The sequence below is a fragment of the Maricaulis sp. genome (genome assembly GCF_048269565.1).
Lineage (GTDB): Bacteria > Pseudomonadota > Alphaproteobacteria > Caulobacterales > Maricaulaceae > Maricaulis.
The window spans coordinates 114,509-170,740 of sequence record NZ_JBLXIK010000003.1 but is presented as its reverse complement, the minus strand read 5'-3'; the positions used below and the strand labels follow the sequence as shown (position 1 = coordinate 170,740).

Below are 56,232 nucleotides of genomic sequence, written 5' to 3'. Positions count from 1 at the left end.
GAAACCGCCATCCATGCCTTCGACGTCACACGCTGGGACTTCTACTTCCTCGCCGCCACCGTGATCGGCCTGTGGTCACTGACCCGCCTCGACCAGATCGAGGAACCGTCGCAGGGCGGCCAGGTGCGCATGCGCCAGGAGCTGATGATGGGCGTCTGGCGCGGTGTGCAGACCGCATCCAGCATCGCCGGCCTCAAGGCCGTCAGCGATTTGCCGATCGCCCTGATCACCGAGCGCCTGTCGCGGCAGAAGAAGCCGCGGACGGCCAGGGGCAAGGGCAAGGCCGAGACTCCGGAGGCGTAGCTTCCCCCTACTCCGTCACCGCCGCCATCAGCCGCTCGATAAAGCCATTGCGCTCGCCGCTGTCGATCCAGCGGACCACGGCGACAATATCGTGTTCGGGGTCGATATAGATCATGTTGGTGCCGGCCCCGAGATAGGCGAAGCTGTTGTCCGGAGCGGACGGCACCGCAATCGCGGCGCCTTCGACATCGGGACGGTTGAGGAAGAAATTCATGTAGCCGTAAAACGGCGCGACATCGGTGGGCGTCAGCGAGCGCTCATACCAGGCCTCGGAGAGCAATTGCGTGCCGGCCCAATTGCCGCGATTGAGACCCAACAGGCCGAAACGGGCCTGGTCGTAGGCGGAGAGCATCATGCCGCCGCCCCAATGGCCGCCGCCAGACACCGACCAGTACAAGTCCTCGCCCTCCTCCAGCTCGACCCAGCTGTTCTTGTAGCCCTGCCATTCCCAGCTGCCGGAGGAGCCGATCGGCGTCATGATGCGCTCGTCGAGCACCTGCGCCAGCGGTTCGCGCCAGACATGAAGAGCCGCCAGAGCGAGCGCATTGACGCGGACGTCGTTATACTCCCAGACCGCGCCGGGCACGGGCGGTCCGGCGACCAGATCGCTGGCCGGATTGTCGCGCGATGGACGATCCGCCCAGTCCGGCTTGTCCCACAGCGTGCCGGACCAGCCCGAGGTCTGGCGCAGCATCTGGTCCCAGGTGATCGGCGTATTGTGTTCGGTGTGAAAGAGCGGGTCGGCGACCAGATCGGAGACCGGCGCCGAGATATCGGCAATCAGCCCGTCATCAACGGCCAGACCGACGACATGGCTGAGGAAACTCTTGGAGACCGAAAACGTCATGTCGACGCGCTCGAGATCACCCCATTCGGCGACGATATAGCCATGGCGTATGATGATCCCGGCCGGGCCGCCGCGCGGGCGCAATTCGCCGATCGGGCTGGAATAGGGCTCATAGGCCCAGGTCAGCGGCACCATGATCTCGAGGTCTCGGGCATCAATCCCCTCACCCCAGGCTTCCGGCGCGCGGGTTTCATGTGCGACGGCGAAATCAACTGCCGCTTGAAGCGCCGGGGCATCAAAGCCAAGCGAGGCCGGCGCCCGGCGCTCCCAGTCGGCATCGCCGGCGGCAGGGAAATAATCCTGGGCCTGGCTGCAGGCTGTCAGGGCAAGGCCAGCAAGGCCGGCGAGCAAAAGACGTTTCATGAGGTCCCCCCGGGGCGCATCAGCAGCCGTCCATCCGGCGGCACCCGTCGCGGCAAGTCTAGCGCGCAGCGTGGCGGGACAATAGCCCCGATGACGCCCGCGCAAGAGAGCCTGCGGGGACGCCCTATTGCGCCGCGCGAACGGCGTGACGCTTGCGCAGGACGGCGACGACGTCCTCCAGGCTGAGATCGCGCGATTCCAGCAGGACCAGCAGATGAAACATCAGGTCGGCGGCTTCCTCGGCAACCGCGGTGCGGCTTTCCGAGACGGCGGCCAGCGCCACCTCGACGCCCTCTTCGCCGACTTTCTGGGCCGGGCGTTTCGGGGCACGGGCCATCAGATTGCCGACATAGGAGCCCTTGGGCTTGTCCTTCTTGCGCTTCTTGATGATCGCGCGCAGGTGGGCCAGGAAGCCCAGGCCCGGACCGGGATCATCGCCGAAACAGCTCACCGTGCCGTTATGGCAGGCGGCGCCCTTCGGCTTGACCTCGACCAGAAGCGTATCCTGGTCGCAATCCAGCGCGATATTGATCAGTTTGAAACTGAGACCCGAAGTCTCGCCCTTTTTCCAGAGTGATTGCCTTGACCGGCTGAAAAAATGGACTTTTCCCGTTTCCTGCGTCAGCTGCAAAGCCTCGGCATTCATATAGCCCAGCATCAGGACCTGACGGGTTGCAGCGTCCTGGATAATGGCGGGAACCAGCCCGTCACCCTTGGCCCAATCAAGCGTGCTCGCATCGATCATGATCTTACCCTGATCCCGTTTTGGCCGAGATAGGCTTTCAATTCGCCGATCCCGAAGACCTGTTTGTGAAACACGCTGGCGGCCAGCGCCCCGTCAACATTGGCGGCATTGAAGACGGATTTGAAGTCTTCTTTGCTGCCCGCACCGCCCGAAGCGATCAAAGCTGTGGAACACACCGCCCGCGCCGCGGCAAGCTGTTCGATATCATAGCCGTCGCGCACCCCGTCCTGGTCCATGCAATTGAGCACGACCTCTCCGGCGCCGCGCTCGATACCCTCGGCAATCCAGTCCAGCGTGCGGCGCCGGGAGAGCTGTGTCTTGTCAGGATCGCCGGTGTATTGGTGGACCTGCCACTCACCCTCGATGCGGCGGCTGTCGACGCCGAGCACAACGCACTGACAGCCAAATTCCGCCGCCAGCGCATCGATCAGAGCGGGATTTTCCAGCGCCGGGGAATTGATCGAGATCTTGTCGGCGCCGGCGAACAGACGGGCGCGGGCATCATCGACGCTGCGGATGCCGCCGGCGACGCAGAAGGGAATGTCGAGCTCGCGTGCGACGGCGCTGATCCAGGCCGGCTCCACAGTCTGCCCGCGTGTGCTGGCCGCAATGTCGTAGAAGACCAGCTCGTCGGCGCCCTCGGCCGCATAGCGGCGGGCGAGATCGACGATGCCGCCGACATCCTCATGGTCGCGAAAACGCACGCCTTTCACCACGCGGCCATCGCGCACGTCGAGGCAGGGAATTATCCGTCTTGCGAGCATGCCAGCGCCTCTTTCAGCGTGAAAATGCCCTCATAGAGCGCCTTGCCGGTGATGGCCCCGGCCATGCCAAGCTCGCGCACCGCCTCGAGATCGGCCAGCGAGGAGACGCCGCCCGACGCTTGCCAGTCGACCCCGGGATGGCGTTCGAGCAGGTCGACATAGAGCGCCAGATTGGGGCCGGACAGATCGCCATCGCGGCTGATATCGGTGACCAGGGCGTGTTTGAGACCGGAACCGTCATAGGCGGCAATGACGTCGGGCAAGGTGGTCATCATCATGTCGGTCCAGCCCTGCAGCGCCGGTCGGTAGCTGCCACCGAGGCGTTTGACGTCCAGCGCCAGGGTGATCCGCTCGGCACCATAGGTCTCGATCCAGTCGCGCACCAATGGCGCATTGGTGACCGCGAGACTGCCGATGATGACGCGTTCGACGCCGATCGCCAGCAGGCTCTCGATATCCTCGGCCGCGCGCACGCCGCCGCCGGTCTGCACCCGCAGGCCGGTCTGGCAGATTTGCCGGATGGTCTCGGTCTGGCGCCGGGCGCCGTCACGGGCACCGGCGAGATCGACGACATGGACCCAGCCCGCGCCGGCCTCGCCAAAGCTTTCCGCGACGGCGACCGGGTCATCGCCATAATCGGTGACGGCATCGAAGGCGCCCTTGTGCAGACGCACGACACGGCCCTCGAGCAGGTCGATGGCGGGATAGAGGATCATGACGCGGCTCCGGCGAAATTCATCAGGATACGGGCCCCGGCAGCACCGGAGCGTTCGGGGTGGAATTGACAGCCGGCAACATGGCCCCTGCGCACCAGCGCGGAGACCGGCGTGCCGTAATCGCAGACGGCGCGTGTTGCCGGGCCCGGCAGGGCGTAATAGCCGTGCACGAAATAGACATGGCTGCCCGGTGCGATGCCGGCCAGAAGCGGTTCTTCGGGATCAAACGCGTCGAGCTCGTTCCAGCCCATATGCGGCCAGACCAGGCCCTCGGCCCGCGGCAGCCGGATAATATCGCCGGCGATCAGGCCGAGACCGTCGACACCGCCCTCTTCAGAGCGGTCGAACAGGAGCTGCATCCCAAGGCAAATGCCCAACAGCGGCCGGTCATCGCCGCGCAGCATCTCGCTCCAGCCCCGCTCGGTCAGCCGGGTCATGGCGGGCGCAGCCGAGCCGACACCGGGCAGGATCAGGCGGTCGCAATCAGCGACGCCCGCCGGCTCGGAGGCCGCGACATGGTCGAGCCCGGCGCGCTCCAGCGCGAAGCGCACCGAGGCGAGATTGGCGCAGCCGGTATCGATGACGCCGATCTTCATTCGAGGAATTCCTTGGTCGATGGCAGGCGTTCGCTCTCGATACGCACGGCCTGGCGCAGCGCCCGGCCAAAGGCCTTGAACGAGCCCTCAACCATGTGGTGGGCATTCTCGCCCTCGACGCGGACATGGATCGCCGCCTTCATCGATTCAGCGAGCGAGCGGAAGGCGTGCGGCACCATTTCGACCGGGAATTCGCCGACCCGCTCGCCGGGAATCTCGCCCTCGAATTTGGCAAAGGGTCGTCCCGACAGATCGATCCAGACCCCGGCCCTGGTCTCGTCCATCGGCAGTTCAAAGCCGAAACGGGCAATGCCGCGCTTGTCGCCGAGCGCTTCGTGCAGGGCTTCGCCGAGCGTCAGGCAGATATCCTCGATCGTGTGGTGGGCATCGATCTCGAGATCGCCGGTGGCGTCGATATTGACGGCGATGCCGGCATGGCGGGCGATCTGGTCAAGCATGTGATCGAAATAGCCGATCCCGGTCGCAATCTGGCTCGGCCCGTCGCGGTCGAGATCGACGACAACGGTAATATCGGTCTCCTTGGTCTTGCGGCGCTTGGCACTGGTGCGCAGGCGCGGACCGGACACATCATCCGGCCAGGCCTGCGCCCATTCGCGCCTGAGCCGCATCGCGGTTTCGTGCCCGGCCAGGCCTTCCAGCGCCGCCAGCCGCTCGACCGTCGGTGCCATCGCGGCAGCGCCGGCCTTGCTGGCGCGCAATATCGTGGTGGTCTTCTGGAACGCCTCGACCGTGACGCCGCCATGGGCCCGCGCCGCCCCGCCGGTGGGCAGGGTGTGATTGGGACCGGCGGCATAATCGCCGGCGGCTTCCGGCGCCCAGGCGCCGACAAAGATCGAACCGGCATGGCGCACGCGAGCGACCAGGGCTTCGGCCTCGCCGAGCTGCAGGATCAGGTGTTCCGGGGCGTAGGCATTGGCCACGTCCGCTGCGTCAACGAGGCTGTCGCACAATATGGTGCGCGAATTGGCCATGGCCTGGCGGGCGATGTCGGCGCGCGGCAAGGCCGTGAGCTGTTCCTCGACGGCGGCGACAATGCGCGCGCGGGTCGCGGCGTCGAAACAGACCAGCATCACCTGCGCTGACGGGTCATGTTCGGCCTGGCTCAGCAGATCGCTGGCGACAAAACCGGCATCGGCATTGGCATCGGCAATCACCATCACCTCGCTCGGCCCCGCTGGCAGATCGACCGCGGGACCGCCGGGCAGACCGGCGACATAGGCCTTGGCGGCGGCGACATAGGCATTGCCCGGTCCGAAAATCTTGTCGGCGCGGGGCAGACCAGCCGAGCCGGTCGCCAGTGCGGCAACCGCTTGCGCGCCGCCGATGGCATAAATCTCATCGAGGCCGAGCAGGCTGGCGGCCGCCAGCAGGCTGGGATTGACGCCTCCGGGGCCTGCCGGGGGAGCCACAACGACAATGCGCGGCACGCCGGCGAGCTGGGCCGGGATGGCGAGCATGATCAGGGTCGAGACCAGCGGCGCGCTGCCAGCGGGCACGTAGAGCGCGGCAACATCGACCGGTGTCGCACGGCGCGACGCCGTCACGCCAGGCCAAGTCTCGACGCTATAGGATCCATAGCCCTGGCGGACATGGAAACGGCGCACGGCGTCAGCGGCGGCGAGGATGGCTTCGGCATCGGCCTCACCAAGCGCGGCGCGCGCTGCAGCGATGGTGGCCGCATCGACGCGGAAATCATCCGGGGCATAGCCATCGAGCCGGGCAGCATATTCGCGCACGGCCTTGTCGCCACCCGCATAGATGGCGTCGACGATATCGCGGGCGGCGGCAGCGGCGGTATTGGTCGCTTCGGGGCGTTGCAGGGCCGCGCGGCGTTGATCCGCGTCGGCGGTCGACCAGTTGAGGGTTTCGAGCATCATATCAGGCCAGCATTTTTTCGATCGGCAGGACCAGGATGGCGCGGGCGCCCTCTTTTTCCAGCGCTTCGAGGGTTTCCCAGAAGACGCGCTCGCGGCAGACCGCGTGCAGCGCCACCACATCATCGCGGCCCGCGACCTGGGCGATGGTCGGCGCGTCGGCACCGGGCAGCAAGGCACGGATGGCGTCGAGCCGGTCTTTCGGCGCGTTGAGCATGATGTATTTGGTCTGCGAGGAGGCGATCACGCCCTCGGCGCGGCGCATCAGGATGCGGGCGATGGCGTCGGTCTCGGCATCGCGGGCGCCCTTGCGGCGGATCAGCACCGCCTCGCTTTCGAACACGGTCTCGATCGCCTTGAGGCCATTGGCCTGCAGCGTCGCGCCGGAGGAGACCAGATCGCAGATCGCATCGGCAATGTGCAGCCGCGGCGCGACCTCGACCGAACCGCGCATCTCGACGATCTCGACCTCGATACCGCGCTCCGCAAGATAGGCTTTGGTGATGCCGGGATAGGAGGTGGCGATTGCCTTGCCCTGCAGATCCTCCAGCGTCCGGATCTCGCCCTCGACCGGCACGGCGAGCTTGAGCCGGCAAGTGGCAAAGCCGAGCCGCAGGGCGATCTCCAGCTCGGAGGTGCGGCCACCGGCAAGTTGTTCTTCGCGCAGTACATTCTCGCCGACAATGCCGTAATCGCACGCCCCGCTGGCGACGAAATTCGGGATATCGTCATCGCGCACCAGCATCAGGTCGACGGGCATGTTCTCGGCGCGCTGGTGCAGCTTGTCGCGGCCATAGGCGAAGCGCAGACCGCAACGCTTCAACAGATCCATACCGCCTTCGGAGAGACGGCCCTTGCTTTGAACGGCGATGCGCAAACGGGTCACAATTGGGCCTCCTTGAGGCGTTGCAGAATGAGGCGGTAGCCCTGCCAGGGCTCCTGGGTGAGGAAGCGCGAGACGCGGGTGACGGTGGTGGTCGAGGCGCCGGTCATCTCGGCGATCTCGCGATAGGAATGACCGCCCTCGGCGAGCAGGCCGGCGACGCGCCAGCGCTCGGTCAGCGTCTTCATCTCGCCCGGCGTGAGCAGATCGCGCAGGAAGCGTTCGCCCTCCTCATCGGTCTTGATGGCGCGCAATGCGGCGACGAGCGGAGCCAGGTCGGGCTGGTCGCTGCGGCGTTCATCTGACGTCTCGTCGATCATGGATCGTCCTCCTGAGCCTCGATATAGCGTGTTAGCGCGCTAATACAATGGGGCAAGTGCAGGGGTGTGACCAGGCGCGGACGCCAATTCCTCCCGGCAAGGCCGCCGCGCGGGGCGGAGCGATCCCTGAAATCCTTGCCAGGCAGGGCGGATCCCGGCATGGTTTTCACGGCGGGGTTTGGCCGCTGGGGCCCGATTTTTCAAGCTAGGCGTTTCGCGGCCTTGAACGACGAATGCCCCCGTTTTTCCCCACGCACGCATCGCCCAGCTGCCCTGCCGGTGCCGCAAGGAGCAAGCCCATGACAGATACCACATTCGGACCCAGGGGCTGGACGCCGGAGCGTCTCGGCTCGCTGGCGGGCAAGACCTTCGTCATCACCGGCGGCAATGCAGGCGCCGGCTTCCAGGCCTCGCGCATCCTTTTGTCGAAGGGGGCCAGACTGGTGATGCTGAACCGCAGCGCGGAGAAATCGACGGCCGCTGTCAAACAGCTGCAGGCGGAATTTGGCGCGGCGGCCGATGTCAGTTTCGTGCGCATGGACCTGGCCGAGCTGGCCAGCGTGCGCGCAGCGGCGGAGGAGGTGTTGCAGACCGTGCCGCGGATCGACGCGCTGATCTGCAATGCGGCGATTGCGCAAGTGCCGACCCGGACGCTCACCCCTGATGGCTTTGAAAGCCAGCTTGGCACCAATCATTACGGGCATTTCCTGCTGAGCGGCCTGCTGTTCGGCCGCATCGAGGCGAGCGGCGGCCGGATCGTCGTGGTCGCCAGCCTCGGCTATAATATGGGGATCCGGACCATCCAGTTCGACGACATGAACTGGGACCACAATTACAGCCCCAACCCGGTCTATAGCCAGAGCAAGCTGGCGCAGATGATGTTTGCCTATGAGCTGCAGGACCGCCTCAAGGCGGCGGGCAAGGAAGTCGGGGTCTATGTCTGTCACCCCGGCGCATCCGCGACCTCGCTCATCGCCACCAGCGGCGGGCTGCTGACACGGATGAGCTGGTGGCTGCTGAGCCGGACGCCGCTGGTGCAAAGCGCCGAAAAAGGCTCCTGGCCGGAAGTCATGTGCGCGACCGAGGACGGTCTGGAACCGCGCGCGCTCTATGGTCCCACCGGCCCAATGCAGACGGGCGGCCCGGTCGGCAAGGGCACGCTCAACCCGCACGCCCATGACAAGGCGGTCATGCAAAGGCTGTGGACCGTGTCGGCAGCGGCGACGGGGTTTAGCTGGGATCTCTGACCGGGATGAGCGGGGGGTGATGGGCAGCAACGAGGGCAGGTAGCTCTGGCACCTGTCCCAAGGCAGACTCCCCTTTTCCCCGGGACGCGTACCAGAGGTACACGTCCCTCTTCGGTGACCGGTGCGTGCAGCCGGCAAAATCGACGAGCCTGCGCCCTTCACGTCCCGCCAGGCCCGCCCCACGCCGGGCGGAGCGATCCCTGGAAGCCTTGCCAGTCTGGCCGGATCCCGGCATGGTTTTCAGGGTGGGGTGTGGCCCGGTGGGGAAGTAAGCGAGATTACCTCACCCATTTTCATAGCTAAGATCGAGAAGCGCCTTCGCTCTTTCGAAATCAGCAGCAGAGCTGATAACGATTTCCAGATCCCCTGTCCCAAAATGTCCGATCTTCCGGACGTCCCGGGTAAACCCCTGTTCAAGCTGAATCGTGTCAGGATCAACCTTCACATAAACCAGCAAATTGCGGGTTCGGGTGTGGACCTCAACGCAGGCGAAGTTTTTGATGCGCTTGAAAGCAAAATATTTTTTCAGCGCCTTGACCTGAACGTCGTCTCCCAGATTCGTCAGGTATTCCTTCAAGGCATCAAATCGGTCGGTGAGTTCTTGGTCAGCCTGCGCCAAATAGTCCGAGACTGTCTTGTCGGCGGCTCGTGCACCGCTGGGACCGGCGGACATCACCTGGGCTGCTGCAGCGCCATTGGTTGGCGCGGAGACGGCGTTCACTTGTTCCAGCATCAATAGGTCATCACCGAACCTCATATACCGTATCAGTTCGATATTGTGGTTCATCTGTTTGATGGCGTGCTCATCATACTTGCTGAAATCGCCAGCGATACAGATCAACCTCGGTGCCGACCATTCGACCGCCTGCGCAGATTCAGCGCCAAGGTTTTTCAGCACCAACATTTCGAAGTCGCCGCGGTGGGTAACAAGCCAATCGAGGTAGAAGAGGCCCTGATTGATGACATTCGCATTCGTTGCGCGCTTGTACTCAATAATCACCGGGCATCCATTTTCGTCGATGCCCAGCGTGTCCATGCGCCCGCCATGTTCGCGACCGGTCGAAAACTCTGACGCCAGAAAGCGAACACCCAGGAACGTTTCCAGATTGCGTTCGATCAACGCCTGCAGCGACTTTTCCAGAGCAGCGGCCTTACCGTGGATCTCCGCGACGCGATCAGCGTGGAGGCGAAAGAGTTTCAAATCACTCATGCAAATACGGTCTCCGCGGAAACTGGAAAGCTGGGGAAGTTGTATAGATCTCAAATGCACATTGTTCCAGCTCAGGACACCCTCGCAGGACGTGGTAGCCACGGCAGTGGCGCCCGGCTGGACCAAGGTGCGGAATCCGCTCGTGTGTTCAGGTAAGCAGACACCAAATTCTTGCGGTGAGCCGCCCCGTCGACCCTTTTCCCCCGGGACGCGTACCAAAGGTACACGTCCCTCCTCGACCACCCTTGAGCACCACCCCGCTTTCTTCCCCGCTAGCGGGGAAGTGGCGCGGACGTAGTCCGGGCCGATGGGGCCGCGGCCGCAGGCTGCGGGCAGACGCCGGCGCCAGGCACCGCCGCGCGATGCGCGCCGGCCCCGCCCCCCTCCATAGCCTCGGCGGCGGAGGGTCCACCGCTTCGCGGTCCCCCTCCCCGCTGTTGCGGGGAGGAAAGTGCCCCGCCCCCTCGCCTTTCACCACCCCAGCCCCTATATCTCCATCATCTCATAGCTACAGAGTCTTGCACCCATGATGGACTACACCGAGATGCAGCCGGTCGCCGAGAGCGTCGCTGATGTGATGAAGACGCTGGCGCATCCCAAGCGGTTGCTGGCGCTGTGTGCGCTGGTGGATCAGGAGCGCTCGGTGGGCGAGCTGGCGGCGGCGCTGGGGGTGCGTGACCAGGCGATGTCGCAGCAATTGGCGATCCTGCGTGCCAAGGGGCTGGTGGCGACGCGGCGCGAGAACCAGACGATTTACTACAGCCTCGCCAGCGCCGAGATTCGCACCATCATGGAATCTCTCTACAAGACCTATTGTCCACCCGCCCCCGCCTGAACGGTGCGGGCGGTTCAATCGCATTTGCGTACTTGCAGAGTTTTGCAGACACCCTATATCCATTACAGACACACCGCAGCCATCCGCGTCCCAGGAGTCCAGCGATGAAGCAGAAACCGGAAATCAAATCCTTCTTCGACCCGGACACGTTCACGGTCAGCTATGTCGTCTGGGATCCGGCGACCAAGCGCGCCGCCGTGATCGATTCCGTGCTCAATTACTGCCCCGCCTCCGGGCGCACGACGACGAAATCGGCCGATACGGTGATCGAATTTGTCCGCGCCGAGGGGCTGACGGTGGAGTGGGTGCTGGAAACCCATGTCCATGCCGACCATCTCTCGGCGGCGCCCTATATCAAGGAGCATCTCGGCGGCCGGATCGGCATCGGCAATCATGTCAGCCAGGTGCAGGACGTGTTCGGCGAGATCTTCGATGCCGGGCCGGGTTTTGCCCATGACGGCTCGCAATTCGACCATCTCTTCGAGGATGGCGAGCGCTTCAAGATCGGCGGGCTCGAGGCCGAGGCGATCTGGACACCGGGCCATACGCCGGCCTGTCAGGTCTATCATATCGGCGATGCCGGCTTTGTCGGCGACACGCTCTTCATGCCCGATTTCGGCACCGCGCGCTGCGACTTCCCCGGCGGCGATGCGGCGACGTTGTATCACTCGATCCAGAAGATTTACGCCCTGCCCGACGAGACGCGGCTCTTCATGTGCCACGACTATATGGCGCCGGGCCGCGAGCATTATGCCTGGGAGACGACGGTTGGCGAGCAGAAGGCCAGCAATATCCATATCAAGGCCGGCACCACCGAAGCGGAATTCGTCAAGATGCGCACGGAGCGCGACGCGACGCTGTCAATGCCGACGCTGATCCTGCCCTCGGTGCAGGTCAATATGCGCGCCGGGCATCTGCCGGAGCCGGCGGAGAATGGCCGCCGCTATCTGAAAATCCCGCTCAATGCAGTCTGAGCTCTTCCAGCGCGCCAAGCGGATCCTGCCGGGTCTGCAATGGCTGGAGGGCTATAGCCGCCGCACCTTTGGCGAGGATGCGCTGGCGAGCCTGATCACGGCGATCCTGCTGATCCCGCAAAGCCTCGCCTATGCCCTGCTCGCCGGCCTGCCGGCGCAGGCGGGGCTTTATGCCTCGATCGCGCCGCTGGTGGCGTATGCCCTGTTCGGCTCGAGCCGGGTGCTGGCCGTCGGGCCGGTCGCGGTTGTCTCCCTGATGACGGCGGCGGCGATCGGCAATCTCGGACTGACCGATCCGGCACAACAAATGGCCGCCGCCGGGGCGCTGGCCGCGCTCTCGAGTTTCTTCCTGCTGATGTTTGGCCTGTTCAAGCTCGGCAGTGTCTCCAACTTCCTCAGCCGGCCGGTGGTGGGCGCCTTTGTTACCGCCTCGACGATTCTGATCATCGCCAGCCAGGCCAAGCATATCCTCGGCATCAACTCCCACGGCTCGACCCTGCCGGAAATCCTGCTCTCGATGACGCCGCAGCTGACCGCGATCAATCTGGTGGCGCTGGTGATCGGTGTCGGCAGTATCGCTTTCCTGGTCGCGGCTCGCACCGTGCTGCCGCGCCTGTTGACGGCGATGAAGCTGAGCGACGACATGGCCGGCGGCATCGCCCGCGCCGCCCCGGCCGGCCTCGTCGTATTGGCCACCGCCATCGCCTGGGGGCTGCATCTCGACAACAGCGCCGATCTGGCCGTGGTCGGCGCCCTGCCGAGTGGTTTGCCCCCGCTGCAATTGCCCATCGTCAGCCTTGATATCTGGCGAGCCCTGATCGGGCCGGCGGCGCTGATCTCCCTGATCGGCTTCGTCGAAAGCGTCTCGGTCGGCCAGTCGCTCGCGGCAAGACGGCGCGAAAGCGTCAATCCGGACCGCGAACTCTTCGGCCTCGGCGCGGCCAATGCGGCCGCCGCCCTGACCGGCGGCTATCCGGTGACCGGCGGTTTTGCCCGCTCGGTCGTCAATGAGGCCGCCGGCGCGCAAACCCCGCTGGCCGGCGTCATGACGGCGGTGGTCATCCTGGCGGTCGCGGTGTTTTTAACCCCCCTCTTCCACTTCCTGCCCAAGGCAACCCTGGCCGCGACCATCCTGGTGGCTGTTGCCAAGCTGGCCGATTTCGGCGGTCTGTGGAAGGCGTGGAAATATGCCCCGGCCGATGGCGCGGCGGCGTTTCTGACCCTGTTTGGTGTGCTGTTTCTCGGCGTCGAGATCGGCCTGACCCTCGGCGTGGTGCTCTCGGTCGGCGCGGCGCTACAGCGCACGATGCGGCCGCACTGGACGCGCGTCGGCCAGGTGCCGGGCACGCATCATTTCCGCAATCCGAACCGGCATGAGGTGATCATCTCGCCGCATGTCTACGCCCTGCGCGTCGACGGGGCGCTGTATTTCGCCAATGCGCGTTTCCTGGAGGAACTCGTCGCCGACATTATCGCCGGCAATGACGGTATCACCGATTTCGTCCTGATGTTCCCGGCGGTCAATTTCGTCGATGCCAGTGCGCTGGAAAGCCTGGTCGCGATCAATCACCGCCTGATGGATGCCGGTGTCAAACTGCACCTGTCCGAAGTGATCGGTCCGGTCAGTGACCGGCTCGGCGCCGCCGGCTTCCTCGAGGCGCTGTCCGGCGAGGTCTTCCTGTCGCAATATGCCGCCATGCGCACCCTCGACCCGGACACAACGCTGCGGGCCGAAGGTCTGCAGGCCTGAGCAGACGCGCCTGCGAACGCCCCCGGGCCCCGGCTTGAGTCCGTCCTGAAATCCCCATTATCCTCACCCCTGCCATAGGCTAGACTGCATATTCGTCCATCCGCGATCCAAACCGGAGTTCCCGCCCATGCCGTCCCAGGACCAGACCGTCTATCCCGTCCCCGAATCCAGCAAGCGCTCCACCCTCGTCAATGCCGAACGCTATGCCGAACTTTACCGGCAATCGGTCGATCAGCCCGACGCCTTCTGGCGTCAGGAAGCGGCGCGGCTGGAGTGGATGACGCCCTTCACCCAGGTCGAGGACACCTCATGGGACAAGGATGATTTGCATATCCGCTGGTTCGCCGACGGCACGCTCAATGCCTGCGCCAATTGCATCGACCGGCATCTGCCCGAGCGCGCCCATGACACCGCGATCATCTGGGAGGGCGATGATCCCGCCGCCAGCACGAAAATCACCTATGGCGAGCTGCACGACCATGTCTGCCGCCTGGCCAATGGTCTCAAATCGCTCGGCGTCAAGAAGGGCGACCGCGTCACCATCTACATGCCGATGATCCCGGAAGCGGCCTATGCCATGCTCGCCTGCGCCCGCATCGGGGCGGTGCATTCAGTCGTGTTTGGCGGCTTCTCGCCGGAAGCCCTGGCCGGGCGGATCAATGATTGCGCCAGCGACATTGTCATCACCGCCGATGAGGGCATGCGCGGCGGCAAGGCGACGCCGCTGAAGGCCAATGTCGACCGGGCGATGCATCACGCGCCCGGCGTCAAACAGGTCGTCGTCGTCAAGCGCACCGGCGGCGCGATGAAATGGGATCCGGCCCGTGATGTCTGGTATCACGACCTGATCGCGCGCCAGCCCGCCACCTGCCCGCCCGAGCCGATGAATGCGGAAGACCCGCTCTTCATCCTCTACACCTCCGGCTCGACCGGCCAGCCCAAGGGCGTGCTGCACACCACCGGCGGCTATATGGTGTGGGCGGCGATGACGCATGAATATGTGTTCGATTACAAACGCGGCGAGATCTATTGGTGCACCGCCGATGTCGGCTGGGTCACCGGCCACAGCTATATTCTCTACGGGCCACTCGCCAATGGCGCCACGACGCTGATGTTCGAGGGCATCCCGACCTGGCCCGGGCCGGACCGCTTCTGGCAGGTGATCGACAAACACCAGGTCAATATCTTCTACACCGCCCCGACAGCGATCCGCGCCCTGATGCGCGAGGGCGACGGGCCGGTGCAGGGTTCCTCCCGCGCCTCGCTGCGCCTGCTCGGCTCGGTCGGCGAACCGATCAATCCGGAAGCCTGGACCTGGTATCACCGCGTCGTCGGCGATGGCCGCTGCCCGATCGTCGATACCTGGTGGCAGACGGAGACCGGCGGCATCATGATTTCCCCCCTGCCCGGCGCCACCGATCTCAAGCCCGGCTCGGCGACCAAGCCCGTCTTTGGCATCGTCCCGGCGCTGGTCAGCAGTGAGGGTGCGCCCCTGCCCGAGACCGGCGCGGCCGAGGGCAATCTGATCATCGAGCGCTCCTGGCCCGGCCAGGCGCGCACAATCTATGGCGACCACCAGCGCTTCATCGACACCTATTTCTCGACCTATCCCGGCGCCTATTTCACCGGCGATGGCGCGCGCCGTGACGAGGACGGTTATTGGTGGATCACGGGCCGCGTCGACGACGTGCTCAATGTCTCCGGTCACCGGCTCGGCACGGCCGAGATCGAGAGCGCACTCGTGGCCCATACCGATGTCGCCGAGGCGGCCGTCGTCGGTTATCCGCACGATATCAAGGGCCAGGGGATCTATTGTTATGTGACGCTGAATTCCGGCATCGTGCCGAACGAGGATTCGGCGAAAATGCTGCGCCAGTGGGTGCGCCAGGAGATCGGCCCGATCGCGACGCCCGACCTGGTGCAATTCGCCCCGGGCCTGCCAAAGACCCGTTCGGGCAAGATCATGCGGCGCATTTTGCGCAAGATCGCCGAGAACGAGTTTGGCAATCTGGGAGACACGTCTACACTCGCGGACCCGAGCGTTGTTGAAGATCTGATCGAGAACCGGAAAAACCGATGAAGCGTGTTGTTGTCCTAGCCGTCGCCGCCAGCAGCCTTCTGGCCGCCTGTGCCACCGAAACCGTGCCCGCCTGCCGCGCGCCGCAAGCCCATGAGATGGCCGCCTTCGCCGCCATCATCAGCCATAATGAAACCAATGTGAGCCAGAGCCTGGCACCAAACGCGCTGCGCAATGCCTTCATCCGGCGCGACCCGCTGGTGCGCGCCTGGGTCTGGGGGGCACCGGGGCAGACCCAGGGCACGCTGGTCGGCATGCTGTCGCAGCCACCGCTGTGCATCATCGATGATCCGCGCGTCGCGGCAACCGAGACCGTGCGTCAGGTGCTGGTCTATCCGCAGGCGGCCTTCAACCGCGTCGCCCCGCCGGCTGCCACGCCGCTGGCCGATGCACCCCCGCCCTATGGCAGCGCCATGCGCGATTTCCTCAGCTGCCGCTTTGAAAGCACCGCTGATGGCTGGAAACTGGCCGATATGTGCGGCTATCGCATGCCCTCCAGCATGAGCGGTTCCTGATCGCCGCACCCGCTCCCGGCAGACAGAAAAGACCGGCTGCGAGCCTCGCAACCGGTCTTTGTACTGGACGCTGAACGCGCCGGGATCAGTCCTCGAACTCTTTCAGTCGCATCGACTTCTTGAGCCCTTCGGTCAGCACGTCATAGGCCGGCAGGGTGAGGAATTCGACGAATTCCTCCGACAGCACCAGATCGTGCAGGATTGTCGCCGCCTGGCGGATCTGGTTCTGGATCTCTTCCCGGCCGGCAACCTCGCCCTGAAGCGCCGTGCAGGTTGATTCAATCTGCGCGGCCAGTCCGGCATCGGTGAGCGCCGTGCCCTCGCGGGTCGATTTGCCGAAACGGCGCCACTGCCAGAGCTGGGCCCGCGCGATCTCGGCGGTGGCGGCATCTTCCATCAGATTGCGGATCGGCACGGCGCCGCGGCCACCCAGCCAGGCCGCGATATAGCGGATGGCGACATCGATATTGTCGGCAACACCGGCATCGCTGATCTCGCCTTCGGGCGCCTTGAGCAGATCATGCGTCGTCACCGGCATGGCGAATTCGTCAACGAAATCGAGCTGGTTGGCGTCCGGCATGTGTTTGTCGAACACCTCCATGGCAACCGTTACGAGATCGGGGTGCGCGACCCAGGTGCCGTCATGGCCATTTTTCACTTCGCGCAGCTTGTCCTGGCGGACCTGTTCCAGCGCCGCATCATTGGCCGCTTCATCGCCCTTGACGGGGATGAAGGCCGACATGCCGCCCATCGCATGGGCACCGCGGCGGTGGCAAACCGCCACAACGCGCCGGGAATAGGCCGCCATGAAGGGGGTTTTCATCGTCACCGCCGAGCGATCGGGCAGGACATGCTCGGGGCGTGCCTGCAGGCGTTTGATATAGCTGAAAATATAGTCCCAGCGGCCGCAATTGAGGGCAACAATATTGCCGCGCAGCTCGTACAGGATCTCGTCAAGCTCGAAACTGGCCGGCAGGGTCTCGATCAGCACGGTGGCGCGGATGGTGCCGCGCTCGAGACCAAGTTCGTCCTCGGCATGCTGGAAGACCAGCGCCCACAACCGCGCCTCGAAGCGGGACTCGATCTTGGGCAGGTAGAAGTATGGCCCCGTGCCGCGCTCTTTCAGGGCGGCGTGATTATTGAACAGATACAGGCCGAAATCGAAGAAGGACCCGGAGATGGCCTGACCGTTGACGCGCAGATTGCGTTCATCGAGATGCCAGCCGCGCGGACGCACGATCAACACCGCAGCGTCTTCATTGATCTGGTAGCGCTTGCCGTTTTTCTCGTCGACATAATCGATCTCGCGGCGCACGGCGTCGCGCAGATTGATCTGTCCCTCGATCAGGTTGGACCAGACCGGCGAGGTCGCATCCTCGAAGTCGGCCATGAAACATTTGGCGCCGGAATTGAGCGCGTTGACGACCATTTTGCGATCAACCGGACCGGTGATCTCGACACGGCGGTCCTGCAGATCGGCGGGCGCCGGGCGGACTTTCCACTCACTGGCGCGGATATCGGCGGTCTCGTGCGGGAACATCAGCAAGGCACCGACATTCAGCTCGGCCTGGCGCTCGGCACGATGGCGCAGCAGCGACTGACGGCGCTTCTCGAAACGGCGATGCAGGCCGGCGAGGAAGTCCAGCGCCTCATGGCTGAGAATATCGCGGTAACCCGGCTCGAGATGGCCCAGGATTTCAACGCCGCTCGGTGTAATCTGTGTCATGGCTGTCTCCAGTCGGCAAAAGATATGCGGGGTGCGCGGATGGTCTGCGCACCCCGCCTGGGTTCAAAGGGCCTGAAGGCCTATTCGGCGCTCTCGAACTGCGCCGACTCGGTCGACTCGCCCATGGCGGTCGTCGAGGAGGTGCCGCCGGTCAGGGCCAGAGAGACCTGGTCGAAATAGCCGGTACCGACTTCGCGCTGGTGACGCGTCGCGGTGTAGCCATCGGCTTCCGAAGCAAATTCGGCCTGCTGCAGCTCGGAATAAGCCGCCATGCCACGATCCTTGTAGCCACGGGCCAGTTCGAACATGCCGTGATTGAGGCTGTGGAAGCCGGCCAGGGTCACGAACTGGTATTTATAGCCCATGGCGCCGAGTTCACGCTGGTATTTGGCGATCGTTTCCTTGTCGAGATTGGCTTCCCAGTTGAAGCTTGGCGAACAATTGTAGGCCATCATCTTGCCAGGGTATTTCTTGTGCACGGCTTCGGCGAAGCGGCGGGCCTCGTCGAGATTCGGCTTGGAGGTTTCCCACCACAAGAGGTCGGCATATTTGCCGTATTCGATCGAGCGCGCGATACAATGGTCGACGCCGACGCCGTCCTTGATGCGGAAGAAGCCTTCAGGCGTCCGGCCGGCATCGAAATCGATGAAGGGATGGTCGCGCTCATCAATGTCGGAGGTCAGCAGCTTGGCGCTTTCGGCATCGGTGCGGGCAACCGTGATGGTCGAGACGCCCATCACATCGGCCGCGAGACGGGCCGCGATCAGATTGCGCTCATGCGCCTGGGTCGGGATCAGCACCTTGCCGCCCAAGTGGCCACACTTCTTTTCCGAAGCGAGCTGGTCTTCGAAGTGAACGCCGGCAGCGCCCGCCTCGATATAGGCTTTCATGATTTCAAAGCAGTTGAGCGGACCACCAAAGCCGGCTTCGGCATCGGCGACGATCGGCGCGAACCAATCGCGCGTCACATTGCCTTCGGAGAATTCGACCTGGTCGGCGCGTTGCAGGGCACGATTGATCTTGCGCGCCAGCTCGGGGCCGGAATTGGCCGGATAGAGTGACTGATCGGGATACATCGCGCCGGCGACATTGGCGTCGGCAGCAACCTGCCAGCCGGACAGATAGATCGCTTTCAGGCCGGCACGGACCTGTTGCATCGCCTGATTGCCCGACATGGCGCCGAGCGCATTGATATAGGGCTCGGTCTTGAGCAGGCTCCAGAGCTTTTCGGCGCCGCGCTCGGCCAGCGTATTGCGAATCTGGACAGAGCCGCGCAGCTTGAGGACGTCCTCGACGCCATAACCGCGCTGGATACCGTCAAAACGGTCGGCAGCAGCACCGGGAACCAAATCTTTGAAGCTTGTCATCTTTGTCACCATAACTGTGGGAGTTGAATTGCCCTCATGGTGTCAAACGGCAGCAGGGGTGTCGATAACGCCTTCCATATAAAGCGGACACGATGTATACTAATTACATTGTCATGATGTCATCTTGTCATTTTTGGTACAAACCATGAGCGAAGCCCAGCCCCTCGAGAAGATCTTCGCCGGCGCCCGCCTGCGCCGTCTGCGCCGCGAACGCGGGCTCACCCAGGCCGAGGCTGCCGCGGCACTCGGCCTGTCACCAAGCTATCTCAACCTGCTGGAACGCAATCAGCGCCCGGTGACGGCGCGCGTGCTGCTCTCGCTCGCCGACGCGTTCGACGTGGATGTCCGCGCCTTTGCCCAGGAATCCGACAAGCAATTGCTGTCCGACCTGCGCGAGGCTGCCGCCGACCCGCTGCTCGCCGGCATGGAGCTGGACCGGATCGAGCTCAACGAGCTGGCCGATGGCCACCCCCGCGTCGCGGAAGCCTTTGCCCGCCTGTATCAATCCTATCGCGAGACCAGCGCCGCTACAGCCGACCTGGCCAGCCGCATGAGCGGCCCGGGCTCGGCCCATGGCGGCCCGGGGGCCGTGCTGGAAAGCGTGCGCGATGCGCTCGATGCACGCCAGAACCATTTCCCCGAACTGGAAGAGGCGGCCGAGGCCCTCATCCGGGAGACCGGCATCAAGCCACGCATCTGCGAGAGCGCCCTCACCCGGCATTTGCTGGAGCGCCACGGCTTCGCGGTACGCGTTCTTGACGAAACCATCATGGCCGGCGCGCGCCGCCGGCTCGACTTCCACGGCCGCCGCCTGCTGCTCTCCGAAGCGCTGCCGCCTGGGTCACGCTCCTTCAACATGGCCGTCGTGCTCGCCTCGCTGGAACTGGGCGACACGCTCGATGCGCTGTGTGACGCCGCCAATCTGCCCAATGACGAGGCGCGGCGGCTCTACCGCATCGGCCTGGCCAATTATTTCGCCGGCGCCGTCCACATGCCCTATGGCGAGATGCTGAAAGTGGCCGAGGAGACGCGTTATGATGTCGACCGGCTGCAGCGGCGCTTCGAGGTCAGTTTCGAGCAGATCTGCCACCGCCTGACGACGCTGCAGCGCCCCGGCGCGCGCGGCCTGCCCTTCTTCATGATCCGGGTCGACCAGGCCGGCAATGTCTCGAAACGCTTTGGCGGCGGCATCATGCCATTTGCGCGCTCGGGCGGCGGCTGTCCGAAATGGAATCTCTATGACGCGTTGAGCCAGCCGGAGCGCCTGCTGGTACAGGCCTTCGAACTGCCCGATGGCAAGCGCAATCTCTCGATTGCCCGCGGCCAGGTCAGCCCGGCCCCGATCGGCCAGCGCCCGGTGATCCACGCCATCGCGCTGGGATGCGACTGGGCCCATGCCGACAAGATCGTCCACGCCGACGGTTTCGAGGGTAGCCGGGTGCAGCCGGTCGGCATTGCCTGCCGTCTGTGCGAGCGCGAGGACTGTGCCCAGCGCGCCTTCCCGCCGCTCAATCGCAAGCTCCATATGGACCTGCACCAGCTGCGCGCCTCGCCCTATTCCTTCGGGGATGACTGAGCCAACCGTTGGTTGAAATCGGCCATAAACACGGTTTCCCGTGACTTTTCCGTCAGATACGTGGAGGGTAGCCCCTGTTGGCTTGCGGGTGACGCTGCGGCTTTGCAAAGCAAGGACACCCCATGAAACCCGAACAGCCGCATAACCGCGCCGCCTTCCTGCTGGCCACCACACTGGCAATTGCCAGCCTCGCCCCGATCGCAAGCTGGGGCTATGGCACCATTCGCGGCATGGGCCAGGATGCCGAACATGCCCGGATCACACGCCATGCGCTGGCCTGCGGCAATGGCCGTTCGGGCGATGCGTGTTTCCAGCCCGATACGCTCGACAGTCTCGCCGGAGCTGAAGGCTCCTTCGGTGCCGTCGGCGCTCCGGATCGTGGCCGCGGCATGCTCACCTCCCACGCCCATTGCAGTGCCGGTGACTATATCGATGTGCCCGGCTATCCGCGCAGCGCCGCCGAGGCACAAGCCTCGCTGACCGAATGCCGCGACCAGATGATGTCCAATCTCGACCATGCAGTGCTCGATGCCGCCGCCCTGCTTGATGAGGACGGCGATATCCGCGGCAGCCAGATTCCCAGCTATATCGATTGCGTCTATGCCGGCAGCGAACATGGCCGCGCCAAGTGCAATATCCTCGCCCATCTCGGCCTGATCCTGCATGCCAGCCAGGATTTCTATTCCCATTCCAACTGGGTCGACCAGCACGACCCGGCCCGCCCCGTTGGCCTGGAAAATCCGCCGGGTCTCGGCCAGACGGGCCGCGCGCCCTGGCTGGACCTGCGCTTCGCCAATCCGGCTTTTCCGGCCGGGCTGATTTCAGGCTGTTTCGATATGGCATCCTTCGTCAATGAGGAGGAAGGCTGCCTGTATGGCGATCAGGGCCGGCACAGGCTGCGTCATTTCGATCTTGCCAAGGATACCGGCCCGATCGATCCCGTGATCGGCGTCGGCCATCTTCGCCGCGGCACCGTCGGGGAGAATTTCCGCCGCAGCGTCGAGGCCGCGATCGAGGACAGCGCCGATAAATGGGCAACCCTGCGCGAACGCCTGCTGGCGACCTATGGCGCGGAAGACGGGGCGATGATGATTTGCGCCATCACGCACGACGATCCGACCGACGACTGCTAGCGATCCTTCCCGGCCTGCCCGCAACACAAAAGGCCCCGTCATCGCTGACGGGGCCTTCATTGTCTCTGAACCGGGCTTGAGCCCTATTCGGCCTGGCCGGCGACGGCATGGACATAGGCCATGCGCACATCCCCGTGCTGTTCCTGGTCGAGGCCCTTGGCGATATCCTCGTCCTGCTTGGCCAGGGTATCGAGATCCTGGTCGGCATAGTGGAGCACACCCATATCGGCGTAGGCGGCCTGGATTTTCGGTCCCCAAAGCCCGATATCCTTGACCACCGGCACGATGCGCTGGAACAGCATGGTACGGAAAAGCTTCATGATTTCCGACTGGTCGGCCCAGGCAACGCATTCCTCGACCGGCAGGCCCATCACTTCAAACACTTCGCGAGCCTGGAAGCGGTTGCGCATGTGATAGCAGGCCTCGACCAGGAATTCCTCGCGCTCGTCGCGCTCGGCCTGGGTCAGTTGCGGGTAGTAGTCGCGCAGTGTCAGACGGCCAAAGGCGACGTGGCGCGCCTCGTCTTCCATCACATAGGCGTTGACCATGCGCGCCAAGGGGTTCTGGGCCATGTCGCGGATCGTGCCGAAGGCGGCAAGCGCCAGACCTTCAATCACGACCTGCATCGCCAGATAGGTGAAGTCCCAGCGGCTGTCACGCAGCGCCTGGTCAACCAGTTGCTTGAGCGGATCGGTCATCGGATAGGCGACACCGAACTTGTTCAGCAAATTCTTGTAGGCCTCGACATGGCGCGCCTCGTCCATCACCTGGGTGGAGGCATAGAATTTCGCGTCGAGATCAGGAACCTGCTGCACGATCTTGGCGGCGCAAATCAGGGCTGCCTGCTCACCCTGCATGAATTGGGAGATGTTCCAGGACTGGGCATGGCGGCGGAATTCGCGCTTCTCGGTCTTAGTCATCTTCTCCCACATCGGGGACCCGAAGATGGCGATGCCCTCATCGGGCAGCTGCATCGGATTTTCGAAGTCGAGCTCTTGCGTCCAGTCGATGCGGCTGACCGCATCCCACTGCATGTCCTTGCCCTTCTGGTAAAGGTGCATGAGGGTCGTACGCCCCTCATCATAATCCCAGTCGAAGGTGGCGTTGAACCTCTGGTCAATCGACCAGTTCTTGTCGAGTTCCGGAAGCGGATACAGTTCGCGCAGTGTGCCCATGACGTCATTTCTCCCTAGATCCGGCTTATATCCGGTATCGATTGGCTCACCCTGATCGAGGCCGACAACCAGGGTGAACAGCGTTCACTCTCCTAACATGGTTCAATTTCGCCGTCTTGGCAAGGGAAAAGGCGAAAAATCCGGTTTGCCCCCTATTCGGCGGGCGCGATCCCTGACGGCGCTGCAGGCGCGCTATCGGCGCCGGTTGCGGAACCGGATGTTTCGCCCTCGCCCTGCCGTGCACGCCAGCGCGCCTTGATCTGTTTCGAGGTTGCGCGCGATCCGTCCGGCGACCAGCCCGGCGGAGCCAGCAGATACATCATCGCCTCGCGGGGTGATTTGGCGTGGCGCATGTCCTTGAGGATGGCCAGCCATTCATGGACCGCGACCTTCAACGGGTTATAGGTACCGATATTGCGAACAATCCCGTAGCGGCATTTCTCGTCCTCGAGCTCGGGCTGGAAGGTCCCGAAAATCTTGTCCCAGATGATGAAGACACCGGCATAATTGCGGTCGAGATAGACCGGATTGGTGGCGTGATGCACGCGGTGGTGCGACGGCGTGTTCATCACCGCCTCGAACCAGGGCGGCATCTTCTTGATCGCCTCGGTGTGGAACCAGAACTGGTAGATCAGGTTGAAGCCCGAGACGATGCCGATCACCAGAGGGTGGAAGCCGATCAGGATCATCACCGAACCGAGCCAGAGGAATTTCAGCGTCAGCGGACCAAGCCAGGACTGCCGCAGGGCCGTGGTGAGATTATAATGCTGCGAGGAATGGTGGACGATGTGATCGGCCCAGAACCAGCGCACGGTGTGACCGAACCGGTGAGCCCAGTAATACATGAAATCGTCGAACACGAAGGCGACAGGCCAGACCCACCAGGCGAAACCGATATCGAACAGGCGGAACTGGTAGACAAACATCGCCCAAGCCGTCACCAGGCCGGCAAACAGCACGCCGGACACCGTACTCCCAAGCCCCATCAGCAGGCTTGATGCACTGTCGCGTGCCTCGAACTGGGTCGAACCGGTAAGCCTGGCGTGGATCATCTCGATCGCCACCAGAAGGATGAAGAGCGGGATCGCGTAATAGACCGGGTTGAAAGTCTCTACAAAAGCCGGAACGTCCATAATCTACTCCTGCATTGCATTGAGTTTGTCGGCCCAGAAACGGGCCTCGCCGGCGTCGGCGAACGCCATGGTGAAGGGCGGAAAGGTGAAGTCATTCAGCCGGACTGTCAGCCGGGCATCGTCCGCCAGCCGCGCTGCGCGTACCAAGCCGGGCTCGATATAGCGGATGACAAACTTGTCGCCCTTCGACTTCAGGAGGCCGATTCGCCGCCCGCCGCTCTCCTCGACCAGCGCCGCACTGCCGTCATCGGCCAGGACACCATTGCCGGCGCGGAAGCCGATCGCGTCGGTATCGAGCTGCTCGATGGCCTCATCCAGACTGGCAATCCGCGCCGGTTTCCCGAGACGCAGGAGAACATTCAACGCGACCATCGCGGAGATGCCCGCGAAGGATCCCAACATGACCCAGACAAACGTCATCAACGGCTCCACAAACGAATAAGGGCGAAGGCTATACAGCCTTCGCCCCCATTCAAAGCGAAAATTGAACGCTGTTTACCCGCGGATACGCAGGGTGATGCCATAGGTCCGTGGATCGCCCGGGTAAGCATTGACGCTCGTTCCGAGATAACCGACCGACGGGAAGGCACCCTTGACGTAATCCTGTTCAAACAGGTTGCGGCCCCAGAGCTGGAGACCCCAGCTGCCATCCTCGGCACCGATGCCGAAGCTGCCATTGACCATCGAGAAACCGTCCTGGTTGGCGAAGGTGCGTGGATCCTGCGAGGTGGTGAGACCAAAGCTGGAGATATTGGTGACTTCACCGCGCATGAAGGCTTCCATGTTGTCGCCAACGGCCCAGGTATAGGTACCGGTCAGCGAGCCAACGAATTCGGAATTGCCGCGATCACGACCGGAGAGGTCATTGAACAACGCCGTCACGCCGGCCGTATTGGTCCGCTCGGCACCGATTTCACACAGGGCGTAATTCGGATCGCCGGCATCCCAGACGCCAACACCGTTAAACGTATCCGGGCAAGGGGCGTACTGGTAGTCGCCATACTTGCTTTCAAACAGATAGGTGAAGCCGCCGGTGAAGACGAGGCCCGGGGTCGGAGCCCAGGTACCTTCGAACTCGAGACCGGAGACCTGGATCGAGCCGGCATTCTCGAGGGCGAAGCCATTACCAACAAAGTTGTTGGTCTGGAAGCCTTCGATTTCCTGATCGAACAGGGCCACGGCGTAGACGAAGTGGTTGTCGAACAGCGAGCCCTTCGCACCGATTTCGAACGAGCTGGAGGTCTCTTCCTCGAACTCGAAAACGCCGGTGAAGGCTGCGTTGGTCGAAACGTTGAACCCGCCTGGCTTGAAGCCCGTGGCGTAGCTCGCATAGACATTCAACGTGTCGGACATGTCGTAGGACAGGATGATATTGCCCGAGAAGTTGGTGTCATTACGCGAGGTCGGGAAATCGGACGCATTGACCGGCTCCCAGTTCTGGAAGGCCGAGAAGCCGAGCAGCGGATTGTAGGCCGTGCCCGCCAGATAACCTGGCAGCGGCGAGGTCGGATCGATCGGGGCACCGCCCGGATACTGGGTCAGGCCCTGACCAAGCAGGACAACCGGCACCAGATAGGCACAGGCATCGCCGCCGATGACCGGATAGAGGCCCGGGTCACAGAAGCCCGGCGCCACCAGACGCAGATCCTGCGCCAGGTCGGTGAAGCTGAAGGCCGACATTGGATCGGGCTGATCGATAACCGTGGTCATCGACTTGTCTTCGTTGGAATAACGACCACCAACGGTGACGGTGAAGTCGTCCGTCACGTGGAAGTCGAGCTGACCGAAGAAGGACCAGGCCTCGGTGTCATACTGATAGTCTTCCGAGATCAGGCCGTGGGTCGTGGCAATGAAGCCTTCGGTCGGGGTGGTCGGCAGGGCCGAAGTACCCGAAGCGAGCGGCACGAAGTTACCGACGCCGGCAGCCTCATTCATGTCGAGGAAGAATTCGAGCAGCGTGATACCGCCGGTGCCGGCTGGAAGGCCGAGGCTGGCGACGAGGCTGGCCACGGACGGGGCCGAGGCTGCGTCGAAGAAGTTCCGGGCATCGGCGCCGTAAGGGGTCGAGTTCTGGAAGCGCAGATTATTGTCGTAATAGAAACCGCCCACCATCCAGTCGACGGTGTTGTCACCGGTCGAGGTCAGACGGAATTCCTGGGTGAAGCTGTCATATTGATTCTGGATATGACGGGCGCTGACCAGATCGAGATCCGAGAAGTCGGCGTCGAAATTCTGGTCTTCGTCATAATTGCGGAACGCGGTGATGCTGGTGAAGGTGATGTTGTCGAAGTCATGATCCAGCTGGAACGAGACACCGGAGGTATCCAGCACCGTGTTCAGATCACCGTCAATCGCGATACGGCCGCCATGTGGATCAGCCGGAACAGCGGTGCCACCGAGGCCGACAATCGCGCCCTGATCGATTGGATCATAATAGGCGAACGGTGCGGCGCAGCAGTTCTCGTCGATCGTACCGTAATCACCAATGATGCGGATTTCGGTATTGTCGCCCGGGTTCCACAGCAGCTGGGCCCGGTAGCTCTGGCGATCGCGGTTATTGATGTCGCGGCCGTCTTCGGCGGTGATGTAACCGTCATTGGAATGCGTGGTGGCGTCGAGGCGGAAGGCCATCGAATCGGAGAGCGGGCCGGTCACGGTGCCGCGCAGGACGCGGGAGCCGAAATTGCCGATCGTCACTTCACCGGTATAGCCGAACTCGTATTCCGGCTTCTGGGTGATGATGCTGACAACACCAGCTGGCGTGTTGCGGCCGAACAGGGTCGACTGCGGACCGCGGATGACTTCAACACGCTCGACCGAGAGCAGGTCATTGATCGCCGAGCCGGAGCGCGGGCGATAAACGCCATCGATGAAGACGCCAACCGAAGGCTCGAGGCCCGGGTTGAAGCTCGAAGTGCCGATGCCGCGCAGATTGAACTCGGTATTGGTCGAGGTCGCGAACTCGGAAACCCGCAGCGACGGGACCAGCATCTGCAGGTCGGCCGCGTCGCGGATCTGTGACTGTTCGATTTGTTCGCCCGTGACAACGGCGACCGAAACCGGCGTATCCTGAAGCGTTTGCTCGCGCTTTTGCGCCGTGACGGTAATGGTCTCGACCTGCGCCAGAGCGCCGGAGACACCAATCAAACCACTGAGAATTGCCGTTGTGCCCATGACAACGGCTTTTGAGAACATTTTCATCGGAATTTCTTCTCCCCTTGTGACGCGGTTTTTTTTAACCAACCAATCCGCGTATCTACCCTCCATTTGAGCATCATGGCCGCAGGCTGTCAGCCCGTTTTTCCCGCTGAGGCAAAAAAGTGTCGCAGCTGATGCAAGCATACCGCACTTGGCAATTTTCAGGCCCGGGCCTGCGAGCCTCTTTCTTCCTGCCCGGACTCTGCTAGGCTGCGAAGTGAACAGCGTTCAATTTTCTGACTCTGGGGAGAGAAATGAAAAGAATTTTCATAGGCTTGGGTGCGATTATAGCCACCCTTATCCTGGTCACCGCGGGTTGGTATTTCCGCCCTTGGTCCGAGTACTCGCCGGCTGAAATCCAGGCCGCCACCCAACCGGAGCACCTCGCGGAGACGTTTCGCGATATGGACGATGTTTTCCCCTACAGGGTGATTTCTGCACGGGAATCTTCGAATCCCCTGCCCCGCGATGTGCGCAATGATCCGGTCTCATTCCGGTTCGATGGCCGCGAACGGACCGTCGGTGACTGGCAGGCTGACGCAGATTCGACCGGGCTGATCGTGATGCATGACGGCGTCGTGGTGCACGAGAGCTATCTGCTCGGCTCCACGCCTGAAACGCGCCACACCAGCTGGTCGGTCGGCAAGAGCTTCGTCGCGACCCTGATCGCGATGGCGATGCAGGACGGCCATATCTCCAGCCTCGACCAGACCGCCGAGATGTTCGCGCCGCAATATGCCGGCACCGATTACGGCGCCACCACCCTGCGTCACCTTCTGATGATGTCCGCAGGGATGGATTTCGAGGAAGACTATAACGCGCCCGGCTCCGATATCCGCCGCCTCTTCCTGGGCGCCAATATCTATGGCCAGAATATCGATGCGCTGGTGGCCGAGGTCGAACGCAATCGCCCGGCCGGCGAGGATCTGCACTATGTCAGCGCCAATACCCAGGTGCTCTCGGCCGTCGTGCGCGGTATCTATAACGCCCCGCTCGCCGAGGTCGTCCAGACCCGGATCTGGGAACCGCTCGGCATGGTCGGTGATGCCTCATGGAACCAGAATATCCAGGGCGATAACGGCATGGCGATCGGCTATTGCTGCCTCAATGCCCGCCTCGAGGACTATGCCCGCATGGGTCAGTTCTATCTGCAGGACGGTGTCTGGGACGGCCAGCGCCTGCTGCCCGAAGGCTGGGTGACGATGGCGACGCGCCCGAATGCCCCCTTCCAGGAGGCGGGGCCCGCCTCGGTCTATCCGCATCGCGGCTATGGCCTGCATTTCTGGGTGCCCGACGATCATGACGGCGAATACTTCATGGCCGGCGTCTATGGCCAGTATGTCTGGGTCGATGAGCGCCGCAATATCGTGATCGCCCGCACCGCCGCCGATACCGCCTGGACCGGGCGCACCGCGGAATCGATTGCCGCCATGCGTGCCCTCGCGGCACATTATGGCGATCCCGTCACGGCCCCGGAGGACCTGCCGGGCGAAAGCGAGCCGGACAGCCAGACGCAGACCGGCGAGCTGGCAGATGGGGAGTCGGGCGATGAGTGAGACCCAATACGACTACATCATCTGCGGTGCCGGTTCGGCCGGCTGCACGGTCGCGGAACGCCTGTCGCGCGATCCCTCGGTTTCGGTCTGTGTGCTCGAGGCCGGTGGCTCGGACGACAGCCCGGTCATCCGCACGCCGATGCTGCTGCAATTCGCCGTCACCGGCGAGGAATTCAACTGGGGCTATTGGACCGAGGAACAAAAGCATCTCAATGACCGCAAGCTGCTGTGGCCACGTGGCAAGACGCTGGGCGGCTCCTCCTCGATCAACGCGATGCACTATATGCGCGGCGCCCACGAAAATTATGACGAGTGGGAAAGCGCCTATGGTGCCAAGGGCTGGAACTGGGACAGCGCCCTGCCCGCCTTCAAGGAAGTGGAACACCAGACCCGTGGTCCCAGCGAGCTGCACGGCTCGGATGGCCCGCTCTGGGTCCAGGATATCGCGCCGCTCAACCCGCTGACCCAGGCCTATTTCAGGGCCGGCGACGAGCTGCAATACAAGCGCAATCCCGATTTCAACGGCCCGACCCAGGAGGGTTTCGGCCCCTATCAGGTGACTCAGAAGGGTCGCAAGCGCTGTTCCGCCGCCGATGCCTTCCTGCGTCCCGCGCTGGAGCGCGACAATTGTTCGGTGACCACCAAGGCCATGGTGCGCCGGGTCATCATCGAGGATGGCCGCGCCACCGGTGTCGAGGTTGATATCGACGGCGTCACCACCGTGCTGACCGCGCGCAAGGAAGTCATCCTGTCGGGCGGCGCGATCAATTCGCCCCAGACCCTTTTGCTCTCGGGCATCGGGCCGGCCGATGAATTGCGCGCCCTCGGCATCAGCGTCGAATCGGACGTGCCGGGCGTCGGCAAGAATCTGCAGGACCATCTCGACATCACGGCCCAGCTCTGGACCAAATCCTCGACCTCGATCGGCAATTCCCTGCGCTCGATCCCTAACCACATATATATGGTGGCGCGCTGGGCGCTGGCCGGTGACGGACCGTTCACGGTCAATCCGGTCCAGGGCGGCGGTTTCATCAAGTCTGCCTTCGCCGGCGATCTGCCGGACCTGCAGCTGGTCTTCATTCCCGCGATCTCCAATCCGCACGGGGTGGAGAAGGCCTGGGGTCATGGCGTCACCCTGCATGCCTGCCAGCTCTATCCCAAGAGCCGCGGCTCGATCACGCTCAAATCGACCGACCCTTACGAGCATCCGGCCATCCAGCCGAACTATCTCGAGGAGGAGTTCGATCTCGATGTCCTCACCGACGGGCTCGCCAAGGTGCGTGATATTCTCGCGGCACCGGCCTTCGATCATGACCGCAAGGAAGAGCGCTATCCCGGAGCGGAGATCACGACCCTGTCGGGCCTCCAGGATGATGTCCGCAATCGCGCCGAAACCCTGTATCATCCGACCTCGACCTGCGCGATGGGATCGGGTGAGATGGCGGTGACTGACGAGCGTTGCCGGGTCAAGGGCATCGCCGGGCTGCGCGTCGTCGATGCCTCGGTGATGCCGCGCCTGGTCGGCGGCAATACCAATGCCCCGACGATCATGATTGCGACCCGCGCCAGCGCGATGATCGCCGAAGACAATAATACGGCCTGATCCCGGTCGGGATCAGCCGCAGACCAACAAGGAGGCCGCGATGAGCGACGCCGAAGCGAAACAGATCGAACGCATGAAATCCCTGCTCGCCGCCCAGCAGGAGGCCTTCCGCCATGAACGCCACCGGCCGCTGGAATTGCGCAAGGCCGATCTGGCGCGCATCGCGGATCTGTGCCGCAAGAATAGCGACGCAATCTGCGAGGCGATCAGCCGCGATTTCGGCAATCGCGCCAAACAGGAGAGCGTGATCGGCGAGATCGCCTTCGTCATCCAGGATGCCGATCATACCGCGAAACATCTCGCCAAATGGGCCAAGAGCCGCAAGGTCGGCGTACCGATGACAATGGCGCCGGGCAAGGCCACCATCCGCCGCGAGCCCAAGGGTGTGGTCGGGATTGTTTCGCCGTGGAACTATCCCTTCCAGCTGGCCATGGCCCCGCTGGTCGCCGCGCTCGGTGCCGGTTGCCGCGCCATGATCAAACCGTCCGAACTCACGCCCGCCACCTCGGAACTGCTCAAAAGCCTGATCGGCGAGGCCTTCGAGGAAAACCATGTCTGCGTCATTACCGGCGGTCCGGCGGTTGGCCAGGCTTTCAGCTCGCTGAAATTCGACCATCTCTTCTATACCGGCTCGACCCAGGTCGGCCGTCTTGTCGCCATGGCGGCGGCGGAAAACCTGGTGCCGGTGACGCTGGAACTCGGCGGCAAGTCGCCGGCCATCGTCACGCCCGGCTACCCCAAGGTCAGCGCCGCCAAATCAATCGGCTGGGGCAAGTTCTTCAATGCCGGCCAGACCTGCGTCGCGCCCGATTATGTCATGGTCCCCAAGGGTGAGGAAAAGTCCATGGGCGAGGCGATCATCAAGATCGCCGAACATGAATTCCCCGAAGCCGCCAGCGATGACGCCTATACCGCCATCGTTTCCGACCGCCATTACGAACGCCTTGCGGCCATGATCGAGGAAGCCCGCGCCGGCGGTGCCGAGATCCTGCAGGCCAAGCATGACGCCCAGGCCGCCCAGGCGGCGCGCAAGATCCCGCCAACGGTCATCCTCAACCCGCCCGCCGATTCCAAGCTGATGACCGAGGAAATCTTCGGGCCCCTGCTGCCGGTGGTCGGCTATAGCGAGATCGATTCCGCGACCGGCTACGTCGCCGATCATGATCACCCGCTCGCGCTCTATGTCTATTCCACCGACAAGGAGATGGCGGCGCGCATTCTCGACCAGAGCCAGTCCGGCGGCGTTGGCATCAATACCAATCTCCTCCACCTCTCCATCCCCGACCTGCCCTTTGGCGGCATCGGCGCGTCGGGCCAGGGCGCCTATCATGGCGAGGCCGGCTTTCTGACCTTTACCCATGAACGCTCGGTCTTCGCCACCGGCAAATGGCACCCCTCACGCCTGCTCGCCCCGCCCTACGGGAAGTTCTACGAGACGGTGGCGAAGAAGCAGATGAGCTAGGCACGGGCTTGAGGCATGGGCCGGGTCACAGGACCAGGCACATGCCCCGCCCTGGCGGGCGAGGAATGGCGCGCCCCCATTGACGCCCCGGCTGAAGGGCGGAAACCTGACCCGTCACCGGAGCTGCATTGATTCGCGGCCGCAACCACCGGTGGCCGGGATGGCGCTATGGATTTCGCGGAGTTTCGTCAGCTGGTTGATGCCATGGGGCTGACCCAGGATGCGTGCGAGGAAATGGACCGTTGGGGGCATGAACATGCGCCCCGTTTGAAAAAGGCTCTGCTAGAACTTTACACCACCATCGCGGAAAGCCCTGACCTGTCGGCCTATTTTGCGGATATCGAACAACTCGGCCATGTCCGCCAGAAGCAGTATGAACACTGGCGCTCCCTTCTCACCGGCCTGTTCGACGAGACCTATCTGGAATCCGCCCGGCGCATCGGCCATGTCCACTGCTCCATCGGCCTGGAACCGCATGCCTTCCTGACCGGCTATGCTGCGGTCCTGTCCAAGCTCCTGCGCGATGCCAGCCGTCCAGCCGGCCATTCATCGGCATCTGCGGACATCGTCATTGATGCCCTCACCCGCGCGGCGCTGCTCGATATCGGGGTTGCCCTGACGAGTTATTCCGAGGCTGAGCAATCAAAGGCCCGGCATACGCGCCTGAAATTCTCCAACTCATTCCGCCTGACCATGGCGCAGACCATGACCGAGCTCGAACAGTCGATGGACAGGCTCAACCAGGCCGCAGCCCTGCTCGGCAATCCCGACGACACCCCGCAAGCGCCGACACCGGACACTGCCGAGCTCGCCCGTTCGGTCACCGATGCCAGCGCCATGGTGAACGCCCAGCTCGATGATTTGCGCGCGAGGATGGATGCCTTCATGGCGGCGGCCTGCGAGGCCTGAGGCGCAGCCGTTCCGGCTTGGGCCCGCCGCTTGGCTCCGCCCGCGATTTCGCCTAACACGGCGCCAGCCTTCCAGTCTCACAGGATACCGTCATGCACCTCCCCCTCGCCGGCAAGCGCGCCCTGATCACCGGTTCCAGCCATGGCGTTGGCCTGGCGGCGGCGAAACTGTTTGCCGAACAGGGCGCCGAAGTGGTGCTGCACGGCAATGCCAATATGAGCGATGCCGATCTGGCGGTGCGCGAGATCGGACCGCGGGCGCTCGGGGCGATCCAGGCCGATCTGTCGATGCCCGGCGCCGGACGCGACCTGGTCGAGGCGGCACAGCATCTCGCCGGCGGCAGGCTCGACACCATTATCAACAATGCCGGCATTCACTGGACGACGCCCTTCGAGGCCAGCGACGCCGAATGGGAGGCCGGCTGGGCCGGTATCCTGCAGGTCAATCTGATGGCGGTCGCCGATATCTGCCGCGCCGCCATTCCCGGCATGGTGGAGCGCGGCGGCGGTTCGATCGTCAATATCTCCAGCCGCGCCGGCTATCGCGGCGAGGACCGTGACCACATGGCCTATGGCGCCTCGAAAGCCGCCCTGCTGTCGCTGACCAAGACGATTGCCCGCCAGTGGGGCCCCGACGCGATCTACGCCTATGCCCTCACCCCGGGCTGGATCAATACCCGCATGGCGCCGCAGAACGCGGCCGGCATCGCCGCGGCCCAGTCGGAAATCCCGATCGGCCGCATGGCCGAACCGGAAGAGATCGCCGCCATGTGCGCCTTCCTCGCCTCGGGTGCCTGCCAGAGCGCGACGGGCAGCTGTATCGATATCAATGGCGCGAGCTATGTGCGCTAATGGACTGTTTTAACGAGTTAAAATAAAAGAACTACCGCAACCCCGCCGCACGATGCTCGCCGTTTTCACGGCCGGCGTAAGGGGTCTCGCCGCTTTCGCGTACCATCCATTCGATCTGGTGACGGATCCAGAGCTCGGTCAAAAAGCGCCAGACCCGCTCCGCGAAGGCTTCCGGGAGACCAAATTCGCGCGCGCAGCGGCGCACATTCGCCTGTACCGCCTCATTGCGATCGGCATCGACGACATAGCGCGGATAGCGCTTGATCTGCGCGGCCGCCTCGACCAGCGATTTGCGGACCGCCAACAGCCTGACCAATTGCCGGTCAACGCGGTCGATCTTCACCCGCACGGCGGCGAGTTCGGCCCCGTCAATCGCCCCGTCTTTCGCGGCAATCATGGAATCGTCCATTCCAGCCCAGCCTTTCCTGCCAGATAGCCATTGACCAGCGGCAGTGGCAGCGTGCTGGCGCGCACCGTCTCCACCATTTCGCCAAGCGCGGTCTGGCCATCAAAATAGCGGCGTAGCGCCACCGCGACCTCGACCATGCCGACGCTGTGCGGTGACAGGCGCAGCGCCGAAATTCCTGCCTGGCGCAGACCGTCCGGCGTCTCGGTACACAGTTGCAGCCCGTCAGACAGGGTCTGGACGCCGTTGAAGGCGAGAAAGGCCGTGCCATCGAGCGTCGAGACGCGGCAGCCATCAGGGTCCTGCTCGCAGACATAACGGCAGCTGTCGCGATTGAGCCCGTGCTGGCGGGCGTGATAGCAGCGCCCGGAATGGGCCAGCGGCAGACGTCCGAAGCCGAACAGTTCAATCTCCAGCCCCGGGCAGTGCGTCGCGATTTCGGCGATGGCCGGCAGCGACAGCTCGACCGGCGGACACCAGCGCGTACAGCCCATCTGCTGCAGCATGCTCGCCGTGCTCTCATTATAGACATTGAGGAAGGGACCGGCCGTGAACGCACCGCCGCCGCGGCTGGCCAGACCGCCGAAATCATTGAGCTCGACATGCTCGCCATCGGCCGCCAGCTCTTCGGTCAGACGCCGCTCGCGACGATTGACCGGTGAGATCAGGGTCGACCAGATTACCGTCTTGCCGCCGCGCTCGAGCCGTTCGGCGGCGCTGGCGATGGCGGCCTGGGTCAGCGGCGCGCGCTTGCCGCAGACAATCTCGCCGAGATAGACGCGCTCGACCGGGCATTCATCGGCAATGCGGGCATAGAAATCCAGCACTTGCGCCGACGGCCAGTTGAAATAGAGCGGCCCCAGGCTCAGGGCGATCGGGGCAGGTTTCAGCGCCATGTCTTCTTGTACGCTCCCACCGTGCTGCGCTGGCCTTCGGCCATGGCGTCAAGATTTGCCGTTGCCGCCGCCGCGCTGTCCGGCCGGCCAAGCGCGTCGATCGCCTGCCGGAAGCGGCGCGTCACCGCCTCGACATAGGCCTTGCCGCGCTGGCGTCCCTCGATCTTGAGGGCCGTGACCCCGGCATCGAGCAGGTGCGGCAGGACGTCGATGGTATTGAGGCTGACGGGATCCTCGAACAGATGCGCCGTCTTGCCGCCGGCCATGAAACGGCCCTTGCACAGGGTCGGATAGCCCAGCGGCTCGCCGTCCTCCTGGCGGTCGATCGTCAACCCGCCCAGCGCCACCGAGCGGCTCGTGCCCCGGCGCGAATAGCTGACCGCCTCGGGAGGTGAACAGACGCCGTCGAGATTGGGCGAACGGCCGGTGACATAGGAGGACAGGTCGCAACGCCCCTCGGTCATGACGCACATCCCGCCAAAGGCGAACACCTCGACCTCGATATCGATCTCGCCGGTCAGTGCCTTGATCTCGGGGATGGACAGGATGCGCGGCAACACCACCCGTTTGACGCCAAAGCGCTCGGCATAGAAGCGGATCGCTTCCGGCGTGCCGGCGGCCGCCTGGACCGAGAGATGCAGCCGCAGACCGGGATGCCGGTTCGCGGCGTGCTCGAGCACCGCCATGTCAGCGGCGATGACGGCATGGGCGCCGGCCTGTGCCGCCGCATCGACGGCATTGTGCCAGATCGCGACCCGGCCGGCCTGGGCGAAGGTATTGATCGCCACCATCACCCGGGCCCCGCCCTGGTGGGCATGGGTGACGGCGTCGGCCAGCTCGTCGGGGGAGAAATTGAGGCCGGGGAAATTGCGGGCATTGGTCTCGTCGCGCAGACCGCAATACACCGTGTCGGCGCCGGCCCTGACCGCGGCCCGCAGGGCCGAGGGCGTGCCCGCCGGGCAGACCAGTTCGAGCGCACCGCGGCTCATGACCGGCTCCCGGGCATCGCCGGCCGCCATGGCGCCGGCGGCAGCGGCGGCAGCGAGGGCAGCGCTGGCAGGGGCAGCAGATCGGCCAGTGTCAGCTCCGCCTCCTCGATCGCATTGCGCAGGCTGAGCACGCTGGCGGTCTCGCCCTCGATCCACAGTTCGGCGGCAAAGAAGGCGGCATCGCCATCCTCACTGCCCTGCATCAACTGCAGCAGCAGATCCAGCGGCGCCTCGATCCGCGCCTCGCACGCGACGGGCGCCGAGGCCGGCACTAGGCTGACCGAGCCGCGCGCGCCATCGGGGCTGACCAGAAAGGCCATCGGCAGGCCGGCGGGACAGATCAGGATGCGGGCCTGGCGGGCCGGGCCGAGCCGGTCAAACACCTCCGGCCGCTGCCGCGCCAGCCGCCGCAGCGACGCCGTCAGCATCAGCGCCGCCGGCTGCAGCGCCAGGCAGGCCGCCCGCGCCGCGCCGCGCCCGACCGGGCCGCGCGGCCAGTGTTTTGCGGCGATACCGCGGCTGACGGTCCTGGCATGGCGGGCAAGAAACTCTGACATCATGCTGGCTCGCTCCTCATCCGGTTTGCGCCCGGTCGGGCCCAACCTGATGCTGCAGTGATAACGCCAAGTCTTGATAAATATCAAAACATGATTCTGCGACATAGGCACGCAGCCAGCCCGTCAATCCTGCACGAAAATCTCCACGCGGCTCGCCGCTGGAGGTTTGAGTGGCCCTCCCCGACTTGGGAGGTGTGCGGGACGCGGCGAATGCCGTTTAGCGCAATAAGTAAGTGAGACATTCGAAACGTCCCGCACGTGGAGATTTACTCGGACGCCTTGCGGCCCCCGTCTCGAAACCGGAGTGGAGTCAACGGTCGAGCTTTGTGCCGCCTTCCTCTCCGGTGGCCACGCCAGCGCTCGGGTTGTCAAACCTCCGCCCGGACGAGCTCCACGCTCCCGATCGCCGCAAGTGACTGAGCTCACGCCTCCCGTGCAACCGGAACGAGGCCATTATGCGCCAGGGTGCAGGGGGTGGGGATAAGTTTGACGATTTATCGTCATCCCGACGCAAGTCGGGACCTCGATATCACGGGCTCCGCGCCTGCCATGTCGAGGTCCCGACTTGCGTCGGGATGACGTGGGAAAATTGTCAGGCGTGGGGGATAGACGGGCGATGTCGAGGGACTGGCACCTCTGGTGCCTGTCCCGGGGAGGGCTCACTTTTCCCGTGGGACGCGTACCAGAGGTACACGTCACCTCTGCACCGGGATGACGTGGGATAATGGTCGAGCGTGGGGGATAAGCCGCTGAACCGGCCCGCCGCGCCCGTCATCCTCACCGCGCCCCAAAGACGGCCCTGCGCCGGCCGACTCATGCAAGATGAATCCGCCCGGGGTTGTGCTGGCGCGTCTGCGGGGGCAGACAGGGGTCAATCGCCGTCAATTTCGGCACGCCATACCGGCTTTCAACCAGACCAGGGACGACTACAGCTTGAAAAATTCAGCACATCCGACATTCGCCGACCGCAAACAGCATGCTGCGGAGGCCAAGAAAAAGCTTCTGGAGAAATTCAAGTCCGCCCCGAAACTCGACGACCCCGAGCTGGCCGCCAAGCGCGCCGAACGCGCCGCCATTGCCGAGGCCCGCGAAGCACGCCGCATCGAGCGTGAGCGCGTGAAGGAAGAAACCAAAGCCCGCGAGGCCGCCGAACGCGCCGAACGCGAAGCCGCCGCCCTCGCCGCCGAGGCCGCCGCTGCTGCAGCCCGCGAAGCCGAGGAAAAGGCCGAGCTGGAACGCCATATCGCCGAAGAAGCCGCCAAGAAGGCCGAACGCGATGCGCGCTATGCGGCAAGGAAGAAGCGCAAGCGCTAGGGGCTGGCGCTTCTCCCCAATACTCAAACCCGCCACCACAAACGACTTCCCCCGGAGGAGCGCAGCGAATTCCGGGGCCTGCCACGCGTTGGCAGCCTGGCTGGATTCTCCTCCGGCAGACCCCGGAATAAATCCGGGGGAAGGGATATGTTGTGATGGGTGGAAAAGTGGCCAGCGGCCACACCGCCCCCTCAAAACCCATGCCGAGAACCCGGCCAGACTGGACCTGTCTCGTCAAGGGCGCGTAGCGCCGCTTCGCGGTTTTACCCTTGACGAGACAGGTCCAGTCTGGCGCCCTGCTTGGCAAGGGATTTAAGGGCGGGTCTGCGCCGCAGAGGCGCGGGCTTTCTACGACCTCGACTAGTCAGTCCTTTGGACCAGCCGCAAGGCGCCTGGCGAGGTACGCACCACCGAGGGTCAGCGCGACAATCACATAGAAAACAATCAGAATATGCTCCGCGAGGCCATCCACGACGAGCGACAGGATCGCGATCAGCAAAAACCCGACCGCACCCGCCGCGACTACATAAATGACGGCCCTCTGCTCCGGCGTGATTGTTTTCCTCCGCAAGATCCCCCCTACTCCGCCGCCACCAGCGTCTCATGCCGCCCGGCCCGGTAAACCGTCCCCGGTTTCGCCCCCGTCAGCTTGCCATTCTCGATCACCACCTCGCCGGCGACGATGGTCGCGGTATAGCCGTTGGCGCCCTGCAGCAGGCGCTGGCCGCCGGCGGGGAGGTCCTGGACCATGTGCGGCGGTTCCATCTGGAGATTGTCGAGATCGATGACATTGATGTCGGCTTTGAGGCCCTCACGGATATAGCCGCGATCGGACATGCCCATATAATCGGCCTGGGCGCCGGTGAGCATGCGCACGACGCGGGGCAGTGTGAGCTTTTCGCCGCGGCGGTCGCGGGTCCAGTGAGTGAGCATATAGGTCGGCATGGAGGCATCGCAGACCGTGCCGACATGGGCGCCGCCGTCTGACAGGCCGTAGAGCGCCTGCGGATGCTGCATCATCTTGAGGACATTGTCGTAATTGAGCTCGGTGTAATTATAGAGCGGCAGATAGATCAGCTCGTGGCCGTCGCGCTCGAGCAGGGTGTCGTAGACCATCTCCATCAGCGAGACGCCCTTGGCGCGCGCCTTGGCGGCGAGTGAGCTGTCGGCGCTTTGCTCATAATCGGGCGGATTGCCGAGCTGGAAGAATTTCTCGGCAACGAAATCGATATGCTCCATCAACATGTCGGCCAGCGGCGGCACGGAGGAGCCGGGGCCGGCGAGTTTCTCGGTCTTCTCGCTGAGGATTTGCGCCTTGAAAGCCGGGTCTTTCATTCGCTTGACCCGCTCGGCGAGCGGCAGATCGGCGATGGTCTTGTAGCTGGGATAGCCCATGAAGGGGTGGAAGGTGCAATTGAAGCCGAGGAAAACACCAATGGCGCGCGGCGCCACCTGCATGCGGGCATCGACGCCCTCTTCCTTGAGGGTCTCGGTGCGGGCGATCAGCTTGAGCCATTGATCGGGCGCAAAATCGCGCTGCATCAAGGAAAAGGAGAAGGGCCGGCCCGAGGCCTTGGCATAGTCGGCAATGATCGACCATTCCTCGTCGAAATCCTGTTCGCCGCGTTCCAGATTGAAATCGCTGACCGCCTGGACGACGCCATAATCCACCCCGTTGAAGGCCTGTGCGATGCCGGTCAGTTCGGCGCGGGTGGCTTCGGACGACGGCGTCCAGTCGCCATCGGCGCTCTTGTGGACGTCGGAGCGGCCGGTGGCGAAACCGATGGCGCCCGCTTCCAGCGCCTCGCGCGTCAGGCGCTGCATCTCGGCGATGTCGGCATCGTTTGCGGGTTCGGAATGGACCGCGCGGTCGCCCATGACATAGACGCGCAGCGGGTCGTGCGGCAGCATGGCGGCGATATCGATCGTGCGCGGCATTTTGGCCAGCGCGTCGAGATAATCGGGGAAGGTTTCCCAGTCCCAGGTCAGGCCCTCATGCAGGGCGGTGCCGGGAATGTCCTCGACGCCTTCCATCAGCTTGATCAGCTTGTCGTGATCGCCCTTGTGGACGGGCGCGAAGCCGACGCCGCAATTGCCCATCACGGCCGTGGTGACGCCATGATCGATCGAGGGACGAAGATCGCCATCCCAGCTCGCCTGGCCATCATAATGGGTGTGAACGTCGATAAAGCCCGGCGTGACGATCTGGCCCTTTGCGTCGATGGTGCGCTTGGCCTCGCCGATATCATTGCCGATGGCGGCAATGCGCCCGCCGGTAATGCCGATATCGGTCCACACGCCCGCGCCGCCCGTGCCGTCAAACACCAGTCCGCCTTCGATTTTCAGATCGAACATGACTTTATCTCCCGTAATTCTCAATTGTCCGCATCGACATTCTTGTTTGTGGGGCTGTCGCCCTTGTGGCCACGACTGTGCACCCAATCGAGCGTCCGGAACAAGCCCGCAAGGGCTCCGCCGGACACCAGGTGCCAGATGCTCCACATCGCCGTGATCGCCGCCGCGCCGCCAATACCGTCGAACTGGCTCAGCAGAATCAGCAGGCCCAGGCCGCTATTCTGAATCCCGACCTCGAAGGTCAGGGCCCGGCGCCGCGCCACATCCAGGCGCAACAGCCGCGCCGAGCCGGCCCCGAGCGCGAAGGCGCTGGCATTGTGGATCACCGCGATCGGCACGACGATGGCGCCTGCAATCACCAGGACATTCCAGTTCTGCTGCACCCCGACCGCCACCAGCAACACCAGCGACAGCAGCGAGAGCGGGGACAATACGGTGCGCATCCGCGCCGCCGTCTCCGGGAATTTGGCGGCCACCGCCATGCCCACCGCCAGCGGCAGGGCCAGCAGCAACAGGGTCTGGACCAGGAAGGGCACGGCATCGACGTGCAGCGTGTGAACCAGCGCTGCGGTCGGCGGATACAGGCTCGACCAGAACAGGATCGAAACCGGCGTCGCGATGGCCGAGCTGACGCTCGAGATGGCGGTCAGGGACACCGAATAGGCGGTATTGCCGCGCGCGAAATGCGTCAGGATATTGGAGACATTGCCGCCGGGACAGCTGGCGACGATGATCATGCCCAGTGCGACACTGGCCGGCGGCGAGATGACCAGGATCAGTCCCATCGTCACCAGCGGCAGGCCGAGGATCTGGGCTGCGACCCCGCCGAGAATGCGCACCGGCTGGCGCCGCACGGCATTGAAGTCCTCCAGCCGCAGCGACAGGGCGACGGTGAACATCATCCCGATCAGGATCACGGCGATGGCGCCGCGGATCTCGTCATTGAGGACGACGCGCAGCTCGTCAATCGCTACAGATTCCATTCACTCCGCCCCGTTTCCCGCTCAGCTGGCAGTGTGCAGGGAAACGCCCGGACGGCAAATGCCGAAGTCAGCCAGCGTTACGGTCCTGTAACGCTTTCACCAACAAAAAGGGTCGCCAAGTCTGGATGTGTCGCCTATCGTCCATCCGCACACAGAAAGACATCTGCGCGGCAGGTGGAAGCATGTTTGCGCGAGGCCCGCCGGGCAGCGGGCGTTCACGGCTTCAATGAGTCTGGGCAATCCGTGTGCGCTACAACTGAACCCGCATATCACGGTCTTTGGGGGACTGTTCATGGGACGCAAAAGATTTGACGAAATGCCGTGTGCCATCGCGCAGACGCTCAATCAGGTCGGAGATTGGTGGACGCTGCTGATCGTCCGGGATGCCATGAAAGGCGCCCGCCGCTTCAGTGATTTTCACGACAGCACCGGCATCGCAAAGAATATCCTGACGGACCGGCTCAACAAGCTGGTTGAAAACAGGATTATGGCACGTGAAGAAGTCGGCGTGCGCGGTCAGAGGCAGGAATATATCCTGACCGAGCGCGGCGAAGCGCTGTTCCCGATCCTGATTGCCATGCAGCAATGGGGCGATGAATGGGTCTATGGCGAAAAGCCGCGGCCGGTGGAGCTGATCGATACCCGCACGGGCGAAAAGCTGGCGCCGCTGTCGGTCGCCAACCAGAGCGGCGTGCCGGTGACCCGCCACGATCTCGGCGCCCGCACCGACCCTGAGACGGACGTGCCGCTCCGCACCGGGCGCGGCTGCAACTGACCACACTGCGCGCCAGCGTGGAAACCATCGACATCGACGCCGGGCTCCGCCTATCCTGCACTGGAGTTTCGGAGGGTATGATTCATGCGCGCGACCCTGAAGGCGATGGCGATCCTGACGCTGGCGGCTGGCCTGGCAGGCTGTAGCGGCTCGCAGGAGCGCAATACCGCCGGTGCCGACCGCAGCTACCAGAACCAGCTGATCGAACGCCTGATCGACGCCAGACCCGGCGATGTGATCGAGATTCCCGAAGGGGTCTTCGCCTTTGACCGCTCGCTCAGCCTCAATGTCGATGGCGTGACCCTGCGCGGCCGCGGCCCGGACCGGACGATCCTGAGCTTCCAGGACCAGGTCCAGGGCGCCGAGGGCCTGCTGGTCACCGCCGATGACTTCACGATCGAGAACCTGGCGATCGAGGACACGATCGGCGACGGGCTGAAGGTCAATAACGGCGAAAATATTATTATTCGCGGCGTCCGGGTCGAATGGACCGCCGGTCCGCGCACCGAAAACGGCGCCTATGGCATCTATCCGGTCCAGACCAGCAATGTGCTGATCGAGAATTCAATCGCCATCGGTGCCTCCGATGCCGGCATTTATGTCGGCCAGTCGCGCAATGTCGTCATCCGCCGCAATCGCGCCGAGCGCAATGTCGCCGGCATCGAGATCGAGAACACGATCGGGGCCGATGTCTACGAGAATGTCGCGACGGAAAACACCGGCGGCATCCTGGTCTTCAACATGCCCAACCTGCCCCAGCCCGGCTATCAGACGCGCGTGTTCCACAACCACGTCATTGCCAACAATACCGGCAATTTCGGCCATGCCGGCACGCCGGTCGCCAGCATTCCGGCCGGCTCGGGTGTCGTGGTGAACTCGAATGACCTGGTCGAGATTTTCGACAATGACATCTCCGACAACCGCACCGCCAATATCATCATCTCCAGCCTGCATTCGGCGGGCTATTCAGACTATTCGGTGCAGGCGGATTTCGACCCCTATCCGGAAGCCATTCACATCCATTCCAACCGATTCTCCGGCGGCGGTGACAATCCGGACGGGCTCGAGCTGCAGGCGCTCAGACTGCTGATTGGCGGGCCGCTCGGACGCCTGCCGGACGTGTTCTGGGATGGTTATCGCGACGAGACCAAGCTGGTCGATGGTGCCATGCCCGACGCCCTGCGCATCTGCCTCGACAATGGCGAGGCCGGGCTGGTCAATGCCGACGGCCCGAATGACTATGCCGCCCCGGCCATGGCTACCGAGGCCCATCGCTGCACCCTGCCCCGCCTGCCGGCGATCGAACTGGCTTCGGCGCAGTGATCGCGGCTTTCGCCTCCGGGGCGAAACAGCTCCAGCATTTCCCTTGAGACAGGCGTGCTGCCGCGCTAGAATTGCTTCGATTGGCGCGCCATCCCGGACGCGTCACATCGGGGGAGTGAATTGATGACATTGACCATGATCGCAGCGGCCTTCGCCCTGCTGTCCACACCGACCGAAACCCTGGTCGAAAACGCCCTGCTGATCGAGGCGGGCGAAATGAGCTACACCACCTATTTCAACGCCGACGGCACCTATACCACCGATGTCGGCATCACCGGCACCTGGACCGCGACCGGCGGCGAGATGTGCGTTGTGCGCAGCACCGGTGAAAGCGGCTGCCAGCCCGTCGCCGACACGCTCGCGGTTGGCGATAGCTGGGAAGGTGTCAATCCGACCACCGGCATGACCGTGACCTATACGGTCGTCGCCCGCGACTGACCGCGATTGACCGATTCGAATGCCGGAACCCCGGCCGCCCAGGCGGTCGGGGTTTCTTCTTGTGAGGCCGGCAATGCCCCATTGGCTGCATGGAGCAACCATTTGACATCGCGGGCGAATAGGCAACATGGTTAAAATCAGTTAATCCAGACAACAGGGGCATATACCATGTTCAAAGAATTCAAAGACTTCGCCATGCGCGGCAATGTCGTCGACCTCGCCGTCGGCTTCATTCTCGGTGGCGCCTTCTCGACCATCGTCAAATCACTGGTCACCGATATCCTGATGCCGGTCCTCGGCCTGATGATGGGCGGGATCAATTTTTCCGGCCTCTTCATCGCGCTCGACAGCCAGACCTATGCCAGCATCGAAGCCGCTCATGAAGCCGGCGCCGGCACGATCAATTACGGCATTTTCATCGACAATGTGATCAGCTTCATCATCGTCGCCTTCGCCCTCTTCCTCATCATCAAAGGCATCAATTCGATGAAGAAGAAAGAGGAAGCCGCGCCGGAAGCGCCCGCCGCTCCGCCGGCCGAGCAAGTCCTGCTCACCGAAATCCGCGACCTCCTCGCCAAGAAATAAGCCGGGCCATCCGGACAGAAAAAGCCCCGCGGATCGCCGGATCCGCGGGGATTTTCATGCCTGCATTCCGGCAAATGCTAGTTGTCAAAGGATCCCGCCGCGCCGGGGAAGACCACCGGCGTTTCCGAGCCATCGAGCGCCACGGCCGAGACGCCGAAATAATAATTGTCGATCACGACATTCTCGAGCGTGTACTCAGCCACCGGGCCAACAAAACGGCTATAGCTCCATTGCGGCTGGTCCGTCAGGCGCCAATAGACGCGGTAGCCGGCGAGATTGGCGGCCGCCTCGCCGCTTGCGGGCGTCCAGCTGAGATGCGTGCTCGGCTGCACGGCGCCGGTAATGGTGACATCGGCCGGAAATGGCGGCGCACCGGCCATCTGGGCCAGGGTGGCGATATTCAGCGCCGTCAGCTTGGCGGCATAGTCGAAATCAACGCCCTCAATCGTGTCGCCAAAAACACGGCCATCCTCGGTGCGCAAATCCTGGTGCTGGCGATCGTAATGCTCATTGGTTTCCATGATGCGCACGCCGGGAATGCCGACCGCGTTAAAGGGCCGGTGATGGCCGCCGCGACCGAAACGGTCGAGCCGGTAGACCATCATGACATCAAGATTGGGCACATATTGATCCGCCGTGCGATCGATGAAGCGGGCGAGATTGCGCGAAGGGCTGTCGACCTCGCCGCCGGTAAAGCGGCGGGCGCGGGCCTCCTCCGGCGTTTCGACATCGCGCGTGCCTTCTGAGAAGACGCGGGCGGTTGAATTGTCGGTGACGCCATTGATGCCCGAGATATTGCCGATCATGTCGTTATTGAGCACGGCCTTGATACGCCAGCCATTCTCGAGCGCGTGCGCCGCGACGATCTGGCCACCGAACAGGCCCTGCTCCTCACCGGACAGGCCGGTATAGATGATCGAGCCGTCGAACTCGTGCTGGCTCAACACCCGCGCCGCTTCCAGCACGCCGGCCATGCCGGAGGCATTGTCATTGGCGCCGGGACTGTCGGAGGTGCCGTCGAGCGGATCGGTGACGCGGCTGTCGATATCGCCGGACATCAGCACATAGCGATCCGGATCGATACGGCCACGCTGGATGGCAACAACGCTGACCACGTCGGTCGGCTCGGGAATTCGCGTCTCGCCGGAGATGGTGTCGGAGACATACATCACTTCAAGACAGCCGCCACAGGCGTCGGAAATGCGCTCGAACTCGTCATGGATCCAACGCCGCGCGGCACCGATGCCGCGCGTATCACTCTCGGTCTCCGACAGGGTATGGCGCGTGCCGAACCCCACAAGGGTGCGGATATCCGCCTCGATCCGGTCGGCCGAGACGGCATCGACATACTCATGCACGGCGAGCACTTCGGCCGGCGGCGCGTGCTGCGGTGATTGCGCCGCTGCGATGCCGGTGGAAGCCAGAAGTGTCGTTCCCAACAGGATAAGACTGCGCATCATATTCCCCGATCTCGTGACAATGTCTGCGGCGCAGTCTTCGCGCGCTGACCGCTGCGGTCAAGGCGGGCGCGCGTTTAGGCCGCAGGATCAGGCCGGAGCGCCAACCTGCAGGGGCGAGAGCGCCGCGCGCGCCCTGATCCAGCCGGCCAGCGCCGCCGGATCGGGAATCGCGATGCGGCCATAGCCCAGCTCGACCAGACCGCGCGCCTGCAGAGAGGCCAACGCCTTGCCGCTGGAGACGCGCGAGACGCCAAGCGCGAAGGCGAGCTCTGTCTGGGTGCAGCGGACCTGCGCCGGATCGCCGCCCGCATGCGCCAATTGCCAGATCAGCTTGGCGGTGCGCACCGGCAGTGGCAGGCGGCGCATGTCATCAATCAACTCCATCGCCGCATGCAGGCGGCCGGTCACAGCGGTCAGCATGATGCGGCTCAGCTCCGGCTCGTCGGCCAGGATGGCGTCGAAAGCCGTGCGGCTGATCTGGTCGACCACGGTCTCGCCAATGGCGACGGCATCATGGGTGCGCGGCAGATCGGCAAACAGGGAGAATTCACCAAAACACTGGCCCGGCCCCATCACCGTGATCACGAGATAGGACCCGTCCTGGCCCGGATTGCCAAAGCGCACCGAGCCCGAGCGCACCATCGACAGGCCCGGCTTGATATCGCCGCGTTCATGGATCAGCGCGCCGTCGCGATAGCGCACCGGCGTGCCGCCCTCGCGCAGCAATCTGGCCAGACGCGGAGTGAGCAGCTCGCCCAGCGCCGGCACGCCAAAATCGGCCAGGTCCGACATATCGCCTCAATTGCAAACTTGTTGGCATTCTTGCGCCGTAGCGCGCCCTAGATCAAGCGCACGACACGGGAGCTTGCCATGAAACCGGAATACCTCGCCGTCCTCGGCGTCTTCTTCACCTTCGTGGTGCTGGAAATCCTGCTGACCGGCTTCTTTCGCAAGCCGGGCCAGACCCGCGATGATGTCTGGGTCGAGCTGGTCTCCGGCTTTGGCCTGATCCTGCTGATCCAGCCGATGGCGGTGTTTGGCGGTGGTCTGATCGCCAGCCTGGTTGCGCCGCAAGCGCAAGGCATGCTCTCGACCTGGCCGGTCCTGGCGCAGCTGGCCCTGCTGCTCATCTTCGACGATCTGTCGCAATACTGGTGGCACCGCGCCTCGCACAGCTTCCCCTGGCTCTACAAGCTGCACCGGCCGCATCACAATGCCGAATACCTCTCCATCCGCGTCGTCTACCGCAATAACCTGTTCTATTACATGTTGATGCCCGGCCTGTGGGCCTCCGGCGCGCTGGTTTATCTTGGCCTCGGCTGGGTCTATGCCGCCTATCTCGTGGTCAAGATGAGCGTGATCTTCGCCGCCCATTCCGACGTGCGCTGGGACGAACCGCTCTACAAAATCAAATGGCTGTCGCCGCTGATGTGGGTCGTAGAGCGCACCATCTCGACGCCCGCCACCCACAGCGCCCATCATGGCAAGCATGCCGATGATGGCGTCACCCACTACAAGGGCAATTTCGGCAATCTGCTGTTTTTCTGGGACGTGCTGTTCGGCACCGCCAAGATCACCCGGCGCTATCCGGAGAAACTCGGAGTGGAAAACCTGCCGCCGACGAGCGTCGGCGAACAGCTGATCTGGCCGCTGGTGCGGGTGAAAACAGAAACGGCGCCGGTGAGCACCGACGCCGTTCCTGAACCTGAATAGTCCAAAAGCCGGTCCCTACGGAAGCAGGACGACCTTGCCGATCGCCTTGCGGCCGGAAAGCTCGCCAAAGGCGGCGAGGAAATCGTCGAGCTTGTAGCGCCCGGCGACATGCGGCTTGATCTTGCCGGCTTCGAACATCTCGAACAGCTCGGCCATGTTCTGATAATGCGCCGCCGGATCGCGCATCGCCCAGGCGCCCCAGAAGACGCCGACAACCGACGCGCCCTTCAGCAGCGGCAGGTTGAGCGGCAGTTTCGGGATAGGACCTGCGGCAAAGCCGATCACCAGGTGACGGCCTTCCCAGGCGATGGAGCGGAAGGCGGTTTCTGCGAAATCGCCACCAACCGGATCATAGATCACATCGACGCCCTTGCCGCCGGTGATCTGCTTGATCCGGGCGCGCAGGTCTTCGGACGTGTAATTGATGCCCTCATCGGCACCATGCGCCTTGGCCGCAGCGAGCTTTTCGTCGCTGGAAGCGCAGGCGATAACCTTCGCGCCCATCGCCTTGCCAAGCTCGACCGTGGCCAGACCGACACCACCGGCCGCACCGAGCACCAGCAGGGTCTCGCCCGGCTGCAGCTTGGCGCGTTGTTTCAGGGCGTAGTACGAGGTCGCATAGACCACCGTCAGACCAGCACCTTCCTCGAAGGACATGCTGTCGGGGATCTTGATGGCAGCCCCGGCCGGCGCCGCAACCTGCTCGGCGAAAGCGCCGGTCAGGCCGTTGAAACAGACCCGGTCGCCGACGGCGAGATTGCTGACGCCGCCGCCAAGCGCGGTGACGATACCGGCCCCCTCTCCGCCCGGCACGAAGGGCAGAGGCGGTTTGAACTGGTATTCGCCGCGGACGCAAAGCAAGTCGGGGAAGTTGAGCCCGGCCGCCTTGACGTCGACCAGAACATGCGCGTCCGGCAGGGCCGGCGTGTCGATCTCCTCGACTTTCATATTGGCTTCAGGCCCGAATTCCCGGCAGTAAAGCGCGCGCATCACGCCACCTCGAACAGGCCGGCTGCGCCCATGCCGCCGCCGACGCACATGGTGCAGACGACGTATTTGGCACCGCGGCGCTTGCCCTCGATCAGGGCGTGGCCGACCATGCGGGCGCCGGACATGCCGTAAGGGTGACCGATCGAGATCGCGCCGCCATCGACATTGAGGAGCTCGTCAGGAATGCCGAGCTTGTCGCGGCAATAGAGGACCTGGACGGCGAAGGCCTCATTGAGTTCCCACAGGCCGATATCGTCCATCTTCAAGCCATTGGCCTTCAGCAGTTTCGGGATCGCGAACACCGGGCCGATGCCCATCTCGTCCGGATTGGTGCCGGCAACGGCGATGCCGCGGTAAATGCCCAGCGGCTGGATGCCGCGACGCTCGGCGTCTTTCGCTTCCATCATCACCGCAGCGGAGGCGCCGTCGGAGAGCTGGGAGGCATTGCCGGCGGTGATGTATTTGCCTTCCTTGATGCGCATGCCATTGGCGAAGACCGGCTTCAGCCCGGAAAGCATTTCCGCCGAGGTGCCGGGGCGATTGCCCTCATCCTTTTCCAGCGTGACGTCGATGTCCTGGACCTCGCCGGTTTCCTTGTTCATGAATTTCATGGTCGTGGGCAGCGGCACGATCTCGGCATCGAAACGGCCGGCCTGCTGGGCGGCATGGGTGCGCGCCTGCGACTGGGCCGCGTATTCGTCCTGGGCCTCGCGGCTGATGCCATAGCGATCAGCGACCACTTCGGCGGTCTCCAGCATCGACATGTAGAGGTCGGGCTTGTTGGCGATGATCCAGGGATCGACATCCCAGTTCTTGGTCATCTTGTCGGTCTGGACCAGGGAGATGCTCTCCAGCCCGCCGCCAACGGTGACATTCATGCCATCGGTGATGATCTGCTTGGCGGCCGTGGCGATCGCCATCATGCCGGAGGCGCATTGGCGGTCCATCGACATGCCGGCAACGCTGTCGGGCAGGCCGGCACGGATCAGGGCGTTGCGGGCGATATTGCGGCCCGTCGTGCCCATCTGCATGGCACAGCCCATGACAACATCGTCGATCTCGCTGGGATCAACACCGGAGCGCTTGACCGCTTCGCCAATGGCGTGGCCGCCCAGGGTCGGGCCGGAGGTGGCATTGAAGGCACCGCGATAGGCCTTGCCGATCGGGGTACGCGCCGTGGATACGATGACAGCTTCACGCATGGGTTTCACTCCTTGTGGGTTGTTTTGTACCAGACGATCTGCTGGGTCGTGGCCAGCAGGCGTCCGTCGCGGCTCCAGATCCGCGCATGTTGGTCGTAGAAACCGCGTCCGCCGCGGGCGGCATGGGTTTCGATGAGCATGTAGTCGGTGCCGACAGCGGCGTAATCATCCGGGCTGGCATGGAGGTAGACGGTCATCGAGACCGTCGCGACCATGCCGAATTCACCGGTGACGAAGAAGAGACGCGGCGTCGGCGAGTCGGCCAGCGCCACCAGGGCGACCGCATCAAGCGGGCGCGCCGGGTCGAGCCGGATCCAGGCCAGATTGTCGGTCGGCCCGCCGCCCTTGGTGAAGGGCGGGCTTTGGGTTGGCCGCATCTCGACCGTGCGCGACCAGGCCATGGGCAGAATGGCGCGTTCACAAACTTCCGGCGGCGGCGCGTCGGGACGGCTGCCCTCGGTCCAGGCCACCGTCTCCCGGCGACGCGAGAGAATCCCCATCGCCCGGTTGGATGCGCCCTTGTCACCGGCGGCGACCAGGGCGGCATGCCAGAATTGCGTATTCCGTCCGCCGCGATCGCAGGCGACATCGACCGTCACCTGACCCTCGCGGGCGCCGGCGAGAAAATCGGTGGTGATCGAGACCAGTTCCATCTCCGGCCCGGCCGCCTCGATCATGCCCTTGGCCAGAATCGCCGCGCTCCAGCCGCCATAGGGGCCGATCATATTCTTGAAATGCGGCGTCGCGGCCCCCTCGAAACGGACCTCGGGCGCATCGCCCGAAATCCGCTCGAGAGCAGTGGATTGGTCGAAAATATGCACCGGTCAGCCCAGCTTCACGCCGAAATGCGCCGCAGCCTTGCCGAGGAATTTCATCGTCTGCTGGCCGCCCTGCTCGAACATCTGCTGTCCGGCCGGGTCAATGATCGCGTCGATATTGGCCGCGACATGTTCCGGGGTCTGCTGTTCCGGCGCGAGATAGATCCCGTCCGTCTCATAGACGCGCGTTGCGGCATAACCGCCGGCACCGGCGCACAGCACCAGACGCGAAGGGGAATCCTCGCTGACCAGATAGACCAGGCCGGCGGAGACGCTCTCGACCGTCATCAGCTTGAGCGCCTCGTCGGGGATCAGGCCCTCGGTCATGCGCGTCGCCGCAGTCGGCGAAAGCGCATTGACGCGGATGCCGTATTTGGCGCCTTCCAGGTGCAGCACATTCATGAAGCCGACGAGGCCCATCTTGGCGGCGCCGTAATTGGCCTGGCCGAAATTGCCGTAAATGCCCGAGGAGGACGAGGTCATGACGATGCGGCCATACTGGCGCTCGCGCATATGGTCCCACAGGGCCTTGGTACAGATCGCCGAACCGGTCAGGTGCACCGAGGTCACCGCGTTGAAATCCGCCATGTCCATCTTGGCGAAGCTCTTGTCGCGCAGGATGCCGGCATTATTGACGAGGATATCGACCTGGCCGAAGGCCTTCATCGCCTCGGCCACCATGTCGGCGACATCATCTTCCTTGGTGACATTGGCCTTGTGGGAGATCGCCTCGCCGCCGGCGGCGCGGATTTCCGCCGCGACATCCTCGGCCGCCGAGCCGGAGCCGACGCCGTCGACCGAACCGCCCATGTCATTGATCACCAGCTTGGCGCCGCGCGCTGCCAGCGCCAGCGCGTGCGAACGGCCCAAGCCATTGCCGGCACCGGTGACAAGGGCGACGCGGCCGTCAAAACGAATTTCACTCATATCAACTCTCCGAAAATGGGCTTCAGGCGACGACCTGCATCGTCAGCCACTGGGCAATAAGGGCGGGCTTGGCCTCGCCTTCGATCTCGACCGTGACGCCAAAGCGCAACATCCACTGACCGGGGCTTTTCTCGACGGCATCCTCGAGCACGAAACGGCCACGGATTTTCTTGCCGGAGCTTACCGGCACCAGAAAGCGCACCTTGTCGAAGCCGTAATTGATCCCCATCGCCATGCCCTCGAGCGTGAAGGCAATGTCCATCGCCATGCGCGAAAGCATGGAAAGCGACAGGAAGCCGTGGGCGATGGTGCCGCCGAACGGGGTTTCCTTCGCGGCGCGCTCGGCGTCGAGATGGATGAACTGGTGGTCCTCGGTGACATCGGCGAACTGATCGATGCGCGACTGGTCGAGCTCGATCCAGTCTGACAGGCCGATTTCCTGGCCGATATGCTTGGCGAGGTCTGCAGGTTTGGTGGTGGCCATCAGTCAATATTCCCTTCGGTCAGAAGTTCTTTTCTCAAGCCCGGCTTGTCGACCTTGCCGGTGCCGCCGCGCGGCAGCGGTGCGTCGAGACGCCAATAGTGCGCGGGCCGTTTGAAGGCAGCCAGGTGCGGTTTCAGGAAAGCGTCGATCTCGTCATTGTGCAGCGTCGCGCCCTCGCGCAGCAGGATCGCCGCGCCGACACGCTCGCCAAGGCGCTCGTCCGGAATACCGATCACGGCGGCCTCGATGATATCGGGATGGGCCGCCAGGGCGCCCTCCACTTCCAGGCAGGAGATATTCTCGCCGCCGCGGATCACCATGTCCTTGATGCGATCGACGATGGAGAGGAAGCCCTCCTCATCGAACACCCCGACATCGCCGGTCTTGAACCAGCGATCCTCGGTCAGCACCGCCGCCGTCGCCTCGGGCTGGTTGAGATAGCCCTTGAAGACACAGGGTGACTTGATCCAGACCTCGCCCGGCTCACCGGTCGGTGCCGTCGAGCCGTCCGGGCGGACAATCTTGATCTCGGTCACCGCCGGAACAGCACGGCCGCAGGAGCCCGGCTTGGCCTGGTATTCGGCCATATTGTTATAGGCACCCAGCGCGTTGGTCTCGGTCAGGCCATAGCCCGAACTCGACCAGGCCTGCGGAAACACTTTCGCCAGACGGTCGACATGGGCTGCGGGCCGCTTGGCGCCGCCTGAACCCATATCCATCAGACTGTCGAGATGCACGCCGCGGCGTTCCGCCTCCAGCGTCACCTCGTGCGACATGGTGGGCACGCCGACCATATTGGTCAGCTGTTCGCGCTCGATCAGATCGACCGCATCGGCCGCATCCCATTTGCGCATCAGCACCATCTTTCGGCCCGACAAAAGCGAGGTCATGAAGACGGCATGCGATCCGGTGCAATGGAAAAGCGGTACCGCCACCAGCACGCCGGGATTGTCACCGAAATGATCGGTGCCGCCCATGGCATGCTTCATCGAAGCGCCGAGCAGGCCATAGGACATCACCGCCGTCACCGCGCCGCGATGCGTCAGCACGGCGCCCTTGGGCGCCCCGGTCGAACCGGAGGTGTAAAAGATCGCAAAATCGGAATCGGTATCGATGACCAGTTCCGGCGCCGGCTTGCCGGCTCCGGCAGCAACAAGGGCATCGAAACTGTCAGTGCAGCCCTCAACGCCGGGACGGATGCCGATCAGGGTGAGCCCGAGGGGCTTGAGGTGGGGCAGCATGCGCTCCGCCTGCCGCGAACCTGCGATGACGATCTTGGCGTCGCTATCGCGCAGGCCATAACCGACCTCTTCGCTGGTCCACCAGCCATTCATCGGCACGACAACGCCGCCCGCGGCGATAATGCCCAGGAAACACGCCATCCACTCCGGGCAATTGCGCATCGCCAGAACAACGCGCGTGCCCGGCGTGACGCCATGGCGCTCGATCAGCCCGTTGGCGACCGCGATGGCCTTGCCGATCAGCTCGCCATAGGTCCAGCGCTGGTCCTCGAACACGACAGCGGTCTTGTCCTTGAACTCCATCGCCGCCGCGAGGAGGAAGCGAAGATCCGGCGGCGCATTGACATAGCCGCGCTGCTTGACGCCGAAATTCTCGATCTCCCCGACGGCGAAGAGCGGTTCATTGGCGACAATGAATTCAACAACCTTGTCGACCTGGTCCCGCGACGGGGCCGGTTTGCGATCCGTCATTCAGCCCTCCATCGCCTCGTTGACATAGCGCTTGAGTTCCTGGCGCGCGATCACCATGCGGTGGACGGCGTCCGGGCCATCGGCGAAGCGCAGCGTGCGCAGACCAACCCACATGCCGGCCAGCGGCGTGTCCTGGGAGACGCCGGTGCCGCCATGCATCTGCATCGCCTCATCAACCGTATCCAGCGCCACGCGCGGGGCGATGACCTTGATCTGGGAGATGTAGGGGGCGGCCGCGCGGGCATCGCCCTGGTCCATCATCCAGGCCGCTTTCAGGCAGAGGAGACGGGCCTGTTCGATCGCCATGCGGCGTTCGGCGATGATGTCCTTGTTGGCACCCAGGCGCGCCAGCTTCTGGCCGAAGGCCGTGCGCGAGACAGCGCGGCGGCACATCAGCTCCATCGCCCGTTCCGACTGGCCGATGGCGCGCATGCAGTGGTGGATTCGGCCAGGTCCAAGCCGGCCCTGGGAGATCTCGAAACCCTTGCCGCGACCAAGAATGATCGTGTCCTTGGGCACCCGCACATTGGTGAAGCGGATATGCATATGGCCGTGCGGCGCGTCGTCATGACCAAACACGGTCATCGGGCGCAGCACCTCGATGCCCGGCGTGGCGGCGTCGACGAGGAATTGCGAATGGCGGCCATGGCGACCGGCTTCTTCGCCCTCGGTGCGGGCCATCAACACATAGACGGCGCAGCGTGGATCACCGGCGCCGGAGGCCCAGTACTTCTCGCCATTGAGCACCCACTCATCACCATCCAGCACGGCGGAGAAGGCGATATTGGTGGCGTCGGACGACGCCACATCCGGCTCGGTCATCAGATAGGCGGAGCGCTTCTTGCCCTCGAGCAGATCGGCCAGCCAGCGCTCTTTTTGCGCCGTCGAGCCATAGCGCTCGATGACTTCCATATTGCCGGTATCGGGCGCGGAGCAGTTGAAGACCTCCGGCGCCAGGAACGACCAGCCCATTTCCTCGGCCAGATAGGCGTATTCCAGGGTCGTCAGGCCATAGCCACGATCGGAACCGGTGAGCCAGAAATTCCACAGACCGCGCTCGCGCGCCTTGGCTTTCAGCGTCTCACGGATTTCGACCTGGCGTTCGGTGAAGGCGAAACGGTCACCGCCGGCAGCCTTGCCGACCTCGGCGTGATACTCGTCCTCAAGCGGCAGGATCTCGTCGCGCACCATGGCCCGAACCTGGTCAATCAGCGGCCGGACCCGCTCTGTAATGCCTAAATCCATCTCGTCTCTCCCGTGTGTATCTGGTTTCGTGTGCTGCGAAGGCGTGGCCTGGCCTAGACCGGCCGGCCGCGCTCGCTGATCATCATGCGGCGGAATTTGCGCATGCCGCCAAGCCAGCGATCGCGCTGGGTGGCCCGAAGTGCTTCGTATTCGGCGACTTTCGGGTGCGGCAAGGCCAGGAAATGCTTGTTCTCGATCGCGGCCAGCATGGCTTCGGCCACCGCCGACGGCTCGACAATGCCGTCCGCACCGGCAATGCCGCCATCCTCGCTGCCGCCGAGCATATCGGTCCGCACCGCCTGTGGACAGACGCAAACGACCTGCAGGCCCTCATCGCCATGCGCGACAGCCAGGCTCTCGGCAAAGGCAACGGCCGCATGCTTGCTGGCGCTGTAGGAGGAGGCACCGATCTGGGCCAGAAGGCCGGCTGCCGAGGCGACGAGAACGAAAACGCCGCCGCCGCGCGGTTTCATCCGCGGCCAGACCTGGCGCGCACCGCGCACGGCGCCCATCACATTGACCTCGAAACTGTCATGCCACGCCTTGTCGTCGGCGCCGGCGGCATCCCAGCTTGGTTCATCGGTGCGCAGTATGCCGGCATTGGACACATAGACATCGACCGGTCCCAGACGCTCTTCGGTCTGGATCAGGAAGGCCGCGATATCGGCCTCCCGGGTCACGTCAACACGCGCACCGTAACCGTCGAGGGCCCTGGCCGCTTCATCCGCGCCGTCCAGATCGGCGATCGCGACCTTGGCACCGCGTTCGTGAAACGCCTTGGCCATGGCGAGGCCGATCCCGCGGGCACCGCCCGTGATCGCGACAACTTTTCCTGTGTAATCCATTACGGCCCTCCCCGACCTGTTCAACCTAGTATTTGCGCAGGCGCGCAAACTTGTCGGTGTGGTAATTGGCATCACCATACAGCGCTTCGGCGACGCGGACGCGCTTGATGAAGAAACCGATATCGTATTCGTCGGTCATGCCGATGCCGCCATGCATCTGGATCGCCTCGCGCGCGGCGAGCTGGGCGACATGGCCCAGTTTCGACTTCGCCGCCGAGACGATCATCGCGGCGTGGTCAGGCGCCATGTCGAGTGTCTGCAGGGCCTGGAGAACAATGGATTTGCCCAGCTCGGTCTCGGTATAGAGGTGCGCGGCGCGATGCTGCAGTGCCTGGTAAGTCCCGATGATCTCGCCGAACTGCTTGCGTTCGCGCAGATAGCCCAGCGTCTGGCCGAGGCATTCCTGCGCCGAGCCCGACATTTCCGCCGCCAGGCCGGCACGCCCGGCGTCGAGCACCGCTTCCAGCGCCGTATAGCCGCCATCGA

53 protein-coding genes (2 of these 53 only partly in view) are annotated in these 56,232 nt (G+C 63.8%); 20 read left to right on the top strand and 33 right to left on the bottom strand.

The window, feature by feature from the left end; all coding sequences use genetic code 11:
* Positions 1-303 carry the final stretch of an MFS transporter gene (locus tag ACN0YL_RS07570; protein ID WP_417491752.1) on the top strand. It extends 1,218 nt beyond the left edge of the window, so the window shows 303 of its 1,521 coding nt (coding positions 1,219-1,521); its start codon lies off the left edge, out of view; the stop codon is at positions 301-303.
* Positions 304-310: 7 nt separating this feature from the next.
* Here ACN0YL_RS07570 and ACN0YL_RS07565 read toward each other — a convergent pair whose 3' ends face one another.
* The 8 genes from ACN0YL_RS07565 to ACN0YL_RS07530 form a co-directional block, all read right to left on the bottom strand.
* On the bottom strand, positions 311-1,513 hold the full coding sequence (locus tag ACN0YL_RS07565; RefSeq protein WP_417491753.1) for a serine hydrolase domain-containing protein: 1,203 nt from the start codon (positions 1,511-1,513) through the stop codon (positions 311-313).
* A gap of 124 nt (positions 1,514-1,637) precedes the next feature.
* Positions 1,638-2,258 carry a bifunctional phosphoribosyl-AMP cyclohydrolase/phosphoribosyl-ATP diphosphatase HisIE gene (hisIE, locus tag ACN0YL_RS07560; protein WP_417497571.1) on the bottom strand — a complete coding sequence of 207 codons (621 nt, stop codon included), beginning with the start codon at positions 2,256-2,258 and terminating at the stop codon, positions 1,638-1,640.
* Complete coding sequence (gene hisF / locus ACN0YL_RS07555; protein WP_417497570.1) at positions 2,255-3,022, bottom strand: imidazole glycerol phosphate synthase subunit HisF; 768 nt, start codon at positions 3,020-3,022, stop codon at positions 2,255-2,257. The genes hisIE and hisF overlap by 4 nt, the downstream gene beginning before the upstream one ends.
* Positions 3,004-3,738, bottom strand: coding sequence for a 1-(5-phosphoribosyl)-5-[(5-phosphoribosylamino)methylideneamino]imidazole-4-carboxamide isomerase (gene hisA / locus ACN0YL_RS07550; RefSeq protein WP_417497569.1), 735 nt, complete (start codon positions 3,736-3,738; stop codon positions 3,004-3,006). The genes hisF and hisA overlap by 19 nt, the downstream gene beginning before the upstream one ends.
* A complete protein-coding gene (gene hisH, locus ACN0YL_RS07545; protein ID WP_417491757.1) occupies positions 3,735-4,334 on the bottom strand; it encodes an imidazole glycerol phosphate synthase subunit HisH in 600 nt (199 codons plus the stop codon). The genes hisA and hisH overlap by 4 nt, the downstream gene beginning before the upstream one ends.
* Positions 4,331-6,232, bottom strand: coding sequence for a histidinol dehydrogenase (hisD, locus tag ACN0YL_RS07540; protein ID WP_417497568.1), 1,902 nt, complete (start codon positions 6,230-6,232; stop codon positions 4,331-4,333). Before hisD ends, hisH begins: the two co-directional genes overlap by 4 nt.
* A gap of 1 nt (position 6,233) precedes the next feature.
* Positions 6,234-7,118 (bottom strand): ATP phosphoribosyltransferase, encoded by an 885-nt coding sequence (hisG, locus tag ACN0YL_RS07535; RefSeq protein ID WP_417491787.1) that lies wholly within the window; start codon positions 7,116-7,118, stop codon positions 6,234-6,236.
* Positions 7,112-7,432: a YerC/YecD family TrpR-related protein gene (locus tag ACN0YL_RS07530; RefSeq protein WP_417497567.1), complete on the bottom strand. Its 321-nt coding sequence runs from the start codon at positions 7,430-7,432 to the stop codon at positions 7,112-7,114. Before ACN0YL_RS07530 ends, hisG begins: the two co-directional genes overlap by 7 nt.
* A gap of 299 nt (positions 7,433-7,731) precedes the next feature.
* Here ACN0YL_RS07530 and ACN0YL_RS07525 point away from each other — a divergent pair, with 299 nt between their 5' ends.
* Positions 7,732-8,679 (top strand): SDR family oxidoreductase, encoded by a 948-nt coding sequence (locus ACN0YL_RS07525; protein WP_417497566.1) that lies wholly within the window; start codon positions 7,732-7,734, stop codon positions 8,677-8,679.
* Positions 8,680-8,962: 283 nt separating this feature from the next.
* On the opposite strand, the gene ACN0YL_RS07520 is transcribed toward ACN0YL_RS07525, so the two are convergent.
* Positions 8,963-9,889, bottom strand: a complete 927-nt coding sequence (locus tag ACN0YL_RS07520) for a DUF5655 domain-containing protein (protein WP_417497565.1) — start codon at positions 9,887-9,889, stop codon at positions 8,963-8,965.
* A gap of 526 nt (positions 9,890-10,415) precedes the next feature.
* On the opposite strand from ACN0YL_RS07520, the gene ACN0YL_RS07515 reads away from it, so the two are divergent.
* The 5 genes from ACN0YL_RS07515 to ACN0YL_RS07495 all read left to right on the top strand — a co-directional run bounded on the left by ACN0YL_RS07515 (position 10,416) and on the right by ACN0YL_RS07495 (position 16,040).
* Entirely contained in the window at positions 10,416-10,724 is a 309-nt protein-coding gene (locus tag ACN0YL_RS07515; protein WP_417491762.1) for an ArsR/SmtB family transcription factor, read from the top strand.
* Between the two features lie 104 nt (positions 10,725-10,828).
* On the top strand, positions 10,829-11,698 hold the full coding sequence (locus ACN0YL_RS07510; RefSeq protein WP_417497564.1) for an MBL fold metallo-hydrolase: 870 nt from the start codon (positions 10,829-10,831) through the stop codon (positions 11,696-11,698).
* The gene (locus ACN0YL_RS07505; protein WP_417497563.1) at positions 11,688-13,448 is read left to right on the top strand and encodes a SulP family inorganic anion transporter; all 1,761 of its coding nucleotides are present in this window, start codon (positions 11,688-11,690) and stop codon (positions 13,446-13,448) included. The genes ACN0YL_RS07510 and ACN0YL_RS07505 overlap by 11 nt, the downstream gene beginning before the upstream one ends.
* 127 nt (positions 13,449-13,575) lie before the next feature.
* Positions 13,576-15,528, top strand: coding sequence for an acetate--CoA ligase (gene acs / locus ACN0YL_RS07500; RefSeq protein WP_417497562.1), 1,953 nt, complete (start codon positions 13,576-13,578; stop codon positions 15,526-15,528).
* Positions 15,525-16,040 carry a hypothetical protein gene (locus ACN0YL_RS07495; RefSeq protein ID WP_339741695.1) on the top strand — a complete coding sequence of 172 codons (516 nt, stop codon included), beginning with the start codon at positions 15,525-15,527 and terminating at the stop codon, positions 16,038-16,040. Before acs ends, ACN0YL_RS07495 begins: the two co-directional genes overlap by 4 nt.
* Positions 16,041-16,125: 85 nt before the next feature.
* Here ACN0YL_RS07495 and aceB read toward each other — a convergent pair whose 3' ends face one another.
* Together aceB and aceA are read right to left on the bottom strand one after the other, a co-directional pair.
* Positions 16,126-17,766 carry a malate synthase A gene (aceB, locus tag ACN0YL_RS07490; RefSeq protein WP_417470569.1) on the bottom strand — a complete coding sequence of 547 codons (1,641 nt, stop codon included), beginning with the start codon at positions 17,764-17,766 and terminating at the stop codon, positions 16,126-16,128.
* Positions 17,767-17,846: 80 nt separating this feature from the next.
* The gene (gene aceA, locus ACN0YL_RS07485; RefSeq protein WP_417470568.1) at positions 17,847-19,133 is read right to left on the bottom strand and encodes an isocitrate lyase; all 1,287 of its coding nucleotides are present in this window, start codon (positions 19,131-19,133) and stop codon (positions 17,847-17,849) included.
* Positions 19,134-19,278: 145 nt separating this feature from the next.
* Between aceA and ACN0YL_RS07480 the strand changes: the two genes are divergently transcribed.
* Positions 19,279-20,709, top strand: coding sequence for a helix-turn-helix domain-containing protein (locus tag ACN0YL_RS07480; protein WP_417497561.1), 1,431 nt, complete (start codon positions 19,279-19,281; stop codon positions 20,707-20,709).
* Positions 20,710-20,831: 122 nt separating this feature from the next.
* A complete protein-coding gene (locus ACN0YL_RS07475; RefSeq protein WP_417497560.1) occupies positions 20,832-21,842 on the top strand; it encodes a CinY protein in 1,011 nt (336 codons plus the stop codon).
* An 83-nt stretch (positions 21,843-21,925) separates the two neighbouring features.
* Here the strand turns inward: ACN0YL_RS07475 and ACN0YL_RS07470 are convergent, their stop codons facing one another.
* The 4 genes from ACN0YL_RS07470 to ACN0YL_RS07455 form a co-directional block, all read right to left on the bottom strand.
* Entirely contained in the window at positions 21,926-23,017 is a 1,092-nt protein-coding gene (locus tag ACN0YL_RS07470; protein ID WP_417470563.1) for a ferritin-like domain-containing protein, read from the bottom strand.
* 152 nt (positions 23,018-23,169) lie between these two features.
* Positions 23,170-24,150 carry a sterol desaturase family protein gene (locus ACN0YL_RS07465; protein WP_417491770.1) on the bottom strand — a complete coding sequence of 327 codons (981 nt, stop codon included), beginning with the start codon at positions 24,148-24,150 and terminating at the stop codon, positions 23,170-23,172.
* Positions 24,151-24,153: 3 nt separating this feature from the next.
* A complete protein-coding gene (locus ACN0YL_RS07460) occupies positions 24,154-24,570 on the bottom strand; it encodes a hypothetical protein (RefSeq protein ID WP_417491771.1) in 417 nt (138 codons plus the stop codon).
* 75 nt (positions 24,571-24,645) lie between these two features.
* Positions 24,646-27,351, bottom strand: a complete 2,706-nt coding sequence (locus ACN0YL_RS07455) for a TonB-dependent receptor (protein WP_417497559.1) — start codon at positions 27,349-27,351, stop codon at positions 24,646-24,648.
* 401 nt (positions 27,352-27,752) lie between these two features.
* Between ACN0YL_RS07455 and ACN0YL_RS07450 the strand changes: the two genes are divergently transcribed.
* The 5 genes from ACN0YL_RS07450 (at position 27,753) to ACN0YL_RS07430 (ending at position 33,729) form a co-directional block, all read left to right on the top strand.
* Positions 27,753-28,904, top strand: coding sequence for a serine hydrolase domain-containing protein (locus tag ACN0YL_RS07450; RefSeq protein WP_417497558.1), 1,152 nt, complete (start codon positions 27,753-27,755; stop codon positions 28,902-28,904).
* Positions 28,897-30,507 (top strand): GMC family oxidoreductase, encoded by a 1,611-nt coding sequence (locus tag ACN0YL_RS07445; protein ID WP_417497557.1) that lies wholly within the window; start codon positions 28,897-28,899, stop codon positions 30,505-30,507. Before ACN0YL_RS07450 ends, ACN0YL_RS07445 begins: the two co-directional genes overlap by 8 nt.
* A 40-nt stretch (positions 30,508-30,547) precedes the next feature.
* Entirely contained in the window at positions 30,548-31,969 is a 1,422-nt protein-coding gene (locus ACN0YL_RS07440) for a coniferyl aldehyde dehydrogenase (RefSeq protein ID WP_417491775.1), read from the top strand.
* A 168-nt stretch (positions 31,970-32,137) separates the two neighbouring features.
* Positions 32,138-32,878 carry a protoglobin domain-containing protein gene (locus ACN0YL_RS07435; RefSeq protein ID WP_417497556.1) on the top strand — a complete coding sequence of 247 codons (741 nt, stop codon included), beginning with the start codon at positions 32,138-32,140 and terminating at the stop codon, positions 32,876-32,878.
* 92 nt (positions 32,879-32,970) lie between these two features.
* Entirely contained in the window at positions 32,971-33,729 is a 759-nt protein-coding gene (locus ACN0YL_RS07430; RefSeq protein ID WP_417491777.1) for an SDR family NAD(P)-dependent oxidoreductase, read from the top strand.
* Positions 33,730-33,760: 31 nt separating this feature from the next.
* Here the strand turns inward: ACN0YL_RS07430 and ACN0YL_RS07425 are convergent, their stop codons facing one another.
* The 4 genes from ACN0YL_RS07425 to ubiT are packed head-to-tail and all read right to left on the bottom strand — an operon-like array spanning position 33,761 to position 36,580.
* Positions 33,761-34,138 carry a chorismate mutase gene (locus ACN0YL_RS07425; protein WP_417491778.1) on the bottom strand — a complete coding sequence of 126 codons (378 nt, stop codon included), beginning with the start codon at positions 34,136-34,138 and terminating at the stop codon, positions 33,761-33,763.
* On the bottom strand, positions 34,123-35,031 hold the full coding sequence (ubiV, locus tag ACN0YL_RS07420; RefSeq protein ID WP_417497555.1) for a ubiquinone anaerobic biosynthesis protein UbiV: 909 nt from the start codon (positions 35,029-35,031) through the stop codon (positions 34,123-34,125). The genes ACN0YL_RS07425 and ubiV overlap by 16 nt, the downstream gene beginning before the upstream one ends.
* Positions 35,022-36,020 (bottom strand): ubiquinone anaerobic biosynthesis protein UbiU, encoded by a 999-nt coding sequence (gene ubiU, locus ACN0YL_RS07415; protein ID WP_417497554.1) that lies wholly within the window; start codon positions 36,018-36,020, stop codon positions 35,022-35,024. Before ubiU ends, ubiV begins: the two co-directional genes overlap by 10 nt.
* On the bottom strand, positions 36,017-36,580 hold the full coding sequence (ubiT, locus tag ACN0YL_RS07410; protein ID WP_417497553.1) for a ubiquinone anaerobic biosynthesis accessory factor UbiT: 564 nt from the start codon (positions 36,578-36,580) through the stop codon (positions 36,017-36,019). Before ubiT ends, ubiU begins: the two co-directional genes overlap by 4 nt.
* Positions 36,581-37,510: 930 nt before the next feature.
* Here ubiT and ACN0YL_RS07405 point away from each other — a divergent pair.
* The gene (locus tag ACN0YL_RS07405; protein ID WP_417470538.1) at positions 37,511-37,891 is read left to right on the top strand and encodes a DUF6481 family protein; all 381 of its coding nucleotides are present in this window, start codon (positions 37,511-37,513) and stop codon (positions 37,889-37,891) included.
* Positions 37,892-38,255: 364 nt separating this feature from the next.
* On the opposite strand, the gene ACN0YL_RS07400 is transcribed toward ACN0YL_RS07405, so the two are convergent.
* The 3 genes from ACN0YL_RS07400 to ACN0YL_RS07390 are packed head-to-tail and all read right to left on the bottom strand — an operon-like array spanning position 38,256 to position 41,229.
* The gene (locus tag ACN0YL_RS07400) at positions 38,256-38,462 is read right to left on the bottom strand and encodes a hypothetical protein (protein ID WP_417497552.1); all 207 of its coding nucleotides are present in this window, start codon (positions 38,460-38,462) and stop codon (positions 38,256-38,258) included.
* An 8-nt stretch (positions 38,463-38,470) separates the two neighbouring features.
* Positions 38,471-40,246, bottom strand: coding sequence for an N-acyl-D-amino-acid deacylase family protein (locus tag ACN0YL_RS07395; protein ID WP_417497551.1), 1,776 nt, complete (start codon positions 40,244-40,246; stop codon positions 38,471-38,473).
* A gap of 20 nt (positions 40,247-40,266) precedes the next feature.
* Positions 40,267-41,229: a bile acid:sodium symporter family protein gene (locus ACN0YL_RS07390; protein ID WP_417497550.1), complete on the bottom strand. Its 963-nt coding sequence runs from the start codon at positions 41,227-41,229 to the stop codon at positions 40,267-40,269.
* Between the two features lie 226 nt (positions 41,230-41,455).
* Here ACN0YL_RS07390 and ACN0YL_RS07385 point away from each other — a divergent pair, with 226 nt between their 5' ends.
* From ACN0YL_RS07385 to mscL, 4 genes are all read left to right on the top strand, one after another.
* Complete coding sequence (locus ACN0YL_RS07385; protein ID WP_417492648.1) at positions 41,456-42,004, top strand: winged helix-turn-helix transcriptional regulator; 549 nt, start codon at positions 41,456-41,458, stop codon at positions 42,002-42,004.
* Positions 42,005-42,088: 84 nt separating this feature from the next.
* Positions 42,089-43,327, top strand: coding sequence for a parallel beta-helix domain-containing protein (locus ACN0YL_RS07380; RefSeq protein ID WP_417497549.1), 1,239 nt, complete (start codon positions 42,089-42,091; stop codon positions 43,325-43,327).
* Positions 43,328-43,450: 123 nt separating this feature from the next.
* Complete coding sequence (locus ACN0YL_RS07375) at positions 43,451-43,765, top strand: hypothetical protein (RefSeq protein WP_417470527.1); 315 nt, start codon at positions 43,451-43,453, stop codon at positions 43,763-43,765.
* A gap of 168 nt (positions 43,766-43,933) precedes the next feature.
* Positions 43,934-44,350, top strand: coding sequence for a large conductance mechanosensitive channel protein MscL (gene mscL / locus ACN0YL_RS07370; protein WP_417497548.1), 417 nt, complete (start codon positions 43,934-43,936; stop codon positions 44,348-44,350).
* 77 nt (positions 44,351-44,427) lie between these two features.
* Here the strand turns inward: mscL and ACN0YL_RS07365 are convergent, their stop codons facing one another.
* Both ACN0YL_RS07365 and ACN0YL_RS07360 read right to left on the bottom strand, forming a co-directional pair.
* The gene (locus tag ACN0YL_RS07365; protein ID WP_417497547.1) at positions 44,428-45,807 is read right to left on the bottom strand and encodes a M28 family metallopeptidase; all 1,380 of its coding nucleotides are present in this window, start codon (positions 45,805-45,807) and stop codon (positions 44,428-44,430) included.
* 90 nt (positions 45,808-45,897) lie between these two features.
* Entirely contained in the window at positions 45,898-46,602 is a 705-nt protein-coding gene (locus ACN0YL_RS07360) for a Crp/Fnr family transcriptional regulator (protein ID WP_417497546.1), read from the bottom strand.
* A 78-nt stretch (positions 46,603-46,680) separates the two neighbouring features.
* On the opposite strand from ACN0YL_RS07360, the gene ACN0YL_RS07355 reads away from it, so the two are divergent.
* Positions 46,681-47,523 carry a sterol desaturase family protein gene (locus ACN0YL_RS07355; protein WP_417497545.1) on the top strand — a complete coding sequence of 281 codons (843 nt, stop codon included), beginning with the start codon at positions 46,681-46,683 and terminating at the stop codon, positions 47,521-47,523.
* 15 nt (positions 47,524-47,538) lie between these two features.
* Here ACN0YL_RS07355 and ACN0YL_RS07350 read toward each other — a convergent pair whose 3' ends face one another.
* The 9 genes in view from ACN0YL_RS07350 to ACN0YL_RS07310 are tightly spaced (at most 53 nt apart) and all read right to left on the bottom strand, a layout consistent with a single transcriptional unit that may run on beyond the window.
* Entirely contained in the window at positions 47,539-48,513 is a 975-nt protein-coding gene (locus ACN0YL_RS07350; protein ID WP_417497544.1) for an NADPH:quinone oxidoreductase family protein, read from the bottom strand.
* Positions 48,513-49,715 carry an acetyl-CoA C-acyltransferase gene (locus tag ACN0YL_RS07345; protein ID WP_417497543.1) on the bottom strand — a complete coding sequence of 401 codons (1,203 nt, stop codon included), beginning with the start codon at positions 49,713-49,715 and terminating at the stop codon, positions 48,513-48,515. The genes ACN0YL_RS07350 and ACN0YL_RS07345 overlap by 1 nt, the downstream gene beginning before the upstream one ends.
* A gap of 5 nt (positions 49,716-49,720) precedes the next feature.
* The gene (locus ACN0YL_RS07340) at positions 49,721-50,536 is read right to left on the bottom strand and encodes an acyl-CoA thioesterase (RefSeq protein WP_417497542.1); all 816 of its coding nucleotides are present in this window, start codon (positions 50,534-50,536) and stop codon (positions 49,721-49,723) included.
* 3 nt (positions 50,537-50,539) lie between these two features.
* Complete coding sequence (locus ACN0YL_RS07335) at positions 50,540-51,460, bottom strand: SDR family NAD(P)-dependent oxidoreductase (protein WP_417497541.1); 921 nt, start codon at positions 51,458-51,460, stop codon at positions 50,540-50,542.
* Positions 51,461-51,482: 22 nt separating this feature from the next.
* Complete coding sequence (locus ACN0YL_RS07330; RefSeq protein ID WP_417497540.1) at positions 51,483-51,944, bottom strand: MaoC family dehydratase; 462 nt, start codon at positions 51,942-51,944, stop codon at positions 51,483-51,485.
* Positions 51,944-53,656 carry a class I adenylate-forming enzyme family protein gene (locus ACN0YL_RS07325; RefSeq protein ID WP_417497539.1) on the bottom strand — a complete coding sequence of 571 codons (1,713 nt, stop codon included), beginning with the start codon at positions 53,654-53,656 and terminating at the stop codon, positions 51,944-51,946. The genes ACN0YL_RS07330 and ACN0YL_RS07325 overlap by 1 nt, the downstream gene beginning before the upstream one ends.
* A complete protein-coding gene (locus ACN0YL_RS07320) occupies positions 53,657-54,901 on the bottom strand; it encodes an acyl-CoA dehydrogenase family protein (protein WP_417497538.1) in 1,245 nt (414 codons plus the stop codon).
* 53 nt (positions 54,902-54,954) lie between these two features.
* Complete coding sequence (locus ACN0YL_RS07315) at positions 54,955-55,746, bottom strand: SDR family oxidoreductase (RefSeq protein WP_417497537.1); 792 nt, start codon at positions 55,744-55,746, stop codon at positions 54,955-54,957.
* Between the two features lie 25 nt (positions 55,747-55,771).
* On the bottom strand, positions 55,772-56,232 hold the 3' end of the coding sequence (locus ACN0YL_RS07310) for an acyl-CoA dehydrogenase family protein (RefSeq protein WP_417497536.1). The gene runs 679 nt beyond the window's last position; only the last 461 of its 1,140 coding nucleotides appear in the window; its start codon lies beyond the right edge, outside the window; its stop codon occupies positions 55,772-55,774.

What these genes read in the sequence shown, in the direction of transcription:
- ACN0YL_RS07565 (WP_417491753.1), bottom strand. Translation starts at nt 1,513, where the DNA reads ATGAAACGTCTTTTGCTCGCCGGCCTTGCTGGCCTTGCCCTGACAGCC.
- hisIE (WP_417497571.1), bottom strand. Translation starts at nt 2,258, where the DNA reads ATGATCGATGCGAGCACGCTTGATTGGGCCAAGGGTGACGGGCTGGTT.
- hisF (WP_417497570.1), bottom strand. Translation starts at nt 3,022, where the DNA reads ATGCTCGCAAGACGGATAATTCCCTGCCTCGACGTGCGCGATGGCCGC.
- hisA (WP_417497569.1), bottom strand. Translation starts at nt 3,738, where the DNA reads ATGATCCTCTATCCCGCCATCGACCTGCTCGAGGGCCGTGTCGTGCGT.
- hisH (WP_417491757.1), bottom strand. Translation starts at nt 4,334, where the DNA reads ATGAAGATCGGCGTCATCGATACCGGCTGCGCCAATCTCGCCTCGGTG.
- hisD (WP_417497568.1), bottom strand. Translation starts at nt 6,232, where the DNA reads ATGATGCTCGAAACCCTCAACTGGTCGACCGCCGACGCGGATCAACGC.
- ACN0YL_RS07530 (WP_417497567.1), bottom strand. Translation starts at nt 7,432, where the DNA reads ATGATCGACGAGACGTCAGATGAACGCCGCAGCGACCAGCCCGACCTG.
- ACN0YL_RS07525 (WP_417497566.1), top strand. Translation starts at nt 7,732, where the DNA reads ATGACAGATACCACATTCGGACCCAGGGGCTGGACGCCGGAGCGTCTC.
- ACN0YL_RS07520 (WP_417497565.1), bottom strand. Translation starts at nt 9,889, where the DNA reads ATGAGTGATTTGAAACTCTTTCGCCTCCACGCTGATCGCGTCGCGGAG.
- ACN0YL_RS07515 (WP_417491762.1), top strand. Translation starts at nt 10,416, where the DNA reads ATGATGGACTACACCGAGATGCAGCCGGTCGCCGAGAGCGTCGCTGAT.
- ACN0YL_RS07510 (WP_417497564.1), top strand. Translation starts at nt 10,829, where the DNA reads ATGAAGCAGAAACCGGAAATCAAATCCTTCTTCGACCCGGACACGTTC.
- ACN0YL_RS07505 (WP_417497563.1), top strand. Translation starts at nt 11,688, where the DNA reads ATGCAGTCTGAGCTCTTCCAGCGCGCCAAGCGGATCCTGCCGGGTCTG.
- acs (WP_417497562.1), top strand. Translation starts at nt 13,576, where the DNA reads ATGCCGTCCCAGGACCAGACCGTCTATCCCGTCCCCGAATCCAGCAAG.
- ACN0YL_RS07495 (WP_339741695.1), top strand. Translation starts at nt 15,525, where the DNA reads ATGAAGCGTGTTGTTGTCCTAGCCGTCGCCGCCAGCAGCCTTCTGGCC.
- aceB (WP_417470569.1), bottom strand. Translation starts at nt 17,766, where the DNA reads ATGACACAGATTACACCGAGCGGCGTTGAAATCCTGGGCCATCTCGAG.
- aceA (WP_417470568.1), bottom strand. Translation starts at nt 19,133, where the DNA reads ATGACAAGCTTCAAAGATTTGGTTCCCGGTGCTGCTGCCGACCGTTTT.
- ACN0YL_RS07480 (WP_417497561.1), top strand. Translation starts at nt 19,279, where the DNA reads ATGAGCGAAGCCCAGCCCCTCGAGAAGATCTTCGCCGGCGCCCGCCTG.
- ACN0YL_RS07475 (WP_417497560.1), top strand. Translation starts at nt 20,832, where the DNA reads ATGAAACCCGAACAGCCGCATAACCGCGCCGCCTTCCTGCTGGCCACC.
- ACN0YL_RS07470 (WP_417470563.1), bottom strand. Translation starts at nt 23,017, where the DNA reads ATGGGCACACTGCGCGAACTGTATCCGCTTCCGGAACTCGACAAGAAC.
- ACN0YL_RS07465 (WP_417491770.1), bottom strand. Translation starts at nt 24,150, where the DNA reads ATGGACGTTCCGGCTTTTGTAGAGACTTTCAACCCGGTCTATTACGCG.
- ACN0YL_RS07460 (WP_417491771.1), bottom strand. Translation starts at nt 24,570, where the DNA reads ATGACGTTTGTCTGGGTCATGTTGGGATCCTTCGCGGGCATCTCCGCG.
- ACN0YL_RS07455 (WP_417497559.1), bottom strand. Translation starts at nt 27,351, where the DNA reads ATGAAAATGTTCTCAAAAGCCGTTGTCATGGGCACAACGGCAATTCTC.
- ACN0YL_RS07450 (WP_417497558.1), top strand. Translation starts at nt 27,753, where the DNA reads ATGGACGATGTTTTCCCCTACAGGGTGATTTCTGCACGGGAATCTTCG.
- ACN0YL_RS07445 (WP_417497557.1), top strand. Translation starts at nt 28,897, where the DNA reads ATGAGTGAGACCCAATACGACTACATCATCTGCGGTGCCGGTTCGGCC.
- ACN0YL_RS07440 (WP_417491775.1), top strand. Translation starts at nt 30,548, where the DNA reads ATGAGCGACGCCGAAGCGAAACAGATCGAACGCATGAAATCCCTGCTC.
- ACN0YL_RS07435 (WP_417497556.1), top strand. Translation starts at nt 32,138, where the DNA reads ATGGATTTCGCGGAGTTTCGTCAGCTGGTTGATGCCATGGGGCTGACC.
- ACN0YL_RS07430 (WP_417491777.1), top strand. Translation starts at nt 32,971, where the DNA reads ATGCACCTCCCCCTCGCCGGCAAGCGCGCCCTGATCACCGGTTCCAGC.
- ACN0YL_RS07425 (WP_417491778.1), bottom strand. Translation starts at nt 34,138, where the DNA reads ATGGACGATTCCATGATTGCCGCGAAAGACGGGGCGATTGACGGGGCC.
- ubiV (WP_417497555.1), bottom strand. Translation starts at nt 35,031, where the DNA reads ATGGCGCTGAAACCTGCCCCGATCGCCCTGAGCCTGGGGCCGCTCTAT.
- ubiU (WP_417497554.1), bottom strand. Translation starts at nt 36,020, where the DNA reads ATGAGCCGCGGTGCGCTCGAACTGGTCTGCCCGGCGGGCACGCCCTCG.
- ubiT (WP_417497553.1), bottom strand. Translation starts at nt 36,580, where the DNA reads ATGATGTCAGAGTTTCTTGCCCGCCATGCCAGGACCGTCAGCCGCGGT.
- ACN0YL_RS07395 (WP_417497551.1), bottom strand. Translation starts at nt 40,246, where the DNA reads ATGTTCGATCTGAAAATCGAAGGCGGACTGGTGTTTGACGGCACGGGC.
- ACN0YL_RS07390 (WP_417497550.1), bottom strand. Translation starts at nt 41,229, where the DNA reads ATGGAATCTGTAGCGATTGACGAGCTGCGCGTCGTCCTCAATGACGAG.
- ACN0YL_RS07385 (WP_417492648.1), top strand. Translation starts at nt 41,456, where the DNA reads ATGAGTCTGGGCAATCCGTGTGCGCTACAACTGAACCCGCATATCACG.
- ACN0YL_RS07380 (WP_417497549.1), top strand. Translation starts at nt 42,089, where the DNA reads ATGCGCGCGACCCTGAAGGCGATGGCGATCCTGACGCTGGCGGCTGGC.
- ACN0YL_RS07375 (WP_417470527.1), top strand. Translation starts at nt 43,451, where the DNA reads ATGACATTGACCATGATCGCAGCGGCCTTCGCCCTGCTGTCCACACCG.
- mscL (WP_417497548.1), top strand. Translation starts at nt 43,934, where the DNA reads ATGTTCAAAGAATTCAAAGACTTCGCCATGCGCGGCAATGTCGTCGAC.
- ACN0YL_RS07365 (WP_417497547.1), bottom strand. Translation starts at nt 45,807, where the DNA reads ATGCGCAGTCTTATCCTGTTGGGAACGACACTTCTGGCTTCCACCGGC.
- ACN0YL_RS07360 (WP_417497546.1), bottom strand. Translation starts at nt 46,602, where the DNA reads ATGTCGGACCTGGCCGATTTTGGCGTGCCGGCGCTGGGCGAGCTGCTC.
- ACN0YL_RS07355 (WP_417497545.1), top strand. Translation starts at nt 46,681, where the DNA reads ATGAAACCGGAATACCTCGCCGTCCTCGGCGTCTTCTTCACCTTCGTG.
- ACN0YL_RS07350 (WP_417497544.1), bottom strand. Translation starts at nt 48,513, where the DNA reads ATGCGCGCGCTTTACTGCCGGGAATTCGGGCCTGAAGCCAATATGAAA.
- ACN0YL_RS07345 (WP_417497543.1), bottom strand. Translation starts at nt 49,715, where the DNA reads ATGCGTGAAGCTGTCATCGTATCCACGGCGCGTACCCCGATCGGCAAG.
- ACN0YL_RS07335 (WP_417497541.1), bottom strand. Translation starts at nt 51,460, where the DNA reads ATGAGTGAAATTCGTTTTGACGGCCGCGTCGCCCTTGTCACCGGTGCC.
- ACN0YL_RS07330 (WP_417497540.1), bottom strand. Translation starts at nt 51,944, where the DNA reads ATGGCCACCACCAAACCTGCAGACCTCGCCAAGCATATCGGCCAGGAA.
- ACN0YL_RS07325 (WP_417497539.1), bottom strand. Translation starts at nt 53,656, where the DNA reads ATGACGGATCGCAAACCGGCCCCGTCGCGGGACCAGGTCGACAAGGTT.
- ACN0YL_RS07320 (WP_417497538.1), bottom strand. Translation starts at nt 54,901, where the DNA reads ATGGATTTAGGCATTACAGAGCGGGTCCGGCCGCTGATTGACCAGGTT.
- ACN0YL_RS07315 (WP_417497537.1), bottom strand. Translation starts at nt 55,746, where the DNA reads ATGGATTACACAGGAAAAGTTGTCGCGATCACGGGCGGTGCCCGCGGG.